This window comes from Halomonas sp. MS1 (genome assembly GCF_024182575.1).
Taxonomy (GTDB): Bacteria; Pseudomonadota; Gammaproteobacteria; order Pseudomonadales; family Halomonadaceae; genus Vreelandella.
In genome coordinates this window covers 1,498,099-1,555,207 of record NZ_CP098926.1, presented here as the reverse complement: position 1 = coordinate 1,555,207, position 57,109 = coordinate 1,498,099, and the positions used below count along the sequence as shown (strand labels likewise).

The 57,109-nt window shown below is 52.8% G+C and carries 53 protein-coding genes (2 of these 53 running past the window's edge); 28 read left to right on the top strand and 25 right to left on the bottom strand.

Going from position 1 to position 57,109, the window contains the following annotated elements:
* Positions 1-851, top strand: partial view of a GNAT family N-acetyltransferase gene (locus NF683_RS06940; RefSeq protein ID WP_253921626.1) — the 3' portion only. Its footprint begins 64 nt before the window's first position; only the last 851 of its 915 coding nucleotides appear in the window; its start codon lies beyond the left edge, outside the window; it ends in the stop codon at positions 849-851.
* Positions 852-1,074: 223 nt separating this feature from the next.
* Entirely contained in the window at positions 1,075-1,932 is an 858-nt protein-coding gene (locus NF683_RS06935) for a c-type cytochrome (RefSeq protein WP_253921625.1), read from the top strand.
* 95 nt (positions 1,933-2,027) lie between these two features.
* On the opposite strand, the gene rep is transcribed toward NF683_RS06935, so the two are convergent.
* Positions 2,028-4,097 carry a DNA helicase Rep gene (rep, locus tag NF683_RS06930; protein WP_089040157.1) on the bottom strand — a complete coding sequence of 690 codons (2,070 nt, stop codon included), beginning with the start codon at positions 4,095-4,097 and terminating at the stop codon, positions 2,028-2,030.
* Between the two features lie 96 nt (positions 4,098-4,193).
* Between rep and NF683_RS06925 the strand changes: the two genes are divergently transcribed.
* Positions 4,194-4,670, top strand: a complete 477-nt coding sequence (locus NF683_RS06925) for a tRNA (cytidine(34)-2'-O)-methyltransferase (RefSeq protein WP_253921624.1) — start codon at positions 4,194-4,196, stop codon at positions 4,668-4,670.
* Positions 4,671-4,679: 9 nt separating this feature from the next.
* On the opposite strand, the gene pyrE is transcribed toward NF683_RS06925, so the two are convergent.
* Complete coding sequence (gene pyrE, locus NF683_RS06920) at positions 4,680-5,345, bottom strand: orotate phosphoribosyltransferase (RefSeq protein ID WP_083007769.1); 666 nt, start codon at positions 5,343-5,345, stop codon at positions 4,680-4,682.
* Between the two features lie 152 nt (positions 5,346-5,497).
* Between pyrE and NF683_RS06915 the strand changes: the two genes are divergently transcribed.
* A complete protein-coding gene (locus NF683_RS06915; RefSeq protein WP_089040159.1) occupies positions 5,498-6,265 on the top strand; it encodes an exodeoxyribonuclease III in 768 nt (255 codons plus the stop codon).
* 99 nt (positions 6,266-6,364) lie between these two features.
* On the opposite strand, the gene rph is transcribed toward NF683_RS06915, so the two are convergent.
* From rph to NF683_RS06885, 6 genes are all read right to left on the bottom strand, one after another.
* Entirely contained in the window at positions 6,365-7,102 is a 738-nt protein-coding gene (rph, locus tag NF683_RS06910; RefSeq protein ID WP_089040160.1) for a ribonuclease PH, read from the bottom strand.
* Positions 7,103-7,183: 81 nt separating this feature from the next.
* On the bottom strand, positions 7,184-8,740 hold the full coding sequence (locus tag NF683_RS06905) for an FGGY family pentulose kinase (RefSeq protein WP_253921623.1): 1,557 nt from the start codon (positions 8,738-8,740) through the stop codon (positions 7,184-7,186).
* A gap of 13 nt (positions 8,741-8,753) precedes the next feature.
* The gene (locus NF683_RS06900) at positions 8,754-9,746 is read right to left on the bottom strand and encodes an ABC transporter permease (RefSeq protein WP_125753227.1); all 993 of its coding nucleotides are present in this window, start codon (positions 9,744-9,746) and stop codon (positions 8,754-8,756) included.
* A complete protein-coding gene (locus tag NF683_RS06895) occupies positions 9,743-10,741 on the bottom strand; it encodes an ABC transporter permease (RefSeq protein ID WP_249017254.1) in 999 nt (332 codons plus the stop codon). The genes NF683_RS06900 and NF683_RS06895 overlap by 4 nt, the downstream gene beginning before the upstream one ends.
* Complete coding sequence (locus tag NF683_RS06890) at positions 10,734-12,221, bottom strand: sugar ABC transporter ATP-binding protein (RefSeq protein WP_253921622.1); 1,488 nt, start codon at positions 12,219-12,221, stop codon at positions 10,734-10,736. Before NF683_RS06890 ends, NF683_RS06895 begins: the two co-directional genes overlap by 8 nt.
* Before the next feature lie 76 nt (positions 12,222-12,297).
* Positions 12,298-13,281 carry a substrate-binding domain-containing protein gene (locus NF683_RS06885; RefSeq protein WP_038486436.1) on the bottom strand — a complete coding sequence of 328 codons (984 nt, stop codon included), beginning with the start codon at positions 13,279-13,281 and terminating at the stop codon, positions 12,298-12,300.
* A 309-nt stretch (positions 13,282-13,590) separates the two neighbouring features.
* On the opposite strand from NF683_RS06885, the gene NF683_RS06880 reads away from it, so the two are divergent.
* From NF683_RS06880 to NF683_RS06865, 4 genes are all read left to right on the top strand, one after another.
* Positions 13,591-14,607 carry a substrate-binding domain-containing protein gene (locus NF683_RS06880; RefSeq protein WP_253921621.1) on the top strand — a complete coding sequence of 339 codons (1,017 nt, stop codon included), beginning with the start codon at positions 13,591-13,593 and terminating at the stop codon, positions 14,605-14,607.
* A 94-nt stretch (positions 14,608-14,701) separates the two neighbouring features.
* Positions 14,702-15,580, top strand: a complete 879-nt coding sequence (locus NF683_RS06875) for a YicC/YloC family endoribonuclease (protein ID WP_253921620.1) — start codon at positions 14,702-14,704, stop codon at positions 15,578-15,580.
* Between the two features lie 130 nt (positions 15,581-15,710).
* Positions 15,711-16,412: a hypothetical protein gene (locus tag NF683_RS06870; protein ID WP_253921619.1), complete on the top strand. Its 702-nt coding sequence runs from the start codon at positions 15,711-15,713 to the stop codon at positions 16,410-16,412.
* Position 16,413: 1 nt separating this feature from the next.
* Positions 16,414-17,622: a helix-turn-helix domain-containing protein gene (locus NF683_RS06865; protein ID WP_253921618.1), complete on the top strand. Its 1,209-nt coding sequence runs from the start codon at positions 16,414-16,416 to the stop codon at positions 17,620-17,622.
* A gap of 96 nt (positions 17,623-17,718) precedes the next feature.
* Here NF683_RS06865 and NF683_RS06860 read toward each other — a convergent pair whose 3' ends face one another.
* The 7 genes from NF683_RS06860 to NF683_RS06830 all read right to left on the bottom strand — a co-directional run bounded on the left by NF683_RS06860 (position 17,719) and on the right by NF683_RS06830 (position 27,363).
* Positions 17,719-20,781 carry a type I restriction endonuclease subunit R gene (locus NF683_RS06860; protein ID WP_253921617.1) on the bottom strand — a complete coding sequence of 1,021 codons (3,063 nt, stop codon included), beginning with the start codon at positions 20,779-20,781 and terminating at the stop codon, positions 17,719-17,721.
* 3 nt (positions 20,782-20,784) lie between these two features.
* Positions 20,785-21,969: a restriction endonuclease subunit S gene (locus NF683_RS06855; protein WP_253921616.1), complete on the bottom strand. Its 1,185-nt coding sequence runs from the start codon at positions 21,967-21,969 to the stop codon at positions 20,785-20,787.
* On the bottom strand, positions 21,969-23,510 hold the full coding sequence (locus NF683_RS06850) for a type I restriction-modification system subunit M (protein ID WP_253921615.1): 1,542 nt from the start codon (positions 23,508-23,510) through the stop codon (positions 21,969-21,971). Before NF683_RS06850 ends, NF683_RS06855 begins: the two co-directional genes overlap by 1 nt.
* On the bottom strand, positions 23,507-24,394 hold the full coding sequence (locus NF683_RS06845; protein WP_253921614.1) for a hypothetical protein: 888 nt from the start codon (positions 24,392-24,394) through the stop codon (positions 23,507-23,509). The genes NF683_RS06850 and NF683_RS06845 overlap by 4 nt, the downstream gene beginning before the upstream one ends.
* Positions 24,391-25,890 carry a type I restriction-modification system subunit M gene (locus tag NF683_RS06840; protein WP_253921613.1) on the bottom strand — a complete coding sequence of 500 codons (1,500 nt, stop codon included), beginning with the start codon at positions 25,888-25,890 and terminating at the stop codon, positions 24,391-24,393. The genes NF683_RS06845 and NF683_RS06840 overlap by 4 nt, the downstream gene beginning before the upstream one ends.
* A 62-nt stretch (positions 25,891-25,952) precedes the next feature.
* Positions 25,953-26,246, bottom strand: coding sequence for a helix-turn-helix domain-containing protein (locus tag NF683_RS06835; RefSeq protein WP_253921612.1), 294 nt, complete (start codon positions 26,244-26,246; stop codon positions 25,953-25,955).
* Between the two features lie 91 nt (positions 26,247-26,337).
* Entirely contained in the window at positions 26,338-27,363 is a 1,026-nt protein-coding gene (locus NF683_RS06830; protein WP_253921611.1) for a PDDEXK nuclease domain-containing protein, read from the bottom strand.
* A 208-nt stretch (positions 27,364-27,571) separates the two neighbouring features.
* Here NF683_RS06830 and NF683_RS06825 point away from each other — a divergent pair, with 208 nt between their 5' ends.
* A complete protein-coding gene (locus NF683_RS06825; protein WP_253921610.1) occupies positions 27,572-28,612 on the top strand; it encodes a zinc-dependent alcohol dehydrogenase family protein in 1,041 nt (346 codons plus the stop codon).
* 725 nt (positions 28,613-29,337) lie between these two features.
* Complete coding sequence (gene aqpZ, locus NF683_RS06820) at positions 29,338-30,087, top strand: aquaporin Z (RefSeq protein WP_089040189.1); 750 nt, start codon at positions 29,338-29,340, stop codon at positions 30,085-30,087.
* Here aqpZ and NF683_RS06815 read toward each other — a convergent pair.
* Positions 30,084-30,695 (bottom strand): DNA-3-methyladenine glycosylase family protein, encoded by a 612-nt coding sequence (locus tag NF683_RS06815; protein ID WP_253921609.1) that lies wholly within the window; start codon positions 30,693-30,695, stop codon positions 30,084-30,086. The two genes, aqpZ and NF683_RS06815, sit on opposite strands and share 4 nt — an antisense overlap.
* 200 nt (positions 30,696-30,895) lie before the next feature.
* On the opposite strand from NF683_RS06815, the gene NF683_RS06810 reads away from it, so the two are divergent.
* Positions 30,896-32,095, top strand: a complete 1,200-nt coding sequence (locus NF683_RS06810) for an MFS transporter (RefSeq protein WP_125753200.1) — start codon at positions 30,896-30,898, stop codon at positions 32,093-32,095.
* 7 nt (positions 32,096-32,102) lie between these two features.
* Here NF683_RS06810 and NF683_RS06805 read toward each other — a convergent pair whose 3' ends face one another.
* Positions 32,103-32,798 carry an extensin-like domain-containing protein gene (locus tag NF683_RS06805; protein ID WP_253921608.1) on the bottom strand — a complete coding sequence of 232 codons (696 nt, stop codon included), beginning with the start codon at positions 32,796-32,798 and terminating at the stop codon, positions 32,103-32,105.
* A gap of 202 nt (positions 32,799-33,000) precedes the next feature.
* Here NF683_RS06805 and gmk point away from each other — a divergent pair, with 202 nt between their 5' ends.
* From gmk to NF683_RS06785, 4 genes are all read left to right on the top strand, one after another.
* Positions 33,001-33,633, top strand: coding sequence for a guanylate kinase (gene gmk / locus NF683_RS06800; protein ID WP_253921607.1), 633 nt, complete (start codon positions 33,001-33,003; stop codon positions 33,631-33,633).
* Positions 33,634-33,722: 89 nt separating this feature from the next.
* Complete coding sequence (gene rpoZ / locus NF683_RS06795; RefSeq protein WP_038479742.1) at positions 33,723-33,983, top strand: DNA-directed RNA polymerase subunit omega; 261 nt, start codon at positions 33,723-33,725, stop codon at positions 33,981-33,983.
* Between the two features lie 44 nt (positions 33,984-34,027).
* Positions 34,028-36,160, top strand: coding sequence for a RelA/SpoT family protein (locus NF683_RS06790; protein ID WP_089040193.1), 2,133 nt, complete (start codon positions 34,028-34,030; stop codon positions 36,158-36,160).
* Between the two features lie 137 nt (positions 36,161-36,297).
* Positions 36,298-36,687, top strand: coding sequence for a RidA family protein (locus NF683_RS06785; protein ID WP_089040194.1), 390 nt, complete (start codon positions 36,298-36,300; stop codon positions 36,685-36,687).
* A gap of 114 nt (positions 36,688-36,801) precedes the next feature.
* Here the strand turns inward: NF683_RS06785 and NF683_RS06780 are convergent, their stop codons facing one another.
* Positions 36,802-37,683 (bottom strand): SDR family oxidoreductase, encoded by an 882-nt coding sequence (locus NF683_RS06780; RefSeq protein ID WP_253921606.1) that lies wholly within the window; start codon positions 37,681-37,683, stop codon positions 36,802-36,804.
* Between the two features lie 149 nt (positions 37,684-37,832).
* Between NF683_RS06780 and NF683_RS06775 the strand changes: the two genes are divergently transcribed.
* Positions 37,833-38,762 carry a LysR substrate-binding domain-containing protein gene (locus NF683_RS06775; protein WP_089040971.1) on the top strand — a complete coding sequence of 310 codons (930 nt, stop codon included), beginning with the start codon at positions 37,833-37,835 and terminating at the stop codon, positions 38,760-38,762.
* The gene (gene recG / locus NF683_RS06770; RefSeq protein WP_253921605.1) at positions 38,759-40,837 is read left to right on the top strand and encodes an ATP-dependent DNA helicase RecG; all 2,079 of its coding nucleotides are present in this window, start codon (positions 38,759-38,761) and stop codon (positions 40,835-40,837) included. The genes NF683_RS06775 and recG overlap by 4 nt, the downstream gene beginning before the upstream one ends.
* A gap of 15 nt (positions 40,838-40,852) precedes the next feature.
* On the opposite strand, the gene yccS is transcribed toward recG, so the two are convergent.
* Positions 40,853-43,084: a YccS family putative transporter gene (gene yccS, locus NF683_RS06765; protein ID WP_253921604.1), complete on the bottom strand. Its 2,232-nt coding sequence runs from the start codon at positions 43,082-43,084 to the stop codon at positions 40,853-40,855.
* A gap of 230 nt (positions 43,085-43,314) precedes the next feature.
* Between yccS and NF683_RS06760 the strand changes: the two genes are divergently transcribed.
* From NF683_RS06760 to NF683_RS06740, 5 genes are all read left to right on the top strand, one after another.
* Entirely contained in the window at positions 43,315-44,133 is an 819-nt protein-coding gene (locus tag NF683_RS06760) for a DUF3100 domain-containing protein (RefSeq protein WP_089040198.1), read from the top strand.
* Positions 44,120-44,614 (top strand): hypothetical protein, encoded by a 495-nt coding sequence (locus NF683_RS06755; protein ID WP_089040199.1) that lies wholly within the window; start codon positions 44,120-44,122, stop codon positions 44,612-44,614. The genes NF683_RS06760 and NF683_RS06755 overlap by 14 nt, the downstream gene beginning before the upstream one ends.
* 10 nt (positions 44,615-44,624) lie before the next feature.
* Positions 44,625-45,782 (top strand): M20 aminoacylase family protein, encoded by a 1,158-nt coding sequence (locus tag NF683_RS06750; RefSeq protein ID WP_089040200.1) that lies wholly within the window; start codon positions 44,625-44,627, stop codon positions 45,780-45,782.
* A gap of 121 nt (positions 45,783-45,903) precedes the next feature.
* Complete coding sequence (locus NF683_RS06745; protein ID WP_253921603.1) at positions 45,904-46,824, top strand: NAD(P)-dependent oxidoreductase; 921 nt, start codon at positions 45,904-45,906, stop codon at positions 46,822-46,824.
* Complete coding sequence (locus NF683_RS06740; RefSeq protein WP_253921602.1) at positions 46,821-48,371, top strand: aldehyde dehydrogenase family protein; 1,551 nt, start codon at positions 46,821-46,823, stop codon at positions 48,369-48,371. Before NF683_RS06745 ends, NF683_RS06740 begins: the two co-directional genes overlap by 4 nt.
* Here NF683_RS06740 and NF683_RS06735 read toward each other — a convergent pair.
* From NF683_RS06735 to NF683_RS06720, 4 genes are all read right to left on the bottom strand, one after another.
* A complete protein-coding gene (locus NF683_RS06735) occupies positions 48,350-49,297 on the bottom strand; it encodes a LysR family transcriptional regulator (RefSeq protein WP_253921601.1) in 948 nt (315 codons plus the stop codon). The two genes, NF683_RS06740 and NF683_RS06735, sit on opposite strands and share 22 nt — an antisense overlap.
* A gap of 91 nt (positions 49,298-49,388) precedes the next feature.
* Positions 49,389-49,745: a hypothetical protein gene (locus tag NF683_RS06730; protein ID WP_038479712.1), complete on the bottom strand. Its 357-nt coding sequence runs from the start codon at positions 49,743-49,745 to the stop codon at positions 49,389-49,391.
* Positions 49,745-50,017, bottom strand: coding sequence for an HU family DNA-binding protein (locus NF683_RS06725; protein ID WP_083007712.1), 273 nt, complete (start codon positions 50,015-50,017; stop codon positions 49,745-49,747). The genes NF683_RS06730 and NF683_RS06725 overlap by 1 nt, the downstream gene beginning before the upstream one ends.
* 104 nt (positions 50,018-50,121) lie before the next feature.
* A complete protein-coding gene (locus tag NF683_RS06720; RefSeq protein ID WP_253921600.1) occupies positions 50,122-51,312 on the bottom strand; it encodes an NAD(P)/FAD-dependent oxidoreductase in 1,191 nt (396 codons plus the stop codon).
* A gap of 87 nt (positions 51,313-51,399) precedes the next feature.
* On the opposite strand from NF683_RS06720, the gene NF683_RS06715 reads away from it, so the two are divergent.
* The 6 genes from NF683_RS06715 to NF683_RS06690 all read left to right on the top strand — a co-directional run bounded on the left by NF683_RS06715 (position 51,400) and on the right by NF683_RS06690 (position 56,351).
* Positions 51,400-51,978: a chorismate--pyruvate lyase family protein gene (locus NF683_RS06715; RefSeq protein WP_253921599.1), complete on the top strand. Its 579-nt coding sequence runs from the start codon at positions 51,400-51,402 to the stop codon at positions 51,976-51,978.
* A gap of 34 nt (positions 51,979-52,012) precedes the next feature.
* Positions 52,013-52,903 (top strand): 4-hydroxybenzoate octaprenyltransferase, encoded by an 891-nt coding sequence (ubiA, locus tag NF683_RS06710; RefSeq protein WP_089040204.1) that lies wholly within the window; start codon positions 52,013-52,015, stop codon positions 52,901-52,903.
* A gap of 121 nt (positions 52,904-53,024) precedes the next feature.
* The gene (gene phoB / locus NF683_RS06705; RefSeq protein ID WP_009723274.1) at positions 53,025-53,714 is read left to right on the top strand and encodes a phosphate regulon transcriptional regulator PhoB; all 690 of its coding nucleotides are present in this window, start codon (positions 53,025-53,027) and stop codon (positions 53,712-53,714) included.
* 2 nt (positions 53,715-53,716) lie between these two features.
* Positions 53,717-55,033 carry a phosphate regulon sensor histidine kinase PhoR gene (gene phoR, locus NF683_RS06700; RefSeq protein WP_193085044.1) on the top strand — a complete coding sequence of 439 codons (1,317 nt, stop codon included), beginning with the start codon at positions 53,717-53,719 and terminating at the stop codon, positions 55,031-55,033.
* Positions 55,034-55,333: 300 nt separating this feature from the next.
* Positions 55,334-55,636, top strand: a complete 303-nt coding sequence (locus NF683_RS06695; RefSeq protein WP_089040206.1) for a hypothetical protein — start codon at positions 55,334-55,336, stop codon at positions 55,634-55,636.
* Between the two features lie 394 nt (positions 55,637-56,030).
* The gene (locus NF683_RS06690) at positions 56,031-56,351 is read left to right on the top strand and encodes a hypothetical protein (RefSeq protein ID WP_089040207.1); all 321 of its coding nucleotides are present in this window, start codon (positions 56,031-56,033) and stop codon (positions 56,349-56,351) included.
* Between the two features lie 98 nt (positions 56,352-56,449).
* Here the strand turns inward: NF683_RS06690 and NF683_RS06685 are convergent, their stop codons facing one another.
* Positions 56,450-56,929, bottom strand: coding sequence for a copper chaperone PCu(A)C (locus NF683_RS06685; RefSeq protein WP_193085041.1), 480 nt, complete (start codon positions 56,927-56,929; stop codon positions 56,450-56,452).
* 125 nt (positions 56,930-57,054) lie between these two features.
* Positions 57,055-57,109, bottom strand: partial view of a sulfate transporter CysZ gene (cysZ, locus tag NF683_RS06680; protein WP_089040209.1) — the 3' portion only. The gene runs 680 nt beyond the window's last position; only the last 55 of its 735 coding nucleotides appear in the window; the start codon falls outside the window, past its right edge — the gene reads right to left on this strand; it ends in the stop codon at positions 57,055-57,057.

The following is a 57,109-nucleotide window of genomic DNA, read 5'->3' as shown; positions in this document are numbered from 1 at the left end:
AACAACGGCGTGAAGCATTACTGCATTTAGCTGCGGTGCATGATCCTACGCAGCAGCCTGCATTACAGCATGCCTTATCAACGATAAAAGCTGGCTGTGACGCTGTTTGGCAGGGCCTTTGGATAGCCACCCAAGCGGGCCATATCGAAGCCGCCGCCTGGGTACAGCCATTGGCTAATCAAACGGCTCAGCTTTGGCTGCCCAGGCAACCTAATTCGGCAACTGATGCGCTGTTGAAAGCCTTGCAGGGCTGGGTAAACGAGCAGCCGATAGCGCTATGTCATGTGGTGTTATCTGACGATGTGACCCACTGGGAAACGCCACTAGTCGCCCACAACATGCGGGTACTTGCCACCCTGGAGCACCTTATGTGGCCGTGCCAAACCGTTCAATCGCTCGCTAACCTGCTAACGCTAAGCCCCTTTGCTGAATTGTCTCCCGCACAACAGCGGGCGCTGGTAGCGAACGTTAGTGAAGGCTCGTTAGACTGCCCAGGGCTTCGCGAAGCGCTCACCATTGACACCTTGCTTGCTGGATTTTATGACCAAGCGCCGCAGGCACCAGAGCACTGGTATCAAGTGCGGCATCAAGGGAAAACCGTCGGCGTGCTATTACTTGCGCCTAACCATACGACCCAGCGCTGGTCATTGCAGTTGATGGGGCTGTTGCCTGAGTGGCGCGGCGGGGGAATGGGCAAGACAATTATTCAACAAGCGCAGGCGTTGGCTAGCAAGGCGGGAGCCAGTGACATCACGCTCACCGTTGATGCGCAGAATATCCCCGCAAAGCGTGTATATGCTCAGGCAGGGTTTACGCGTTATGCTCAGCAGCGTTTACTGGCTTGGTGTTAACTAGGTGATCGTTGGCACCTTTTTTAAACTGCTGAATAAAGCACAGAGTACGGCATAGGTTGAATTGCCGCGCTTAGTAGCATTTTCTTACGCTTAGCGTTCTCGGTATACTAATGCGATATGCACGTCTTGGCGTCTCGGTTGCCGCAGGTTGATGATGTCGCTGCCGCGCGCAGGGGTTAAGCACAAAACGTTTTATGACAAAACTCAAGAGGTGGTGAGAGTGAAATCTAAGCTGATCATGAGCGGGCTGGCGGCCCTAGGCGTCATGGCAGGCACATCCGGTGCTTATGCCCAAGACGCAGCACGTGACGCAATCGCTGAGCGCCTAGCGCCGGTAGGTCAACTTTGCTTGCAAGGCCAAGACTGTGGTACCGCAGCAGCACCGGCCGCCGCTAGTGGCGGTGGTGAGATCGATGGCGAAGGTATTTACAACAATATCTGTATGGCGTGCCACGAAACCGGCGCTGCTGGCGCTCCGGTGCGTGCTGATGAAGCCGCATGGGCTGAACGTACTGAGCAAGGCTTTGCCACGTTATTAGAGCATGCCATCAACGGTATTGGTGCAATGCCTGCTCGAGGCGGCAACCCCAACCTTTCTGACGAAGAGATGGAAGCGGCGGTGGCTTACATGGTTGAGCCTGTCATGGACGTTCCCGAGCTAGGGGGCGGTGAAGAAGAAGCGGCTGCTGAAGCGACTGAAGAGGGCGCCAGCGACGACACGGCTGTGACAGAGGATGCCGGTGAAGAGACAACTGACGCTGCAGCTAGTGAAGAAGAAGCAGCTAGCGAAGAAGCAGCAGTTGCCAGTGAAGACGAAGCTTCAAGTGGTGGCAGCGGTTTAGATGGTGAAGCGCTTTACGCCAGTGCTGGCTGTGTGGCTTGCCATGCTGCCGGTGTCGCTGGTGCGCCCAAGCTAGGTGATGCCGAAGCGTGGGGCCCGCGTATCGAGCAGGGTACCGATGCGCTCTATCAAAGTGTATTTAACGGCAAAGGCGTGATGCCGCCACGCGGTGGTAGCAGTGCCTCTGACGAAGAGATCATGGCCGTTGTCGATTACATGGTCTCAGCAGTGCAATAAACAGTTTTTGTAATAATGGCTGTTAAATTTATCCACAGGCGGGTTTTGAAACCCCCTGTGGATATTTTTTTGTGTTTTATTTTCTTAACTTGCCGCTAACTCAACAGAGAACGCAGCCCGGCAATCGCGTCTTGTCCGCGTGCCTGCTTTTTCTCGGGGTCTTCTTTATCGGCGCGTCCCTCCCACTCCAAATCATCAGCAGGCAGTTCGTCTAAAAAGCGGCTGGGCTGGCAGTCCATCAGTTCACCATACGCTTTACGCTGGCGGGCTAGCGTGAGTGTTAGCGTGCGTCTTGCCCGGGTGATGCCGACATAAGCCAAGCGGCGCTCTTCTTCTACCGTCTCCATTTCAATAGCGTTACGGTGGGGCAGCAAGTCTTCCTCTAAGCCCATCAAATACACATGGGGAAACTCCAGCCCTTTCGAGGCATGCATAGTGAGTAGTTGCACACGATCGGAGTCGTCTTCTTCGGCTTGTTGCTCGAGAATATCTCGCAGTACAAGGCGCGAAATAGCAGCTTCGACGCCATCGGTTTCCGTCGCAGTGGAATCATCTGCATCTTCGGGGTCGCGGTTTAGCGACTTTTCTAGCTGATCAATCAAAATCCATACGTTGGCCATGCGCCGTTCAGCGACGGTCGGGGCACTGGCGTTTTGGTACAGCCAGGCTTCGTAATCCATATCGCGCAGCATGTCGCGAATGGCCGCGATGGCATCGTCTTGATCCATGCGTTTGCGCACGCCATCAATAAAGTGCGTAAAGCGTGAAAGGCGCTCCACGGCCCGAGTCGGCAGCGTTTGCTCTAACCCCAGCTCGTGGCAGGCAGCAAACAGCGAAATAGAGCGTTCTGTTGCATAGTTGGCCAGCTTTTCCAGCGTGCCGGGGCCGATTTCACGGCGGGGCACGTTCACAATGCGTAAAAAGGCATTGTCATCGGCGGGATTAATTAACAGCCGCAGATAGGCCATGGTGTCCTTGATCTCGTTGCGAGAGAAAAACGACGTACCACCGGAAAGCTTGTAGGGAATTTGGTAATGCTGCAGCTTGAGCTCTAATAAACGTGCCTGAAAATTACCCCGATAGAGCACCGCAAAATCTCGCCATTCTGCCTTCTCTTTGATGCGCCGAGTCAGCATTTCGCTGGCTACCCGCTCGGACTCCGCCTCTTCATGGCGGTTGACGATGACCCGGATAGGCGCGCCATCGCCCATATCCGACCACAAGGTTTTATCGTAAACGTGCGGGTTATTGGCAATTAACGTGTTGGCCGCGCGCAAAATAGTGCCGGTCGAGCGGTAGTTCTGCTCCAGCTTAACCACTTTCAGGCGTGGGAAGTCTTCGCCAAGGGTCACTAGGTTTTCAGGCCGTGCCCCGCGCCACGCGTAGATCGACTGGTCGTCATCGCCGACCACGGTAAAGGTCGCCCGCTCGGCCATCAGCAGTTTCACCAACAGGTACTGGGAAACGTTAGTGTCCTGATACTCATCCACTAGCATGTAGTGGATTTTGTTCCGCCAGCGGGCCAGTGCCTCTGGGTCGCGTTGCAGGAGCACCACCGGCAGCAGAATCAGATCGTCGAAATCCACCGCGTTATAGGCTTTCAAGTGGCGTACATAAGCTTCATAAACCCGTGCGGCAAAGTGCTCGTCATCATCCGCGGCAAACGAAAGCGCATCACTGGGCAGCACTAAATCGTTCTTCCACGTGGATATTTTGGCTTGCACAGCGTTGATCTGCTCGGCGTCTACCTGAGCGTCTTTGTTCATTAAATCGCGCAGCAGTGCTTTGGCATCTTCCGGGTCGAACAACGAAAAGCCCGGCTTGTAGCCCAGCGTTTTCAGCTCGCCGCGGATAATATTCAGGCCCAGATTGTGAAACGTCGACACCGTTAGCCCGTGGCCCTCTTTTCCCTTCAGCATTTGCCCAACGCGCTCTTTCATCTCCCGGGCGGCTTTATTGGTGAAGGTAACCGCCGCTATTTTGCGCGCGCTCATGCCGCACTCTTGCACCAGATAGGCAATTTTGGTGGTAATAACGCTGGTTTTACCAGACCCGGCGCCCGCCAAGACCAAGCAGGGGCCATCGATATAGCGCACCGCTTCCTGCTGGCGCGGGTTTAGCCCTTTAATGCGGCTAAGAATGCTCTTTGGCGGTTGGGGCGTCATGGTGAAGGGTGACCTCTACAAGTGTTTCTTGGCAAATTCCATTACAATCAGCGGCGCTGGGCGAACGCACAATGAGTTAATAATAGGCAGGTGGTAATGTTTGAAGTAGCGCTATTTGAACCGCGTATGGCACCCAACACGGGTAACATTATGCGCTTGGTGGCTAACAATGGCTGCCGATTACATTTAATTGAACCGCTGGGCTTTGATCTCGAAGAGAAAAAGCTGCGGCGCGCTGGGCTAGATTACCGCGATCTAAACAATGTTACCCGCCATGCCGATTTTACGGCGTTTCAAGCGGCGATGCAGGGGCGCACACTATGGGCGATTACTACCAAAGGCACCCGCGCTCACAGTGACGCGACCTTCGCCCCAGGCGACGTATTGCTGTTCGGTTCAGAAACCGCAGGGCTTTCACCCCAAGTGCACGCTGCGCTGCCTGAAGAACACAAGCTGCGCATCCCCATGCAGCCCAATATCCGTAGCTTGAATCTTTCCAATGCGGTGGCCATCGTTAGCTATGAGGCGTGGCGCCAGCAAGGCTATGCTGGCGCATTAGGCAGTGAGCAATAGGTTCAGCGACTAGCCCGTGATGCCGTAGCGATCGCGATAAGCGCGCACGGCCTCGGCGTAAGCCAGCATTTCGCCGCCAGCATGCTCTTCAAGGTAAGTAAGCACTTGCTCTAAGGTGACAATACTGACAACCGGCATGCCGTACTGAGCCTGCACTTCCTGGATAGCGCTTTGCTCACCCTGGCCGCGCTCTTGGCGATCTAGCGCAATAATGACGCCGCCCGCGCGGGCACCGCTTTGCTCAATCAGGCTCATCACTTCACGGATCGCTGTACCGGCCGTAATCACGTCATCAATGATCAAAATATCTCCGGCCAGTGGTGCGCCGACAATATTGCCGCCTTCGCCGTGGGTTTTGGCTTCTTTACGATTAAACGCGTAGGGCATATCGCGGTCGTGGTGGTCGGCCAAGGCCGCGGCGGTGACCGCCGCCAAGGGAATCCCTTTATAGGCTGGGCCAAACAGCACATCCGCCTGCAGGCCGCTATCGACAATCGCTTGGGCGTAAAATCGGCCTAGCTTGGCCAAGGCACGGCCGGTTTGAAACAGGCCAGCATTGAAAAAGTAAGGGCTTACTCGCCCCGACTTAAGCGTGAACTCGCCAAACTTGAGCACGCCCTGCTCAATAGCGAAGGCAATGAAATCGCGCTGATAGGGTTGTAGAGTGGTGGCCACGGTGGTCTTCTCTTGTCGATAGGAATGTAAGTAATAGGAATCTAAGTAAACGCAACAATAAAACGGGGTTAAATAGCAAGATTTGGTTTGTCTATTTACCCAAACGTCTAAACGTCGGGTATCATACAGCAGCGACGCAAAAGGGACGATTTATGAAAATTGCCAGCATCAATGTCAATGGTATACGTGATGCCGTCGACCGTGGCTTCCTGGACTGGCTGGCTCAGCAGGATGCCGACGTGATCTGCGTGCAGAACATCAAGGCAAAAAGCTTTGAACTGGACGACTATATTCTCTATCCGGAAGGCTACGAAGGCTACTTTCTGGATGCGGAAGAAGATGGTTTCTCCGGTGTGGCACTTTATTGCCGCAAAATTCCCAAGGCGATTATGTACGGTCTTGGGTTCCCTCAGTGCGATCACGAAGGGCGCTTTCTGCAGGCGGATTATGACCGCTTCAGCATCGCTACCTTCTTGATGCCTGATGGAAGTGATCAAAAAGCCAAACAGGCGTTTATGGAGCAGTATCAAGAGTACCTGACGAAGATGTCGCGCAAACGCCGCGAATACATCATCTGCGGTACCTGGCACGTTGCCCATAAAACCATTGATTTGGCCAACTGGTCGGACAATCAGCTTACCTCTGGTTTCCGCCCTGAAGAGCGTGCCTGGATGGATCAGGTACTTGGCCCAACCGGCTTTATCGACACCTTCCGCGAAATTAATCGCGACGCAGGTGAATATACCTGGTGGCCAAAGCTCGACCAAGACGTGCCCCGTGAGCGCCAAGAAGGCTGGCGGATCGACTATCAGCTGGTCGGCCCCAACTTCCGTCGCCATGTGGTTGACGCGTGGATTGATTACGATGCGACCTTCTCCGAGTTCGCACCGCTGATCGTTGAGTATGACTTAGCGCTGTAAGCGCTCACTTTCCCGCGTCGCGTTACCCGTCTCAGCAACAGGCCAGCTTAAAAGCTGGCCTGTTTGCGTAAGCGCGTAAGTTAGTTGCCAAGTAACGCCTTAGCCGCGAATACCCAGTGCTTCGCGCTGTTTTTCGCGTAGCTCGGAGCCCGCTTTCTCAGCGAGATCAAGCATCGCATTCAGCTCGGCACGGTTAAACGCACCCGCCTCTGCAGTCCCCTGGACTTCAATCAGCTCGCCGCTTTCAGTCATCACCACGTTCAGATCGGTGTCAGCTTTGCTATCTTCCGGATAATCCAGATCTAGTACCGGCACGCCTTTATAAATACCCACCGAAATCGCGCTAACCAGCTGTTTAAAGGGGTCACCTTTAATTTTCTTCTCGCGCTGTAGGTAGCGAATGGCATCCACCAGTGCCACGCAGCCGCCAGTAATCGACGCGGTACGAGTGCCACCGTCGGCCTGGATCACATCGCAATCCACGGTAATGGTGAATTCGCCCAACTTCTTCAAGTTCACAGACGCGCGCAGGCTACGGCCGATCAAGCGCTGAATTTCTAGCGTCCGGCCACCCTGTTTACCGCGCGTCGCTTCACGGCCACTGCGGGTATGAGTGGCACGGGGCAGCATGCCGTACTCAGCGGTGATCCAACCCTGATTTTTGCCACGCAGCCAGCGCGGTACGCCCGCTTCTACGCTCGCATTACACAGCACCTTGGTATCGCCAAACTCGACCAGTACCGAACCTTCTGCATGGCGAGTGTAATCGCGGGTTATGCGAATTTCACGAAGCTGGTCGGCTTCACGACCGCTAGGGCGAACAACATCAGGACGCATAGCACCTCACATCAATTTAACAGTGGGAAAGCCCACTATTGTACACGTCTGTGAGTACGCTGATTCGCTTAACATCTAGCGTTAGTCGAGACGTCCTGCGTATAGCTTCTTGAAAGCGGCATAACGCGACGTGTGCAGCTCGTGCATTACTACATCAGGCTCTAATACGTGTTCACCTGGGGTGAGGCCATTGGCAACGCTAAGAACCTCACCATTGGCCTGGGCAGCCAGGGCCGCCACGGCTACCCCAAGGAGTACGGGTTCCGGCGCATCCGCGAGTACAACCCGACAACCGGTACCGTCGGCATAGAGCTTGCGCAGCAGTGGTGAACGTCCATGGCCACCGCTGAGGTGCAGGGTATCGATGGCATAACCATGGGCATTCATACGTTCTATGATGGCGCGGGTGCCGTAAACCAGTGAGGTGGCTGCCGCCCAATAGACCTTGATGAAGCTCTCGCGAGGCGTATCAAGGGTCAACCCCGTGATGGTGCCGCGAATGTCTGGATCCGCCAAGGGCGAGCGGTTGCCAATAAAGTCAGGGCAAACATGGGTATCAGGAGCTGGGTCGCCGGATGCCAAGCGCTCGAGCAGCGTTTCCGATAACGCGCCGTGAAGGTCGTCGCCAAATTCACTGCTGGCTGAAAATAGTGCTGCGAGGTGGTCCAGAAGAGCACCGGTAATGCTTTGCCCCCCTTCGTTGGCGACAAAACCATCGCATAGCGCCCCCGGATAGGGACCCCACACACCGGGTACCTCGCGGCGTTCTGGCAGGGCGCCGATATGACAGGTGGAGGTGCCGCCAATCACGGCAAGGCGGCGTTCGGGAGCATCCGTGAGGCTTCTGCCTAGTGTGCCAAGCGCACCGGCATAGGCATCAATCATGCCCACTGCGAAGGTACATCGAGTCGTTAGCCCCAAGTCATTGGCGGCTTCTTCGGTCAACTGCCCAAGTGCTACGCCCACCGGAAGGGCTTGTTCAGGCAGGCGGGCGCACTCGATTACATCCTGCATATCAATCTGTTTTAGAAAGTCGTGGTCCCAGCCATGACCAGGGCGAGGGTCAAACGTCCACTTGCAGGAGAGCATGCAGACCGAGCGCTCAACAGAACCGGTGCACTTAAAGCCAAGCCAGTCGCCTAGATCACCCGCGTAGCCAATCTGGGCGTAAAGCTCGGGCCGGTGCCGCTTCAACCACATGAGCTTAGGCATCTGCATCTCGGGAGACATGACGCCACCCAGGTTACGTAGCGGCGCTGCGTGGGTAGCCGTGCACTCAGCGGCTTCTGCGGTGGCTCGGTGATCCATCCATACAATGATATTCCATGCTTCATCACCTGGAGAGAGCGCTAGCGGCTTATCCTGCTTATCAAGGAGCACCAACGAACAGGTGGCGCTTACTGACATACTGGTGATGGAATCGGACGTCACACCGGCTGACTCGCGGGCGCGCTGGGTTGCACTGCATACCGCGCGCCAGATATCCGTTGAACTCTGCTCCACGTGATGCTCGGCAGGGCGATGCATTGCAATCGATGTTTTTGCTTCGGCTAGCATCACACCATCCGAGGTGAAAATGCCCGCCCGGGCGCTGCCAGTACCAATATCGATGCCTAGAACGTGTTCTTGATGACTCATGGGAAAACCTTACTCAAGACTGTTTGATAAATGGCATACGCAGTGCCATTACAATAATTAGAAAAGCCCCCCATACTGCGGTGGCCAGATGCTGGCTGGCGCCCATCAGGTTCATTCCCGAGGCGATTACCTGCAGGCTCATCAAGCCCAACACCAGTGGCAGTACGCGGCCAAAACCACCAAAGGGGTTCGCCCCAGCCAGGAAACAGGCCAGCACCGTAATCAGTAGGTAACTCTCGCCATGGCCGACACGTACAGAGTTAAAGCGGGCGAGCATCACCATGCCTGCTAACCCTGCCAGAATGCCGGAAATCGTGTAGACGGTGATCAGCACACGCTTGACGTTAATGCCTGAGTACTCCGTCGCGCGAGGGTTGGAGCCCAGCATATAAATTGAAAAGCCAGTGCGGGTGAAATGCATGATGTAGATCAATCCTGCGGCAGCGGCGAGAAAGATCAGCATGGGGATGGGAATGCCTAAAAAGCTGCCGCTGCCGATGGTTTGAAATACCTCTGGCATGCCTGAAATACCGCCACCGCGGGTTAAAAACTCACCTACCCCTTGGAGAAAAATCATCGCGCCTAGCGAGACTAAAATAGGATGTGCGCCGACATAGGCAACGATAACGCCAATCAAAAAGCCTGCTGCCGCGCCAACGGCAAGCCCGGCGATAATCGCCATGGGAACGCTTAGTATGCCCATGCCCGCCAGTAACCCCTGTACCAGCCAGGCAGTCATCAACCCTGCGATATTGGCGGTAAAGGTCACTGAGAGATTCAAGCCGCCAGAAATAATCGGCAGTAGCATTGCCAGTGAAAGTAGCCCCAGCTCGGGTAACTGCATCGACATCGAGCCAAAATTGGTGGCGGTCAGAAAACCCGGTGCCAGTAGCGAGAAGAGCCCAATACTGCCGATGAGCAGAGCCGTCATGGCGATGACTTCGATGGTATCGCCTCCCAGGCGGAGCCCGGCCATGGAGTGTTGCTTATTCAGGCGCTTATTCATACGTTCCTCGCCTTGGTAGTGCGGGGCAACAGGTTGCCAAGGTTGCTGGTGGTGATCGCAATCAATATGATCAGCCCGACAATCATGCGGAAGGCATAGGGAGTAACACCCAGCAGGTTTAAGCCGTTTTGGACAACGGCGAGAAGCAGTACCCCGAGCACGGCACCGAGCACTGAGCCGCGCCCGCCACCCAGGGTCGCGCCGCCGAGTACGACCGCCGCTAGAATCGGTAACTCCTGGCCGATCAAGGCGTTGGGCACAACCTCTTGTACGATATGCGCTTGCATCAGACCCGCCATTCCCGCGCATAGCCCCAGCCAGCCGTAGGCAAAGGCATGAATTTTCCAGGCGCTAACGCCAGAGCGGCGAGCTGACTCGGGGCTTGAACCGAAACCGTAGAGAGCACGCCCAAAACCGGTACGGGCCAACATGAACCAAGTAAAGATCACCATCACCACCATCACTGCTGCAGGTAAGTAGAGCGTGGCTGATCCGCGTTCGGCAGGTAGATCAAGCAGCGGAACGGAATAGTAGAGCCAATCGGGAATATCGTAGATGGAGACTCCGCTGGTGAAGTACATCAAAAGGCCGAAAAACAGGTTAAAGGTGCCGATGGTGACGATGATCGACACGATTCGGAAGCGATGGATCAGCAGTGCATTGAAGAGTCCCAGCAGCATGCCAACCAACATCGAAAGTAGGATGCCAAGTAACCAGTTACCCCCACCCAGGTAATTCATCAGCAGTGACAACACCACGTACTGCACCACGGATGCCGCCACTGCGAAGGAAATATCTATCCCCCCCGCAATCAGAACGACGACTAGGCCCACCGCAAAGATGATATTGACCGACTGATTGTTAAGCAGGTCGAACAGGTTTTGAAAGCTGAGAAAGCTGTCGGTGGCTAGTGCCAACACCACGCACAGCAACATGAGAATACAAAAGAGCGTCCCCTCTGTGCCGATCCTTCTGTTTAGCAGTCGTTTATGCATTGATGATCGCCTCCAGCGCTTCTTCCGTAGTCTCCGCAGGTATGACCTCGGAGTAGATGCGCCCCTCGCGCAGTACAAGCGCCCGGTCAGCGTTCATCCAGATTTCCCCCGCCTCATCCGAAATCAGAATGATGGCCATGCCCTGATCGGCAAGATCCCTAATGATGTCGAAAATACCGGCTTTAGCGCCGACATCGACGCCGATAGTGGGACAATCAAGAATGAGAACGTCGGGTTCAGTGGCCAGCCATTTAGCGAGCGCGATGCGTTGTTGGTTACCACCGGAAAGTGAAGAGACCGCCAGCTCGGCGTCACTCACCTTGGTTTTAAGCTGTTCTATCCAGTGAGCGGTCAGCGCCTTGATACGTTGAGGGGAAAGAAAAAAGCGTGGTTTTTCCAGACTTGGTAGTACGGTCACTGCGGTGTTCATAGTGATGGACTGGTTTTGCACCAAGCCAAGATTGAGTCGATCTTCAGAGAGATAGGCAATTCGATGGCGCACGGCATCGCGGTTGGAGTGTAGTGTCAGCGGCTGCCCCTCTTTTAGCAACTGCCCTGAAGTGGGTTGTGTCATCCCGAAAATTGTATGAGCTATTTCGGTACGCCCTGCACCCAGCAAACCCGTCAGACCGAGAATTTCACCGCGATGCAGGGTGAAAGAGATGTTTTCAAACTCCCCTTCACGGCTTAAGTTTTTAAGCTCCAGTACCGGGGCGCCTTTGTGTGTGTCAGCACGAGGGGTCTGTTCAAGTTCAAGCCCGGTCATCAAGGTTGAAAGCCGTGCTTGGGTCATCCCTTCGGTGGGGTAGGTGCCGACCAGCTCCCCGTTGCGGAGCACAGTGACGCGTTGGCATACCTCCAACACTTCCACCAGCCGGTGGCTGACCAATACAATGGAAATGCCTTTCGCCGCCAGCGAGCGGGTAATGCCCAGCAGCGTCTGCACCTCTTTATAGGTAAGCGAGGCAGTGGGCTCATCCATAAAAATAATACTGGCCCCAGCACGCAACACGCGACAAATCGCCACCAGTTGACGATGGGCAATTGAGAGATCTTCAACACGGGCCATGGGATCCAGGTCGAGGCCAAACTGCTGAATGATCTCACGGGATTGGGTCAGTGCAGCTTTATAGGAAATAGGTCGCCAAGGCTTAGCAACGTAATCATCAAAGACGATATTTTCAGCGACGGTTAAGTGCGGAAACAGCGCAAGGTCTTGCCAGATAACATGAATACCCCGGCTGCGTGCCTCTTTCGGACTAATGGCAGAGAGAGTTTCATCGCCAAACGTGAACTCTATGCCGGGTTCAGGCTTGTAAACACCGTTGATAATTTTAATGAGCGTACTTTTGCCACAACCGTTTTCACCCGCAAGGCAAAGCACCTCACCCCGGCGAAGTTCGAATTCGACATCGTTGAGGACGCGGCTTTGTCCGAAAACTTTGCTGACGTGGCGCGCTCGAATCGCGATATCGCCCATTGGAGGCTCCTTTCTTAACATCACTGCCGCGCTCTTCAGGAGCGCGGCAGTCTCTACACGATCAAGCAGGGCGGTTTTACAGGCCGAGTTCTGCCAACTCATCTACGCTATCTTTGCTCAGCTTGAGTGGCTGTGAGGCAAAGATGGTTTTGCCGTCCAGGGTAACTTCACCCAGTACCGGCAAGTCGGCACCATCGGTAATCTCTTCGCCGTTATAGAGCATCTCGCCCAGGGCAACGAATGCTTTGCCTGCCTCCAAGGGACTCCACTGGAAACCACCAGTAATCACGCCTTCATGCACTAAGCGACGGCCCTGACCTGGAGAGAAAAGGCCCATGACCGCTACGTCCCCTTCCAGACCACGCTCTTTCACGGCCCGCGCCGCGCCGATGGTTCCCTGGCTGCCAAACGACATGATTCCGGCTAAGTCTTCGTGGGCACGCAGTAAGTCCAGGGTGGTGTTGCGGCTATCGTCGACGCTTTCGGCAACGCCGAAACGATCAGCAGCTTGGGTCAAGCCCGAGCAGTTATCATCAAGCCAGTTCACGGCCGCATCGGCCCAGGCGTTGTGAGCGGGCACGCTGAGGCCGCCGACGTAAACAGCATAAGAGCCTTCGCAGCCGGTAGTGTCAGCCAATAGCTTGGCGTGCTCTTCACCTAACTGCTGCGCTGAAATCATTTCAAAGTCGTAGTCGATGTTGATCGATTCAGGGCTTTCATGAGTCAGGACGATAATTCCCTGATCACGTGCCCGTTCCAATACCGGCTCAAGAACCTCACGATCATTCGGGACAACACCGATGACATCAACGCCACGGCTGATTAGATCTTCTATTGCGCGTACCTGCAGGGCGGGGTCAGCACTGGTGGGACCCACCATATAGGCTTCTACGCCAAGCTCTTCACCCATTTGTTCAATGCCCATTTCCATAGCATTGAACCAAGGGATGCCACCGACCTTGGCGACCACGGCAATTGTAGGAGACTCCTGAGCCATTGCGCCGGTGCTGCCGATAATGCCTGTTAGCGTAGCTGCGGTAAGAAGTGCTTTGTATTTCATTGTGATTTCCTGCTTGCTGTTGGCTGACCCAATCAGTGGAATAGAGTGCATTGAAGCGCTTTAATAATGCTGCTGTACGTTGCGCCATGGTCAAATGAAACGGCGCAGGCTCTTCATAGCGTCACAATACATAGGGATTTAATGCATAAAAACGTTACACAGTGCTGGATACGTTGAGTGGTACCTAAGCGATGCGTCATCGCTATTGTCATTTAATCAACAATGCACAATCGGTTGTGCATAGCGTAGGATTGATCTAATGCATCATCACGTCAATGCTACTTTTATCTAATTGCAAGGAGCTGCCACGTGGTTAGCAATTCTTCATCCAAGCGGCTGACTATTTACGACCTGGCGAGGTTGGCAGAAACATCGCCCAGTACTGTCAGTGCCGTGCTCAACGGCACATGGCAGCGCCGACGTATCAGTAAGAAGCTTGCCAGCAAAATTCTTTCGCTCGCCCAGTCGGAGGGCTACTCGGCCAACATGCAGGCCCGTGCTTTGCGGCGCGAGCGCTCAGGTATCATTGGCATGATACTGCCGCTGTACGACAACCGCTATTTCAGTTCGATAGCCCAACACTTCGAATCGGAAGCGCGTCGGCGGGGGCTGTTTGCGATTGTTTCGTGTACGAATCGAGATCCCAAGCAAGAGTGTGAAGCCGCCCGTATGATGCTTGCTTACCGTGTCGAGTGCCTGGTATGCACCGGGGCAACGGATCCAGATACGATTGCGCAGATGTGTGCCGAGAGCGGCGTGCAAAGCATTAATCTCGACCTTCCTGGCAGTAAAGCACCATCGGTGATTTCCAATAACCGTGAAGGCGCGCGACAGCTTACCCACGCCATCCTCAACCGCCTTGCCAAAGAGAAGCGCAGTGATGACCCTGTGCTATTTATTGGCGGTCGTGATGAGGATCACAATACCCGCGAGCGTATTGCCGGCTTCAAGCAAGCCAGAGCGGAAATGGGGCTGGCGACGGCGGAAGAGAATATCCTCCCCTGCGATTATGCTGCCGATAAGTCCCAGGCTGCGCTGGAAACATACATGCGGAATTGTTCTACTCTGCCTAGTGCTATGTTCGTCAACTCGACGATTTCTCTTGAGGGCGTCGTTCGTGGGTTGCAGCTAAATGGCTATTATCTAGATGACATTATTTTTGGATGTTTTGACTGGGATCCGCTTGCCGCTGCCTTTCATCCGCGCTTGATGATGGTTCGGCAAAATGTAATTGAGATGATTGACTGCGTCTTCGAACTGATTGATACCCCGCCGCAGGACCCCAGTCTGCTCATAGAGGTTCAGCCAGAAGTAATAGGTGTTTGATGTGCGCTCTCGCACAGCATTTACTTAATCAAATGAATAGGCTAGCCATTTAGGGCGAAGCTTTATACACCATTATTCACTACCAGGATGAAACATGGCCATTTCCAGCCACGTACACAGCATGACTGCCTTTGCCCGCACCGAGCAGGCTGCCCCGTTTGGCACTCTGCAGGTAGAAATCCGCTCGGTGAATCAGCGCTACCTGGAACCGCACTTTCGCCTGCCCGACGCTCTACGCGAGCTGGAGCCAGTGCTACGCGATGCCTTACGCACGCGCCTAGCGCGGGGCAAGGTAGAGTGCAGCCTGCGTTTTGAAGCCGCCGAAGCCAACCAAGCCCCTGCGGTTAACGCCCAGCGCTTAAAAGAAATAGCCGATGCCCTGGCCGCTATTCAGCAACAGGTACCCAGTGCCGTGCCGCCCACCACGCTGGCGTTGCTTAACCAACCCGGCGTTATGGAAACCCAGCACCTCGACCAAGACGCCATCAAAGCCGCCGCCAAAACGCTATTTGATCAAGCACTGAACGAGTTGATCGACGCCCGCGCCCGGGAGGGCGAAAAACTCGCTGAGATGATCACCACTCGCCTAACGGCTGTCAGTGAACAAGTCGCCACTGTGCGTAGCCTGCTGCCGCAAATTTTAGAGCGCCAGCGCGCCCAACTGCTGGAACGCTTAGACGTCGCCAAAACCGAACTCGACCCCCAGCGCCTGGAAGCCGAACTGGTACTGGTCGCGCAGAAAGCCGATGTAGACGAAGAACTGGACCGCCTCACCGCACATATAGCAGAAGTGAGCCACCAGCTCGCCCAAAAAGGCCCCAAAGGCCGCCGGTTGGACTTCTTGATGCAGGAACTTAATCGCGAAGCCAATACACTGTCGTCAAAATCCGTGGTGGCTGAGACAACCCGCTGCGCGGTGGAGTTAAAGGTGCTGATTGAGCAGATGCGGGAGCAGATTCAGAATATTGAGTGATGGTGTAGTGTTTATCCCATGTTTGATGGAAGTATCAGCTATGGAAGGAGAGTCTCTATCGAATGGTTAACAGGAAAATATAGGTCTATAATCCGTTTTACCGGATCGTTGTCCTGCCAAGGAGTCGCTCGTGAATCAAGCAGAACTGAACAAAGAAGAACTGTGCCGCTTTATTTGCCAGGAGTTACCTAGTCACCGCTTACAACAAATGCTCGAAAGCATAGAGGCGGCTTTTCAGAAGAGCGATAGCCATCTCAAAGAGACGTATAAGCATGTGCCTCTGGCTGGGCCAGGGCCGCAGTCCCATCATTTCACCGTGCAGGAAGCACTGCTGAGCCTGCCAAAAGATGAGAACTTTGAAGTAAGTAACCAAGTCACTAAGCCCGCTGGTGGCCACTATGCCTTGGTTCGTGCCAGTAGTATGCAGATCACCACGAGCGTTATTACCATGGGAAGGACGCCACCCATACGCGATGCGCGTTTTAGACGTCTGCTTGGGCTCATCAATAAAAGGTTGGAGAAACAACATCCTGATCTTTTTAAGGCATCCGCCTCACCTTTAGGGCCCAGCCAAGAAGCTCTTCATGCGTTGTTGCTCCCCCACACAATGAAGTGGACAGACAGCAGCGATCATAGCAGCCCAATCGGTGTGGCCATCGCGGTGCCTTACAGTGACCCTCGGGCGGGGTTTCATCTGTTTATGGATGTAGGCCAGTTGTGGCAGTACTACAGTGAAGTAGGCGATGAGGTAGAAGATATTGCCTATCCGACCCTGCGTGATAGGATGCGTCGCGCAGAAAACCGAGACCAAAGTGAAGGTGGAAACGAGTGACATGAGAACAGGGGTGGATGGCTTTCAAGGTCAGCGGTTAAACCAACTGCGTACGGCCCAAAATTTGACCCTCGCGGAGCTGGGAGAGAAAGTAGGTCGCTCTTCCAGTACGTTGTCGGCCTGGGAAAAAGGTACCCAGCTACCTGAGGCCGAGTCATTTGATCGCCTTTGCCATGTGTTTCAAGTCTCCCGCATGTGGTTTTTGAAGCCTGTTCCTCCTGTTATTCAGGAAAGCCAGCGACCTTACTTTTTCCGTTCACAAGCCTCTGTCCACAAGCAGGCACGTGAAAGGTCACAACTTTATTTAGCGTGGTTGCAAGAAATCTCTGACTTCTTCCAGGATGCAATGGAGTGGCCAGACGTTAACGTGCCGATGCTGGAGGCAGACGACTGCCGATTGATCAGCGATGAAGAAATAGAAGACATCGCCAGAGAGTGCCGTGAGGCTTGGAAGTTAGGTTCTGCACCAATCCCAAACGTGATCCAGGTTATGGAAAATGCAGGGATCATCTGCACTCGCGCCACCCTGGGGCACGTCAAAATGGACGGTGTTTCCCATGTCTCTGTTTTGGATGGTCGCCCCTACGTGCTGATCGCTGAGGACAAAGCGAATGCTATCCGTAACCGTTTTGACGCCGCACATGAGTTAGGACACCTCGTACTGCACTCAAAAATACCGGCTGCGCAATACGCTAAAAAAGAGCTGTATGACCTGTTAGAAGAACAAGCGCATCGCTTTGCCAGCGCTTTTTTAATGCCGCCTGAGAGTTTTGCGCAAGAGGTCGTATGGCCAACGCTGGATAACTTGCTTTCGCTTAAGTCACGCTGGAAAGTCTCAGTGGCTTCAATGATTGTGCGTTGTAGAGATTTATCACTGCTAACTGAACAGTTAGAGCTAAGGCTGTGGAAAGGGCGCTCGGCGCGTAAATGGACGAAAGGCGAGCCAGGCGATGATGCCCTGGCTTTCGAGCAGCCCAAGCTGATGATGCGCGGCGCGCACCTTCTGGTAGATAACGGCATCTTTGAGCGCACTGAGCTGGTTCACCAGATTGGCCTGCCGCCAGAGACGATTGAGATGCTGTGTAATTTACGTCCTGGTTATCTGTGTGCTCAGCCTAGTGCTGGGGATAACGTGGTGCCTCTCAAGCTCAAGCGTACTGCCAGGGCTAGCCGGTCAAAGCAGGCAGAGGTTCTGCCGTTTCAGAAGTAAAGATGGCTGTTTGCACCCTAATGTGGTCGTCATCGGCAGCTAATAAAATTTGTGTCTGCTGATCACATTCTTTAGTTAACCCTCATCGTTTTTTTGCTAATAATGCTCTTCAATATACGCATACGCTTTCTGGAATAGATCTTTATCTTTACCCAACCCAAACTGGGCCAGCGTTACCATGAGAGCCTTCTGAATTTGTCGCGGGCCACTGTGGGTATTCTGCCAGCCGTCAAAGCGCTTGGCTTTGACGATTTTGTCGATTTGCTCGACTACATCGCCAATGATTTTGGGCGTGGTTTCTGGTCGGGTTTCGAGGAATAATGTGGTCAGGGCCTGCTTATTATCCTCTTCTGTTACCACATGCTCACCGGTTTCTCGCTCGGCTTGCACGGTGTCTTTGGCGGTATCTAACAGGCCTTTCAGCCAGTCGATGGCTTTGATAACGCCTGCTTCGTAATCCTGGCGCAGCTTTTCCAGGCGCTCACCCAAGGCGACAAATTTTGGATCACTATTGCCTCGCAACCTGCCCATTAGGTCAATTTCCAGGCGTTTGGCGCGTTGTTCCTGTTCTTTATCGGTTAGGGCAAAAATGGCGTGTTCATCCATGATGAGTTCGTCGATATCATCACGAATACGATTGATGTCGGTATGCTCATGGATCATCTTGATGGTTTCAGGCCCGAGAGCCGCCCATACTAACGTGCCGGTTTGACCAACAGGGCGTACGGATTCGTAAATTTGGGCAAGCCATTTATAGTCTTGTTGGTAGGGGGTGAGGAACGTATCAGGGCTAATGGCCGACCATAGCTTGGCTAATATGCCAAAGCAGGCGGCGAACTCATCACGCTTTTCATTGGTGGGTAGGCACTCTTGTGCCGCGATAATGCCTTCAAACCCTTCCAGCGTGCGGTCCACTTGCGGGAAGAAGGACAAACACTTATCTAACTGAGCCGGTAATAATTCTTTAAAGGCTTCAATGCCTTCTACCACGCCGTCGATTTCTTCGGGGTTGTAGGCCAGCGCGGTGCGTAAGTTCTCGAATACCCCAAGGTAATCAATGATCAAGCCCATGTCTTTGCGAACATCGCTGGTTTCGTACAAGCGGTTAGTACGGCACATGGCTTGCAGCAGGGTGTGGTCGCGTAGGGGCTTGTCTAAATACATGCAGTAGCAGATAGGCGCATCGAAGCCGGTTAACAGCTTGGCGGTGACTATTAACAGTTGAAGCGGGTGCTTGGGATCTTTATAGCTTTCAATCAGATCTTTTTGGGTCTGATCTTCAGCATCAATATGCTGCCAGCGCTCAAAATCAGCTTGCTGAATGGGGAGTGCCAGCTCGTTATGCCATTTACGCCAGTCGTGATTGGTTCTCTCTTGTTGGTCCTTTTTGGAGGAGTGAATAGGCGCCTGGTCCACATTCATCACTACTTCTAACGCATCAAACCCCAGCTTTTCACCCAGCAGGTAATACATCTGTACACAGGCTTCGCGGTCGTACATAACCACCATGCCTTTCATTTTTTTCGGCTTAACATGGCTGGTAAAGTGCTGGGCGATGTCGCTGCTGACGGCGGCCATCCGTTTAGGCGCTTTGAGCATGATGGCCAATTTGCCTGCGCGTTTTGAAAGGGCAGCTTTTTCTTCGTCGTCCAGATTGTTGTCTTTAGCAAGCTGCTCAAACTCTTCGTTGATCGCGTCTCGGTCTACCCGCAGTTCTGCCAGGCGTGGTTCAAACTTCACGGGGTTGGTAGCCCCGTCGCGGATCGATTGCTTGTAGCTATAGCGGCTCATGTAGCGGCCGGGGTCATCCTCAGCGCCAAACAGTTTGAAGGTGTTGCGGTCGATGCCGGAAATCGGCGTACCGGTTAGGCCGTAGAAGTGCGCATTCGGCAGTGCCCAGCGCATTTTATCGCCAAGGCCGCCTTCCTGGGTGCGGTGGGCTTCATCCACCAGCACAATAATGTTGTCTCGGTTATTCAGGCCGTTTAGGTTGTTCTGGTCTATCTCAATTTCTTTAAACTTAAAAATAGTGGTGATCAAAATGCCACGGCTGTCCTGCTCAATATGCTCGCCGAGTTTTTTGCAGCTTTGCACTTTGATCAGGTTTTTCACATCTGCCCCACCGAAGGTTTCATTAATCTGGCTATCCAGATCGCGTCGATCAACGACCACCAGCACCGTGGGGTTCTTCAACTGGTTGTCGGTGCGCAGCATTTTTGCAGCGTAGAGCATCAGTAATGATTTACCCGAGCCCTGGAAATGCCAGATTAAGCCCTTTTTCGGGTAGCCCTTTCTGACCCTTTCAACAATCTGTTGGGCGGCTTCAAACTGAGGGTAGCGCGGTAAAATTTTGCTGCGCTTTGGCGGCGTGTTTTTGCCGGTTTTGACAGTGGAAAACAGTGCAAAGGATTCCAGCAGCTGCAGTAACGTTTGCGGATTTAGCAAGCCTTCACAGCTGTTTAGCACTGATGCCAAGCCGGGCAGAATATCGTCGCGTTGGTCGGTATGGTGCCAAGGGCCCCAATCTTTTACTCGGGCATTAATAGCGCCGTAAGCAAAGGTTTTGCCTTCGCTGGCAAAGCACAGCAGGTTGGGCACAAAAAAGCGCTCAACGTTTTTCCAGTAGTGCTTTTTACCGCCCATAAAATCGGCGGCACCATCTTGCCAGGTGACGCTTGGCCGGGTGGCCGTTTTGACTTCGCCTACCACCAAGGGGATGCCGTTTACGTACAGCACGATATCAAAATACACCTCCGTGGCGGCTATATAGTGCACCTGCTTTGCTACCACAAAGTGGTTGTTTTCAATATCATCAAAATCAATCAGGTTAATGGTGATATGGTCGCCGTTCTCGCCGAAAGGCAGCGTTTTGTCGGCCATTAACCACTCATGGAAGTTCTCATTGGCCTTCACTAGGCCGGTATGCGGGGCTTCCAATACCACGGCACGCAGCTTGTGAATCACCTCATCGGCATAGTCAGGCTGTTTGGTAATATCTGGGTTTAACGAACAAAGCGCATCTTTGAGCCACTCATCGACAAAGATATCCTGCGCTTGCTTAGGCAGGCTATCTCCGTAGCAGTAGGTCCATTTTACTCCACTTAAACCTATCAAGCGGTCGATAACTCCATTTTCTGTGACGGTTTGTTCGTTAAACATTATTTATCCTAAGAAGTGATTCAGCAGTGACTTTTGAACTTTACGATCAAATTTTATGCTTTCTATTTTGCGCATCAATGCCAAAAACTTCCGCTGCTCGTCTAGGTTCGGAAGATAGACAATCAGCTTTTTAAAATCAGCTAAAGTAAGCTTTGGCCTTGTTTGCCCAGCGGTAATCATCCTTACCTGCTGCCTAAAAAATCGAGAATTTGCTACATAGGCCAGGTATTCAGGCTCCACAACACCCAGATTAGGTCTCAGTCTTATAATGTCTGCTGTAATAATGCCTGTACCTAATAGCTCCGGGTATACTGCTGCGATGCCTGGAGGCAACCCCATTTTGGTAAAAATTACATCACCCGCCAGAGCTTTGTGCGCAACTAATTTTTCAAACTTTTCGTCATCTACAAAAGTGTCGCTAATCCACTCTAATCGATTTGGTTGAACATCTCTTACAAAAATGACCGGATGCCCAGATTTTCTAAAATCACTTACGACCAAATCGCTGCCAAACGGTCCTATTACGAAGCTGTTCCTTTCGTTGACAGCTAGGTCTTTCAGTGTATATTTCGACCATTCCTTTGGAATGTTAATTTCGCCAGCTTGCTTTAAGCTTCGAATGGCATGATTTGAATGGGTTTTATGTAGAACCAGCATATCCTTCAGCATCGACAGGGAGACTTCACATGCCGAAGAAATACCTTCTATTACAAAAGTTTTTTCTAGGGCTTTCTCCTGCTGCGCCTGCATAGTCTTGTCTGAAAGCTCAAATCTATATTCTGCCAACGACTTAAATTTTGTTCTCGGCGAGAGTGAGCCTGAAGAGGTTTTAATTGACCACTCCCAGAAGGATTCTGATTGAATTAAAAATGGTAATAACCCTTTTCTTATATCGCTTTTGTTATCAATAACAATTATGTCGTTGGAGCAGATCCCATCAAACTCAGCAATAGCAGCCTTCTTTAAGTAAGGACGGCGCTTACCAAATAGGATATGCCCTTTCTTAAACACACGCGTAAAGCTTGGATTATCTTCAGCAATCATTCCCCAGCGTTTAATCTTGAGAGAGCCTGAGTCTAAGTGCTCAAGACCAATATAGCGCTCATAACCATCGGCAATCGGGTCTTTGGTGGTGAGCTTTACTTCGCGGCAAATATCGCCAAATTTAACGGTCTGTTTCTCACTCATTACTGCACTTCCTTACCGTTAACTTCGGTCGCTCTCGGCGCCCTGCCTTCCGCGACACTCGTACTTCCTTGTATGTCGTAGCCTAGTTCGCCTAAGCTTTTAAATAACGTATTAGTCTGCTTTTTCAACTGCACTCGGCCGACTTTCCAAGCCTCGATGGCATGTTCAATATCATGCACTTCACCATCACTTTTTGCCTGCACATACAGCGGAATTGATAGGTTGTAGAGGTTCTCTTTAATAGTGCCGATATCTACCAAGGCGGTAATATCGCTCTGGCTTTCTGGATCGAAGTAAGCCTTACACAATACCGCTAAATCATCATCCGATAAGCGGCTATGGGCGCGTTCGCGAGTCACATGCTCCACGCCATTGATAAACAATATCTTGTTGTTGCGCTCTGCGGGCTTGTTGCAATTAAGCACCACCACGCAGGATTCCATCGGCGAGTTATAGAACAGGTTTGGCCCTAGACCAATCACCGCTTCAATAATATCGGCTTCAATCACCTGTTTGCGAATGGCCTGTTCAGAATCACGGAACAGAACGCCGTGGGGCCAGAGCATCGCGGCGCGGCCAGTGTCTGGATTTAGGCTCTTGATGATATGGGTGTAAAACGCATAGTCAGCACAGCCTTGTGGCGGCACGCCGTAAAGGTTGCGGCCATACGGGTCGGCGGCGAACTTATCGCGGCTCCACTTTTTGATGGAGTATGGCGGGTTGGCGAAGATGACATCAAACTGCTTGAGCTGGTCGTTTTCGATAAATTTGGGTTCGGCCAGAGTGTCACCGCGCAGCACGTCAAACTCTTCGATATCGTGCAGGAACATATTCATGCGGGCGATGGCCGAGGTAAGCAGGTTTACCTCTTGCCCATAGAGATGAACACTGCGCCACTCTTTACCTTGTGAGCGTAAATCCATCACCGCATTTAGCAGCATACCGCCGGTGCCACAGGTGGGGTCGTAGGCGGTTTCGCCGGGCTTCAAGCCCATGATGCGCGTCATCAGATGCACCACGGTTCGGTTGGTGTAGAACTCTGCAGCGGTGTGGCCTGAGTCGTCGGCGAATTTTTTGATCAGGTATTCGTAGGCTTCACCTAAGTCATCTTGGGCGACTGACTTAATCCCTAACGGTATTTTACTGAAGTGCTCAATCAAATCGGCCAGCAGGTGATCCGGCAGGCGCTGTTTATTGGTCCATTGGGCGTCACCAAATACGCCATGCAGCCGTGGGTTGTTGGCCTCAATCTGGCGCAGGGCGTTCTGAATGGCTTCACCGATGTTTTTGCTGGTATTGCGCACCGTTGCCCAGCGCGCTTCATGAGGAATATCAAAGCGGTGGAACATGGGCAAAACGGCGTATTCCGCATCGCCGCCATGGACTTCCAGTGCTTCGTTGTACTCTTCCAGGTACACATCAGACAGGCGCTTATAAAACAGCAGCGGAAAGATGTACTGCTTGTAGTCTGAGGCATCAATTTGTCCGCGCAGAAATTCGGCGGCTCCCCAGAGTAATCCTTCCAATTCTCGTCTATTCATTTAAAACGGTAATCCATGTACTGGGGGGCATCTAACCAAAAATTAATATATTCATTCTTGGTGTAAGGTCCGGTCTCACTCAAGATATAAATATTCTTCAAATAATTGTTGGCAATCTTTTCAAAAGTGGCTGACTTAAACTTTCCATGATTTGCATTTTCTAGGGTTTCTACAGGAATAAAAAAAGAAGGCCGTGCTTCAATTTCGTTACACTTTAAAGTATTAGCAAAGCGGATAACGTAACCATTATCGTTTTTGCTTTTGTTTATCCAACCTTTGCCGTAGTAAATGCGGTAATCGTCTTCAAACTCGCTAGTGTGTTGACCCTTAATTTCGATAAATAGCTCGCTAATATGTAATGTTGTGCTGCCTGGCAGCTGAACCACAATATCTTCATTATTTACAAACATATCGATCAGTGAAGAGAGCACCTTGGAGCGCTGAATTTCACGCTCGCCTTTTTCTCCATTGTCTCGACCGGCTCTTGTTTGTGACTCATTGTTAACATTGGCATTTGAATGTGGGTCCTTATTAGGCTGAATAGAACTAAGAGGACGTAGATTCATCCGCACTGTACCTGCAATAGGCTTATCTTCAGCCGAGTAGATATCGCATTTATCTATAGGTCGAGATAGCGTCGTTCGGATATCTTGCTGAACTAGGCAGTTATCGCTGTGATCCCCAACTATTTTGTAATAGGGGTCACGCTTTCGCATGGCCTTGGGTCTATCAAGATTGGCGCAAGTGATCTGGGCATCGCAATGCTGGTCAGGACACGTAAACGCAAATTTTGAAGTAATATCTTGTTTTCTAAAGTGAAAATCAGCGACATCAGCAGTAATAAGCTTTCGCAGATCTTTCGAAAAGGCTTTTTCCAGCTTCATAAGTTAAACCCTTCTTTACTTAGCAACGCTTCCAATTCGTCTTCTGCTTGCTCAAGAGCGGCAAGCTTTTGTTGGAAGTCTTTTAACGCCTCTTCCACCGTTACGGTTTCTTCGACCAGCGGCTTTTGTACGTAGCGAGCAATATTGAGGTTGAAGTCGTTCTCTTCGATTTCACTCAATGGCACCCAGCGTGCAACACCTTCAATTTCTTGCGCTGTTGGGCCTTGCTGCTCCTGGCTCAGGTAAATCTCATAAATGGAATCGGCTTGATCATTCGATAAGGTATTTTGTGCGCGGCCTTTGGTAAAGACTTCTTCCGCATTGATGATTAGTAGGTGATCTTTGTGTGATAGCGGGCGGTATTTACGCAGTACCAGGATACAGGCCGGGATGCCTGTACCGTAAAACAGGTTGGGGGCGACGCCTATGATGGCTTCAATGCGGTTTTCTTTGAGTAGCTGTGTGCGGATTCTTCCTTCCGCCCCGCCACGGAATAACACGCCGTGCGGTAACACAACGGCCATACGTCCGGCATTGTTGAGAGAGGCAAACATGTGTTGCACCCAAGCGAAGTCGCCGTTGGTTTTAGGCGCTAGGCCATACTGCTGACGGCCATAAGGGTCGTTTGTCCAAAGATCATAGCCCCACTCTTTTAGGCTGAAAGGTGGGTTGGCAATGACACAATCGAAGCTTTCCAGGCGGTCGTTCAGCAGAAATTTTGGGTCGCGTAGCGTATCTCCACGCGCGATGTAAAAATCTTCCTGCCCATGAAGGAACAGGTTCATGCGGGCAATGGCTTCAGTGGTCAGGTTTTTCTCCTGACCTTTGATTTTTAATAAGCGCGGATCGCCGCCGTTTTCTTTTACGTGATGAATGGTCTCTAGCAGCATTCCGCCCGTACCGCAGGCAGGGTCGTAAACGCTTTCGCCAGCCTTAGGATCAAGAATATTTACCATTAGCCGCACGATGGTGCGTGGCGTATAGAACTCGCCGGCTTTTTTGTTGGCTTTATCGGCAAAGCGTTTGATGAGGTACTCGTAAGCGCGCCCCATATCATCATCGCGCACAGTGGTGACACCCAGATTCACCTTGTTGAAGTGATTGAGCAGCGTGTTTAAGAGCTCATCTGGTAGGCGCTCCTTATTAGTCCAGCTCGCATCACCAAAAATACCGTGTAGCTTAGGGTTGGCTAATTCAATGCCACGAAACGCATCTTTCAGCCCCTGGCCGATGTCCTTCGTTTTGGTGAATACATCTTTCCAGTGGCAACTTGCTGGAATTTGGATACGGTGGAACATGTCGCCTTTAGCGAGTTCAGCATCACCGACTTGCTCCATTGCTTCGGCAAACTCTTCATCGTATACGTCGCATATACGTTTGAAAAACAGAATCGGGAAAATGTAAGTTTTGTAATCAGAGGCGTCGATTGGTCCTGTGATGATATGAGCCGCATGCCACAGATGTGCTTCTAAATCTTTTAGATTAATCAACGTCATTGTCTGTCCTAAGATAATTCTCAACGCCATTTTTTCCGCACGTTAGCGTACGCGTGGCAGGCTTAAAAGCCATCTTTGATTACCTCTTCGATAGAGATAGGCGTTTTGGCGCTGTCTGCCATTGGTTGCGTTAGCGCATATAGTCGCTTGAGATCGTCTAGGCTTTGCCATAGCAACAGCAGTTGGCGAAACGATATTTGCCCGGTGCGCTCAAATTTTTTGATGGTGGGTGCGGGCACGTTGCTGCGCTCTGCCAGTGCTGCGCGGGATAACTTGGCTTGTTCGCGTAGGTGGCGTAGATGGGCGGCAAAGGCCTGCTGAATATCGTTATCGTCCAGCAGCAAAGCATGATGCATAAGTAGAACTTCCTGATCTGGATACAATGGTGTCCATTTTAGCTGTTTTAGGCTGATTTTAGATACCATAGTATCTCTTTTACGTTATCGATCACTCGTCGCCCAGTTCCCACTGCTGAAGCTGTTCAACTGCCTTTGCGCGCTCGCGCTCTAACTCGCGTTTGAGTTCATTCTCTGAGGGCAAATACGGTAAATATTTCGCCGTAAACAGCTGTTTTTGCTCGGCAAGTACTGAGTACTTCACTACGGCTTCGCTTTTTTCGCTGCACAGCACCAGGCCAATGGTGGGGTTATCGTCGCTGCCTTTGCGTTGCTCATCATATAAGCGCACGTAGGTATCCATCTGGCCGATATCCTGATGCCTTAGCTTGCCGAGTTTTAGATCCACCAGCAAAAAGCACTTCAGCTTGAAGTTGTAAAACACCAAATCGATATAGAAGTCTTCATCATCAAAGCGGATGCGCTGCTGGCGCTCCACAAAGGCAAAACCTTTACCCAGTTCCAGTAAAAACTGCTGCAGGTTGCTGATAATGGCCTGTTCTAACTGGCTTTCCTGATAGGTTTTATCCTGTAGGTTAAGGAAATCCAGAATGTAGGGATCACGCAGGTAATCTTTGGCGGTTTCCGCCAACGGCTGGGTGTTTTGTTGAGCTTCAGCTTCTACCAGTGATTTGTCTTGGCTGGCCAGGAGGCGCTCGTAGTAGAGGGTATTAATCTGGCGTTCTAGAGCTCTCGCACTCCAGCTTTGGTTGATCGCTTCGTGCAAATACCAGTCGCGGGCTTGGGCATTCTCTATTCGCAGAAGGGTGCGATAGTGGGTCCAGCTCAATTCGGTACGCACTGCGTTCCGTTTTGGAAAGCTTTGATAAAATTGGCGCATATTGCGTAGGTTGCGGACATCAAAACCTTTACCCAGCCGCTCGGTAAGCTGTTGCTTACCATACTCAGCCCGGCTATTGCCTTGCTGTTCGTGCTCGACAATTAAAAGGCCTATTTCCCAGTAGCTTTGTACCATGGCCGTATTCACGGCTTGGCGAACCTGCCCGCGTGCTTGCTCTATCTGTTGGGTAATCGCGCTAACAAGGCTGCTAAAAGCGATTGGGCTCTGCTCGGTCATAGGCTTACCCTTGGCGTCATAGAGTAATGTCAGCTGGCTTTGGTCTAACAATATCAAATTTTGCCGATTTAAATGGCGGAGTGAATATCACCGCATTGATTGGCGGCGGCGTTAGCTCGGGTGAGTTGATTGTGGTGCGGCCAACAATTTGCTTCTTATCCGCATGAGACTTTATAAAGTAAAAAACGATATAGGTTAGGAATTCTTTATGAAAGCCGTCGTATTTGAGCAATTTTCCGCCCCACCACAGATCCAGCAACTGCCTGATCCTACCCCCGAGCCGCATGGGGTTGTGGTGAAAGTGATGGCGACAGGCGTTTGCCGCAGTGACTGGCATGGCTGGGTAGGGCATGACACCGATATTCAACTTCCTCATGTGCCGGGGCATGAGCTTTCCGGTGTTGTCGAGGCCGTGGGTAAAGATGTAAAAAAATGGCGCATTGGCGACCGCGTCACGGTTCCCTTCGTTGGTGGATGCGGCACTTGCCCTGAGTGCCACTCAGGCAACCACCAGGTGTGCGATAGCCAGTTCCAGCCCGGCTTCACTCACTGGGGCTCCTTTGCTGAGTATGTGAGTATTCACTACGCCGATATCAATTTGGTCGCACTGCCAGAGACATTGGATTTTGCAACGGCGGCGAGTTTGGGATGTCGTTTCGTAACCTCTTTTCGGGCGGTTGTCGATCAGGGCCAAACCTCCGCAGGGCAGTGGGTGGCCGTCCACGGTTGCGGTGGGGTTGGTCTATCCGCTGTGATGATTGCCAACGCCGTCGGCGCCAATGTGGTGGCCATCGATATTTCGGAAGAGGCGCTTCACCTGGCCCGTCAATTGGGTGCCGTTGCCACTGTGAATGCTGCCAAGGTTGCCGATGTGGTTGAGGCAGTGGCGGAAATAACGCAGGGGGGAGCTCATGTCTCCCTGGATGCGTTAGGCCACCCGACGACCTGTTTTAACTCCATCAGCAATCTGCGTAAACGTGGCAAGCATATTCAGGTCGGGCTGATGTTGGCTGAGAACAGTACGCCCGCTATTCCCATGAGTAAGGTTATTGCCCACGAACTTGAAATACTGGGCAGTCATGGCATGCAGGCGCACCGTTACGACGCCATGCTGGCGATGATCCAGTCTGGAAAGTTGGCGCCTGAAAAGCTTATCGGCAAGCGAATCAATCTTGAGCAATCGATTGATGCGCTGATGAACATGGATAAGTTCGAAGGAGCGGGCGTGACGGTAGTGACGGAATTTTGATAAAGCGGGCTGCAGCGTTGCTGCCGATTATAAATTGAAGGGTTAGGTGACACTGATGCTTCTAGTATCTAAAGCGTTGCATTTGCGCTACTCACGATGTGGGGTGGGCGACAGGTTCACTATTGCTTCCAGTTTGGTTGGTCACCCCCATGCGCATCTTGCGAACTCTCGGTTGCACGCCTCTCGCCGGTATTCTCGGCATATCGCCCATCACTGCTTACCCAAACGCATCAATTCCAGTGCAACCTTAACACTCTTTTTTGTATTCTTACTTCCGCTAATCACTCGCGCGCGTGGCGCTCTGTGAATAGTGAATACTGGCCAATTAAAAATAAAGTATTAAAGAAACACTTTTTATCGATTTACTTGATTCATGATTTTTTAGTGCATTATGACTGATGTGCTGATTGTTTCTTATTGTTTATTTTAATATCGCTGGTGATATTTTATTGCCCATTTTTAGAGGCTGTTATATAAAAGCTTGTCTTTTCTTTAGGTGCTTGTTTGAATTATTTTTTACACTAATTTGCTGTAAAAAAAATTAACAATGCGCCTAGTTTTTAAGACCTAGTGTTTAAGAACTAGTTTCTCTCTTTAAGTTAATTAAAAAAGTGGCGTGCACTGAGTGCGCGCATTACTGCGTACACATTAATAAGCGGCCTTATGGAGCTTAATTAGCTGGCGCGGTATTCCCAATGATGCTTGGTCATTAGAGGAGTAGGGATATGAAAAAGTACGTAGCGGAGTTAATTGGTACGTTCTGGTTAGTATTGGGCGGTTGTGGCAGCGCGGTGTTAGCGGCAGCTTTTCCAGACGTAGGCATTGGCCTGTTAGGGGTGTCGCTGGCCTTTGGTTTAACGGTTGTTACGATGGCGTATGCGATTGGGCATATTTCGGGGTGCCATTTAAATCCTGCGGTATCGGTAGGGCTTTGGGTGGGAGGGCGCTTTCCTGCTAAAGAGTTGCCTTACTATATTGGTGCGCAAGTACTGGGTGCCATTGTTGCCGGTGGCGTGCTGTATCTGATTGCGAGTGGCCAAGCAGGGTTTGATGTGTCGGCTGGGTTTGCCTCCAATGGCTATGGAGAGCATTCACCCGGCGGTTATAGCATGACGGCGGCGTTACTAACGGAAGTCGTAATGACCATGATGTTTATCTTCATCATTATGGGGGCAACCGATGGCCGCGCACCGGCAGGGTTTGCGCCGTTGGCGATTGGCTTGGGCTTAACGCTGATTCACCTGATCAGCATTCCGGTGACCAATACCTCGGTGAATCCAGCGCGTAGTACGGGCGTTGCTCTATATGTAGGAGATTGGGCGACGGCTCAGCTGTGGCTGTTCTGGATAGCGCCTATGATCGGCGCAGCGTTAGGGGCACTAGCGTATCGCTTTATTGCTCAGCCTGAGGCACTCATAGCGCCGCCATCGCCTTCTGATCATGACGATGATCTAACGGGTAAGATCGTTCCCTAAAGCGGCTCTCCACGATAGTAGTGCCATAAAAATAGCGAACCCACGCTACGCCAGGGGGACCAGTGTTCAACTAACTGGCGAGCCTGTTTAGGCGTGGGTTTGTCTTCCAGTTTTTTTAGACGGCCAAGCGCTACACGTAAGGCAAGGTCGTCGGCGGGAAATATATCCCCGCGTTGGAGCGAAAACATCAGGTAAATTTCGGCGCTCCAACGTCCAAAACCACGTAGTTGAGTGATAGCGGCAATCGCCTCGTCATCGCTCAGCATGGCCAGCCCATCGGCGCTGAATGTGCCTGCAAGCTCTGCCTCCGCCAGCCCTCTGGCATAGGCTACTTTGCGCCAGGAAAGCCCTGCATCACGCAGCGCTTGGTCTTCAATGTCCATCACTGCTTGCGCGTGCAATTCAGGTAGCAATGAAGTAACACGCCCCATAATAGCGCGCGCCGCTTCCGTCGAAATCTGCTGGCTAACAATCGTATTAAAAAACGTTGCGAAGCCTTGGTCGCGTTGGCGCGGCGCGGGTGCTCCCACGAGTGGATAAGCACGGGCAATATCGGGGTCTGCTTTAGCCAGTGCCTCCATGGCGCACTCGATAGTCTCTAGTGTCATGCACATTTCACCTGCTTATAAGTTTAAAAACACACTAACAAAACTAGGATATTAGCGTTGTAATCCGTAGGAATTGCCTCGTTCGCCCGCTAACTTTTTTGGTGTTACGTATTTCTACTTTTGTCTAATCCTGCGATCATTTGCAGCTATACAAGACCGTTTTGTTAAGCAGGTGTTGAATGCGCCTGGGGGAGAAAAGTATGCAGGCGTCGTCATCGGGATTGGCACGTAACCCGCGATTGGCAGAAGTCGTGTTGGCGTTAGGCGGGTTTGGTATTGGCACCAGCGAATTCGTCATTATGGGGTTAATGAACCGTGTCGCGGAAGATCTCGCCGTTACGGTGCCACAGGTGGGCTATGCCATCAGTAGCTATGCCCTGGGTGTGGTAGTCGGTGCACCACTGATATCTGCCTTTGCAGCGCGGGTACCTAAGCGTGCGTTGCTGATTGTGCTGATGCTGGTATTTGCTATCGGTAATATCGCCAGTGCCATGGCGCCGGGGTTTTGGTCATTTGTTGGACTGCGCTTTATTGCCGGGTTACCCCACGGTGCTTACTTTGGCGTAGCCGCATTGGTAGCGGCTGGCGCAGTGCCGGTTGATCAGCGGGCACGCGCTATTTCACGGGTAATGATGGGCTTGACGTTGGCGATTCTGATTGGCGCGCCGTTAGGCACGTGGACAGGCAATCTGTTTGGCTGGCAAATTGCCTTTGCAGCCGTAGGCATTATTGCCCTGTTGACCGCGCTATTGATTCGTCTGTGGGTACCTGTACAGCCGTTCGATGCTTTGGCAAGCCCGCTACGTGAACTGTCGGCATTGATAAAGCAGCGTGTGCTGGTGACGGTGGCTATTGCCTGTATTGGTTGTGGCGGTATGTTCGCTATTTTTAGTTATGTAATGCCTACGCTTACGCAGCAAGCGGGTATGAGTGAAGCGCTGGGGCCGCTAGTGCTGGTCATCTTTGGTCTTGGCTCTATCGCTGGGAATTTGATCGGTGGTCGTGCAGCGGACAAGAACCTGATGCGCGCAATTCCCGCTACCCTGGTGTGGTGCGCTGTAATTCAAGGATTGTTCTATTTTGCTGCTAATAATGTTTGGACGGGGCTGTTATTTGTCGGATTAGTCGGTTCCAGCATGGCGCTAGCGCCAGCGCTGCAGACCCGTTTAATGGATGTGGCAGAAGATGCCCAAACGATGGCGGCTTCGCTAAACCATGCCGCTTTTAATGGGGCCAATGCATTAGGGGCATGGTTAGCGGGACTGGTCATTAGCGCAGGTTTTAGTTGGTCGAGCACGGGGTTAGTCGGTACCGGTTTAGCACTTTGCGGGCTTGTGATTTTTGCTTGGGGGCGCTGGCTTGAGAAACGCACTTTCGCTACGGCTGAACGTTATCAGTGAGTGTTTACTAACGACATAGCCGAAAGCCGCGCATGCCGAGGTGAAAGTGATCAGCATGTGCGGCGTTGTAGTCTGGACCCAACACGTTACCAAAGGTGTCGCAGGCACCATCTCTCGCTGCTCTTAGAAATTCCCCGGTTTCGCCTTCGTTATCCCAGTGATTGATCAGCGTAACGCGCTGGCCATTTTCAAACTGAAACCCCACCACATCCAGTGCTTCAGCGGTGGCGTGTTCACTGAGCCTGCCTGTTTCGCGGCCATAGACGTTACGGCAGGCAAAGCTGCCAACGTGATTGACTTGGGCCACACGGCTACCCATGATTTCCAGGGCGGCAGGTTGAAGGGCATGGCGCTCGTACATTACCCAGGCCAGCGCCATTGGGCAGGTGGCGACAAAGCGTTGGTTAAAACGAACGCTACTAGACTGCATACTCACGATATTCGTCAGTGGGCAGCTAGCGACTGGGGAATAATCGGCTAAAGGTGTGTAACTCAGCTCGCTTTCTGGCACGGTGTCCAGTGCGGCTAAACAGGCACTCCGGTCATCGTTTAGACGTTTGAGCTTTAGCTGGGTGATGGGCGTTATTGGGTCATCGATATAGAGTGGCGCCCAGGGGCCCCAATGGCGGGGAATCTCAATCAAGCCTTTTTGGAACGCTACGCCTAGGGCAATTAAGCATAAAATAACGATCGTACTGCGCATAACGACCTCCTTGTGACTGCGCCGAAACGCTACAGTCCATAGCATAGGTGTGCGATACTGCGCGCTACTTTATTTGCAGAACCTTATTCGCAGTGCTTGATAAACAGTACAACGTATTGCCGTTGTGCTGTTTATCTTCATCAACGATCTTTCGCTGACTATCATTTCGCTATCTATCTTTTGCTAATTAGGGAAGCGCTTCATGTCCCAGGGTACGCTTTTTATTATTTCTGCCCCGTCGGGTGCTGGTAAAACCAGCTTGGTCCGCGAGCTGATCGAGAGCCTGGATGGTATTCAGGTCTCGGTATCACATACCACGCGAGCTAAGCGCGAGGGGGAAGTGGATGGCGTGAACTACCACTTTACTCACGTAGCCGACTTTGAAGCGATGATTGAGCGCGGTGAGTTCTTTGAGTATGCCAAGGTCTTTGATAATTACTACGGTACGTCTCGTTGTGCGGTGCAAACTGTTCTGGACGCAGGACAAGACGTTATATTAGAGATCGACTGGCAGGGCGCTCAGCAGGTACGTGAGCAAATGCCTTCGGCAGTGTCGATTTTTATCTTGCCACCCTCGCGTAGCGAACTAGAGCGGCGTCTTTCTAGCCGCGGAACCGATGAGCACGCAGTGATTGCTCGGCGTATGCGTGATGCCGTTAGCGAAATGTCCCATTTTGATGAATATGACTACTTAGTCATCAACGATGATTTCACCACAGCACTGCAAGAGTTGCAGTCGCTGGTGATCAGTCGCCGCTTAACACGTGAGGCGATGCAGGTGCGTCATGCGCCACTACTCGATGCGCTCTTGTCACAAGCGCCTAGCGTCGAGTAATCTAGCAGGTTCCATTACCACTTTTTTTGCTGGGCCCGCGGCGTTTCACCACAACGCTGGCCCAGCGTTGTCATTACAGGAAGGCCCCCATGGCTCGCGTAACCGTTGAAGATTGTCTGGAAAATGTTGAGAACCGCTTCAAGCTGGTGATGATTTCTACCCAGCGCGCGCGCCAGCTTGCCCGTGGCTCCCGTGAAGCGCAACTGCCCTGGGAGAACGATAAACCTACCGTTATGGCACTGCGTGAAATTGCCGCCGGCCTGGTAAATCACACCGTGCTAGATGAGCCGGTTGAAGCCGCGGTTCGTACGCGCCCAGCAATGACGCCTACGACACATATCGACGACTAAGGTTGACTAGAGACTGGACTTAGAAGCGACTAGGGGCGCGGTAAATGTTCACCATTGATGACCTGGCCGATCGACTTGGCGGCTATTTACCTCCAGACGAAATACAGCAGGTCAAACGCGCTTTCTATTATGCCGAGCAAGCCCACGACGGCCAGCGCCGTCGCTCTGGTGAGCCTTATGTGACCCACCCGTTAGCGGTCGCTAATATATTGGCTAATATGCACATGGACCATCAAAGTTTGATGGCGGCCATGCTGCACGATGTCATTGAAGATACGGGCGTCTCGAAAAAGGCGCTGTCTGCGCAGTTTGGTAAGCCTGTCGCCGAATTGGTGGATGGTGTTTCCAAGCTGACCCAGATCACCTTTGAAGACAAAGCCGTCGCCCAGGCGGAAAATTTCCAGAAGATGGTGTTAGCGATGTCGCGGGATATCCGCGTCATCATCGTAAAATTGGCTGACCGTCTACATAACATGCGCACGCTGGGAGCATTGCGCCCAGATAAAAAGCGCCGTATTGCCCGAGAAACGCTGGAAATTTATGCCCGTATCGCGGGACGTTTAGGTATCAATACGATTCGTGTTGAACTTGAAGATCTCTCTTTCCAGGCTATTCACCCAATGCGTTCAGAACGCATCAAGCGCGCGGTCGCCAGCGCGCGGGGGAACCGCCGTAGTGCGATGCGAGAAATTCAGTCATCGCTACAGCAGAGTCTGGACGATGAAGGGCTTAAAGGTACCGTGATCGGCAGGCAGAAACATCTGCTGTCGATTTATAAAAAGATGCGCGACCAGCGTAAGCCGTTCGCGGAAATTATGGATGTCTTCGGCTTCCGCATTATTACCGAAGATGTCGCTAGCTGCTATCGCATCTTAGGCGTGGTGCATAATCTCTATAAGCCCGTGCCAGGGCGATTTAAAGATTATATCGCTATCCCAAAAGCCAACGGCTACCAAAGTCTTCACACCACGCTGTTTGGTCAGGGCGGGATGCCAATTGAAGTGCAGATCCGCACCCGTGAGATGGAGGCGATGGCTAATAATGGCATCGCTGCCCACTGGCTCTATAAAGCAGGGCAAACAACCCACCCCATTGCCGAAGGCAGCCATGCGCGTGCCCGCGCTTGGGTAAAGGGGCTGCTCGAAATGCAGCGCCATGCAGGGGATTCGCTAGAGTTTATTGAGCACGTCAAAAACGACCTTTTCCCAGACGATATTTACGTATTTACCCCCAAAGGCGACATCATGGAGCTGCCTCAGGGCGCAACGGTGATCGACTTTGCTTACAGCGTACACACCGATATTGGCAATAACTGCATTGCTTGTCGTATTGATCGCCATTTAGCCCCGCTCTCAACACGTCTTGAAAGTGGCCAAACGCTGGAAATTATTACTGCTCCTGGGGCACGGCCTAACTTGGCATGGCTCAACTTCGTCACGACAGCAAAAGCGCGTTCCGCGATACGTCATGCATTGAAGCACCAGCAGCAGGCAGAAGCGGTTATCTTAGGGCGACGGCTGTTGAATAAAGCGCTGGCGCCGTTTGAAACCAGTCTGGAAGAGCTTAATGACAGTGTTTTTGCTAAAGCATTGAAAGAGCTGGACGTCGTTTCGCTAGATGCTTTGTTAGAGTCACTTGGCTTGGGCAATCGCATGGCCCATGTGGTGGCACGGCGCTTGGTTGATGTCTCCAATGGCGGCAATTCTGACTACGTTCTCAGTGGGGATAGTGAAAAAGCCGTCGTTATCAGCGGTAGCGAAGGTATGGTGATTAATTTTGCCCGCTGCTGTCATCCGTTGCCGGGCGACCCCGTTGTCGGCCACTTATCCGTTGGTAAGGGGCTGGTGGTGCATCGCAGTGAGTGCAAAAACCTAGGTGATCGCAAAAACGACCCAGAGAAGCTGTTTGCTCTTGAGTGGTCGGACAGTATAGATGAAGATTTCCCGGTCGCGCTGCGCATTGAAATTGAGAGCCGTCGTGGGCTGGTGGCCGAGCTGGCGGGCGTGGTGACCGATGCCGACGCTAATATCGAGCGTATCGGCATTGAAGAGCGTGATGCGCGGCTTTCAATCGTTAATTTAACCTTATCGGTAAAAGGCCGAGTGCATCTTGCGCGCATTATTAAGCGTATTCGCAACCTTCCTAATGTCGGCAAAATAACCAGAATGACCAATTAATCACCCGTTAGTAGGCTGCTGGCGATGGGCTGGCAGCAACTGCTATGGCGGACCATTACAATTAATATTTAACGCTATCATCCTATCTACAACTTACCTCTAAAAATATATTAAACACGACAGGAGAGTGCTATCTCATGAGCAACAAAGCAGTTATTAATACTGAAAAAGCCCCCGCTGCCATCGGCCCTTACTCTCAAGCGATTAAGGCTGGCAACACAGTGTATATGTCGGGCCAGATCCCGCTGAACCCAGAGACAATGGAAATTATCTCTGACGACTTTGAAGCACAGGCGCGCCAAGTATTTACCAATCTGCAGGCGGTGTGTGAAGAGGCTGCCGGTACGCTTGGCGATATCGTCAAACTCAACTTATATCTTGTTGATTTGGATAACTTTGCGATCGTAAACAAGGTGATGGAAGAGTTCTTCTCGTCGCCTTTCCCTGCCCGTGCAGCGGTCGGCGTCAAAGCGTTACCCAAAGGCAGCCAAGTAGAAGCAGAAGCTGTGATGGTCATTGGCGACTAAGCCTCTGAGCTGAATGTCTTCAGCAACTGTCTTCACCAAAAACGGGCGAGCACTCTATCATCAAGTGCCCGCTCTTTTTTTGAGGTTAGTACAAAGGAGTTAGCGCCGAAACGATTAGGCTTTTTGTGGCGCTAAGAAGCCGCCCTCTTTTAGCACCTGTGCGTAGCCTTCTTTGTAGGTCGGATAGCGGAATTCATAACCCGTTTCACGGATACGGCTATTATCGCAGCGTTTGCTGGTGCGACGGCGCAGTGGTGACTGCATAGTCTCGGTAGATTCAACCTTGAGCTGTTTGGCTAACCACGCCATCACGTTATGCAGGGTGACGGGCTCGCAGTCGCTAGCTAGGTAAAGGTCGGCGAGTGGCGCGCCTTTTTCCTGACAACGAATTAAGTGCGCCAGAATACCGGTGCAGTCATCACGGTGAATACGGTTGGAGTAGCTGACTGGCGTGACAGCGGCAATGCGGCCTTCCGCGACCTGATGAATCAAACGATCACGCCCAGGGCCGTAAATACCCGAAAAGCGCACGACTGTGCCGGGGATTGAATGGTTAATCAGCGCTTGTTCGGCATCGCACATCAGCTTGCCAGAAAAGCTGGTTGATCCGGTTGGGCTGTCTTCGCTAACAACCTCGCCTTCCTGCTGGCCATAAACACTGGTCGACGACACAAAAAAGATGCGCTTTGGTGGCGTTTTATGCTGATCCAGCACGCCAAGCACACTATTAAGGCCATCCGGATAGGCGCTTTGGTAGGCACTTTCTTCGAAACGGTCAGCGCTGACGGAATAAATAACGTAGTCAGCGTGAGGCAGGGCGTCAGCACCAGCGCCTTCAAGATCGTTAAGATCAAGCGCCAACGGCTCAATGCCGGTGTCTTTTAATGCCTCGACATGACGGCGCACGCCGATAACATGATGGCCTTCGCTGAGTAGCTCGCGTCCGAGCGTTATGCCGATATCTCCGCAGCCAATAATCAGTACCGTTAGCTTCACCTTGGTCACTCCTCTTGATTAATATTCCCTATCAGATACAAAGTCCCTATGAGATGTGCCATCTTCAATAGGGTTTGTTTGTCCTTTTCCATCTCGCTATCACGATGACCTGTAACGAGCTGCAACGAGAGGATGCCACTGGCACCACTATGACTTTAACAGAACTACGCTACATCGTAACCCTTGCCCAAGAGCGTCACTTTGGTCGTGCCGCCGAACGCTGCCATGTTTCGCAGCCAACGCTCTCGGTGGCGGTAAAAAAGCTCGAAGACGAGCTTGATACACCGTTGTTTGAACGTTCCAAATCAACCGTGCAGGTCACCCCGTTGGGAGAGAAAATCGTTGCTCAAGCCCAGCGCGTGCTGGAACAGAGCCGACTTATCTACGAAATGGCGAATGCTGGCAAAGACCAGTTGGCTAACCCGCTGCGCATAGGCGCTATCTATACGATAGGTCCCTACTTATTTCCCCATCTAGTGCCAGCACTGGCTAGTGCCGCACCGCAAATGCCGTTGTATATTGAAGAAGGTATGACCGGCTCTCTGCGGGCAAAGTTACGCAGTGGCGAGCTGGATGTCATTATTGTGGCGCTGCCTTTCACAGAGACCGACGTAGTTACCAAGCCGATTTACGATGAGCATTTTGAGGTATTGATACCTGCCAGCCATCGCTGGGTAAGTCGTGACGCGATCCACAAAGAGGATTTGTTAGAAGAGCGCTTGTTGCTGCTGGGGGAAGGGCACTGCTTCCGTGATCAAATTTTAGAAGCCTGTCCGGCGATTACCCAAAAGCTTAACAGCCCCAATAATACGCTGATTGCTGAGGGTGGTTCATTGGAAACCATTCGCCATATGGTGGCATCTAAATTAGGCATTACGGTACTGCCACAGTCGGCGCTGGGCACTGATCAGTATGAAAATGCCATGCTAGTGAGCCGGCCCTTTGTTGAGCCCGCGCCTTCGCGCACCGTTGCCATTGCGTGGCGGGCAAGCTTTCCTCGCCCAAAAGCAATTGATGCGTTAGCCAAGGCGATTAGCCAATGTCAGCAACCTGTACACACTGCTAGTCCGTCCTCATGAGTGACCTTTCTGCACCGGTTTCGTCGCTGAAAGGGGTTGGTGAGGCGCTTGCGCTAAAGTTGGCGCGCTTGGGAATAGACTGCGTAAGCGACCTGCTATTTCACCTGCCGTTGCGCTACCAGGACCGTACACGGCTAACGCCCATTGGCCTGCTGCGCGCAGGGAGTGAGGCGGTGATAGAAGGGGAAGTCACCGCGTGCGATGTTGTGAAGGGGCGTCGGCGTAGTTTGTTAGTCAGAGTGCGCGATGGAAGCGGTATTTTAAGCCTGCGTTTTTTTCATTTTTCGCCTGCTCAGCAGCAACAGATGCGCCCCGGTGTTACGGTGCGTGCATTTGGGGAAGCGCGCGCGGGGGCAACAGGGCTGGAAATTTACCATCCTGAGTACCGGCTAAGCGGCGGTAACGATACACCGGTTGAGGAGTATTTCACGCCGATCTACCCGACCACTGAAGGGTTGCATCAGACGCGTTTGCGCGCACTTACCCAGCAAGCGCTTGCGCTACTGCAGCGCTCCCCTGAGTTGCTTCCGGACGTCATTCCAGATGCCCTGCGCCAGCGGTTCAACCTGCCTGGGTTACACGCTAGCCTGCAACTGCTACATCAACCGCCACCGGATGTGGACATTGACCAGCTTGCCCACGGCCATCATCCCGCCACGCGTAGGCTGGCACTGGAAGAGCTACTGGCCCACCAACTCAGTCTGCGTGAAGTACGGTTACGTATTCAGGCGGATGGTGCGCCATCGCTGCCTTCGGGGCGCAGCCTGCAAACCCGATTCTTAGCCCAGCTGCCGTTTGCCCTTACCGGTGCGCAGCGCCGCGTGCTGGAAGAGATTACCCTAGACCTTGCGCGGCCCGCCCCGATGCTACGGCTCGTGCAGGGCGACGTCGGCTCGGGGAAGACGGTCGTTGCGGCGATGGCGGCGCTTTCAGCGCTAGCGGGCAATTGCCAGGCGGCGATGATGGCTCCCACGGAAATTCTTGCTGAACAGCACTATCGGGCGTTTAAAGCCTGGTTTGAGCCGCTGGGTATTGAAGTGGCCTGGTTGGCAGGCAAGCTAAAAGGTAAAGCGCGATTAGATGCCAAAGCCGCTATTGCCGATGGCCGTGCCCGTATGGTGGTGGGCACCCACGCGCTGTTTCAGAGCGACGTACACTTTCAGTGTTTGGGGTTGGCAATTATTGATGAACAGCATCGCTTTGGCGTTCATCAACGCTTGGCACTGCGCGAGAAAGGCGAAGCGGGCGGGCTAACACCCCACCAACTAATCATGACCGCGACACCAATTCCCCGCACGCTGGCCATGAGCGCTTACGCTGACCTAGATGTGTCAGTGATTGATGAGTTGCCGCCAGGGCGTACGCCGGTTAAAACCGTGGTGGTGTCTGATGAGCGGCGGCCTGAAGTGGTCGAACGCATTCGCAACGCCTGCAGTGATGGGCGTCAGGCCTATTGGGTGTGTACGCTGATTGAAGAGTCTGAGGTGCTGCAGTGTCAGGCCGCCGAAGTCACTCGCGATGAACTAACCCAGGCGCTGCCTGAACTCGCTATTGGTCTGATTCATGGGCGTATGAAGGCCAGCGAAAAAGTCGCGGTGATGGAGGCCTTCAAAACGGGCGAGCTCGACCTGCTGGTGGCCACCACTGTTATTGAAGTGGGCGTAGATGTCCCCAATGCCAGCCTGATGATTATCGAAAACCCGGAACGCCTAGGGCTTTCTCAACTGCACCAGCTGCGCGGCAGGGTGGGGCGCGGCAGCACGGAAAGCTTCTGTGTGTTGCTTTACCACCCGCCGCTTTCGAAAAGCTCTCGGGAACGCCTGGGGGTAATGCGTGAAACCACCGACGGTTTCCGTATTGCCGAAAAGGACTTGGAAATTCGTGGCCCCGGGGAAGTGCTCGGCACTCGCCAAACCGGCCTTGCCCAAATGAAAATTGCTGATCTTGAGCGTGACGCCGACCAGCTAGAGCGCGTTACCGCCCTTGCCCAGGCGCTTCAAGGCAACACTGAGGTCACCGCCGTATTAGTGCGGCGCTGGTTAGGCGAAGCCGCCGGGCGCTATGGGCAGGTGTAGGGAGTAATACAGCGCTTAAGCTGCGGTGCTCGCTTCTTGGTGACTCTCTACTGGTGTCTCCGTTAAGCGGTTGGCGGCTTCACCAAGGGGGCCTAGCTGTGCGGCAATCAGGCGTAGCTGGCTTTGGATGGGACGGTAAAGGGCAATGGCGTTTTCGTCCCCCTCTGAGCCCTTCTTATCGAAGGAATCTGAGGCATTCTGCTCTAGCTGCGCGAGGAGGTCGTTGACTTGATCAGCTAAGGGCGTGATGGGTTGGCGCTTGTTGAGCTGTTCTGCCAGTTGTTCCAGCAGCTCGCTGATGCGCTTGGCAAGGGGCACTAAGGCGGCGTCGTCCTCGTCTTCAGCCAACTGATGGCGGTGAGCGCCAAGGGCCGATAAGTGGCTTAGCAGCGTGTTAGACAGCACTAGAAAGCGTAGGCCGCTGTCGGCGTCCTGTTTGCGATAGTGACCTGGCTCGTGGAGCATATTGGTGAGCAGCGTTGACAGCGCTGCATCGGCATTATGAGCATTACGGCGGGCTAACCGGTAAGCCAAATCGTCCTGCTTGCCCTCTTCATACTGGTGAACAATCTCATCTAAATAACGGCGGTGGTTGGTGAGGACTTTTGCGGCTTCCCGATACAGCCGACGCCCTTGCCAGTCAGGCAGAATAAAAAATACCGCTAGCCCGGCAATCAACGAACCCACCAAGGTATCCAATAGCCTAGGTAAGATCAGATTAAAACCGTCGCCGACCTGGTTAAAGCTGCACAGTACCAGCAGCGTGATAGAGGCGGTGGCGATAACGTAGTGACGCTCGCGGTTGGCAAAAAAACAAACGCCCGCGGCCACCGCAATCATGCTTTGAATGCTGGCTTGAGGGAACAAGCTAATGGATGCCCAACCGGCAATGAGGCCAAGCACCGTGCCGAAGATGCGCTGTGACAGAAAACGACGCGTGGTGGCAAAGTTAGGGCGACAGACGAACAGCGTGGTGAGTAAAATCCAAAACCCCTGCTCAGGATCAAGCCACTGGAGCAGCCCATAGCCCACTAGCAGCGCGGTGGATAAGCGCACCGCATGGCGAAACGTGGGTGAGCCCAGCGTCAAATTTAGCTGAACGCGTTTCCACGCTTCTAGCACGCTAGAGGGGGAGCGGTCGTAAAGCGAGCTATCACGACGATCATCGTCGGTGTCTGGGTTGTGGGCGCTGGCAATCTGAGCTTCCAGGATAGACAGGTTATCAGCAAGTGCATTGAGCGGGTGCATAAGCGGACGCCATTCCGGCTTACCGTGCTCGCTAAGGTTGTCGATAGAAGCGCGTAGATCGGCCAGTGCCTGCTCACTCTGTTCATGACCAAAGGGGCGGTTAAGCAACAGCGATTTGGCTAGCTGGCGGCAGGCGCGACCTTGCTGGTCTAAGAGTCGCTGGCAACGAAACAGCACGTCATGGTGAAAAAACGCTTCGGTGAGCGCGCTATAGGGGTAGTGGGTAGAGCTTGCCCGCTCGTGTATATCCTGGGCGATAAAGTAAATTTGTAAGTAGCGGTTCAGCTTGCGGCTGCCACGCTGCCCCTCTAAGCGGCGAAAAATCATCTCTTTCGCTTGGTTGAGGGCATCGACGACTTTGCCGTTTTGTCTGGCTAGCGCCACGCGACGCGCCTCTAGATCGACCCCGCGGACAGGCTCAAACAGCGCAGACTTCAAGATTAAAAACTCACCTAGCGCTTTATATACCCGCGCCATGCTTTGTTTAACCGGCTGGCGCGAAAAAAGGGCGCACCATAGGATTGAGATAACCCCGTACCACGCGGCTCCTGCAAGTAGCAGCAACTGCCGGGAAGCCACATCTTCATCCACGCCACCGTGCTGTTCAATGTTGATCATTGAGTAGATCGACAGGATTAATGTGCCTGACGCAATGGTCGCGTACCGCTGACCAATGGCACCCAGCATAATTAACGTGAAGGTAGAAACTGCCAGCCCAACTGCAAACAGCCACGGCCAGGGGAAAAGCCACTGAACGACAAACGAGGCCGAGGCAAAGCAAGCAAGCGTCACCACCAGCGCCTGTAAGCGCCCCTGCCAACTGTCATCGGTTTCAGAAAGCGCACTCGCAATAATGCCCAAAAACAGCGGAATCACCAGTGCGATGTCACCTGCAAAACCGCTAAACAGCAGCGCCCCGCTGAACGCGATAAACACGCGCAGGCTGTAGGCAAACTTATCTAGGGTCCATAGGCGCCGCAAAGGCAATGAAATAGGCATAAAGGCTCTGGTGGGTAGATTTTATACTTTAGTATAACATAGGGTTGGTAGGTGTAGGTGCCATACTCCTCTCTCAACCCCTTCAACGTTAGGCCATTGTCGCTTTAATTTATTATTGTCCTCTAGTCCAAACTATTGGAGTGTTCTAAAAAATAGCGCACTAAGGTCCTATGATTGGAACGGCAACCTTTCGATACTCGGAGTGACTCTAAAAAAACAGGGACACTCTTATGGATCTCAAGTTATTGCTGGATTGGCGTCTTCACCTTACGGTGATAGTGACGTCGATGTTTGCCGAGTGGGTCGGCATCGTGCGTATTCCTCTCGGGCCGGGAACACTACTGTTACTACCGCTGCTCTACGCTTTTGTGATCGGCGTACTGTTTAACCCTCATCTTTTCTCGGCAATGGGCAAGGTGATTCCCAAGCCGGTCAGCAATGCGGCTGGCCCGATTATTCTCATTGCCATCTTGCCGTTTATCGCCAAATTTGGTTCCACCATTGGCCCTGCGATCGAACAGATTATCGCTGCTGGCCCCGCGCTGATACTCCAAGAGTTAGGCAATCTGGGCACCATGCTGATAGCGCTGCCCTTTGCAGTATTAGTCCTCAAGATGGGCCGTGAAGCGATTGGCGCTACCTACTCTATCGCCCGTGAACCCAATATTGCCATTATTTCAGACCGTTACGGGCTAAGAAGCCCTGAGGGTATCGGGATTATGGGGGTGTACGTTGTGGGCACCATGTTCGGTACGCTCTACTTCGCCTTAATGGCGGGCTATATCGCGTCGCTGGATATTCTTGATATTCGCGCTTTGGCCATGGCCTGTGGGGTGGGCAGTGGCAGTATGGTGGCGGCGTGTTCGGCAGCTTTAGCCGAAGCAGTACCGGCATCTAAGGACGAACTACTCGCCTTTGCCGGGGCAAGCAACCTGCTTACCTACGCTACCGGTCTGTATATCTCTCTATTTATCGCGCTACCGATCACCGAGTGGATGTACAAGCGCTTAAATGGCTCGCGCCAGGAGGTTAGCCATGAAAACTCATGAGAGCCCAATCGATCAGTTCGATGCTGAGGCGTTAAAAGAGCTGCGCCCGGAAAATCAGCTGGGTAAAACCGCGTTGGTTCTGGCAGCGGTGTGTGTGGCGGCGTGGTTTAGCAATATCGTCAACGGTTCGCCTTTATTAGACGCGCTGCCCGGCATGTTGATTCTCTATGTCATGGTGATTATCGGCTTGGTGGTTGGGCGGTTTTGTCCTTTTTACCTGCCCAGCGTGGCCTGGGTGTCGCTGATTAGCATTATCGCGACGCTGCCGTTCTTCCCCGGTAATGGTTGGATCATCGCACGGCTGGCTGAAGTGGATTTCCTGGCAGTGGTCACACCGGTATTGGCCTACGCAGGGCTGGCGCTTACCGGACGTGAGTTCGCCATGTTCAAGCAAACCGGCTGGAAGCTGGTAGTGGTAGCGCTGTTAGTATTTACCGGTACCTTTATTGGCTCTGCCGTTGTCGCTCACGTGATGCTTTAAGGATAAGACGATGACTGCTTCAGTAGACTTACCGGATAGCGCAGAACTAAAAGCGTGGCGCCATGATTTCCACCAGCATCCGGAAACCGCGTTTGAGGAGCACCGCACCAGTGCGCGTATTGCCGAGCTACTAACTGAGTGGGGTTTTGAGGTAACCACTGGGATTGCCGGAACAGGTGTCGTAGCCACTCTGGATGGTCAGCAAGGGGAAGGCAAAACCATCGGCCTACGGGCCGATATCGACGCCTTGGATATTGGTGAAGAGACCCAGCTTGCCTACGCCTCGCAAACGCCCGGCAAAATGCATGCCTGCGGCCACGATGGTCATACCACGATGCTATTGGGCGCTGCCTGGGCGTTAAAGCAGCAGCCTGATTTCAAAGGCCGGGTGGTGTTCATCTTTCAACCCGCCGAAGAGAACGCAGGCGGCGGGCGGGTGATGGTTGAAGAGGGGCTGTTTGAACGCTTTCCCATGGATGCCGTGTACGGCCTGCACAACTGGCCGGGGCTGCCGGTAGGTGTTGCCGCAGTTCACGATACCGACGTCATGGCCGCCTTTGATATCTTTAGCCTGACGCTGACTGGCAAGGGCTGCCATGCGGCGATGCCCCATTTAGGTACTGATACGGTGTTGGCGAGCTGCCAACTGATTAGCCAACTGCAAGGGTTGGTGAGTCGCGAAACGCCGCCTGATAAAGCAGCCGTGCTGAGTATTACCAGTATTAACGCCGGTGATACCTTCAACGTGATTCCCGAGCAGGTGGCGCTGCGCGGCACGCTGCGTTGTTTTGATATGGCACACAAAGAGCATTTGGAAGCGCGCTTTAAGCAAGCGATTACCAGCTTAGCTGAGTTCCATGGTTTAACCGTTGAACTGGACTACCAGCGCTGCTATCCCGCCACTATCAATACCCCTGAACATGCTCAGTACTGCGCCTCGGTGCTGGAAAACTTACTCGGTAGTGGCAACGTGATCCGCAACCCGCCACCCAGCATGGCGTCTGAGGATTTCTCATTCCTGCTTGCCGAGCGCCCAGGTGCCTATATATGGATGGGCAATGGCGAGGAGTCCGCTTCGTTGCATAACCCGCACTATGACTTCAACGATGCATTGCTGCCTCTGGGGGCGCGCTACTGGGTGGAGCTGGTAAGGGCGTTACTCGTCTAAATTCCTGACTTAATACACGTTATTCGCTCTCTGATGCCCACTGGGTAGGGGAGCGTCTACCCCAAATATCACCACCGAACATAGCGTCTTGTTATCTAAAAAGCGTTTTGGGAGTTTTACGATGTCATTACAAACTGAGCCCTCGGCAACTGAGTCTTTAACTATTACTGTCATCGGCCTGGGGCAGATGGGCGGTAATATGGCGCTGACGCTTAAAGCCGCCGGGTTTGCGGTAACGGGAAGCGATGTATTTGAGCAAGCACGGTCGCGTCTCGCTGCTCAAGGGGTACCCGCTGTGGCTCCCGAAGAGCTACCCGCAAGCGACGTTTACCTGCTGTCGTTGCCCACCTCCGCCCAGGTGCGTGAGGTGCTCGAGCAATCGCCAGGCCTGATTAACCTGGCGCCGAAAGGTAGCGTGATTGTTGATACCTCCACCAGTGACCCCGCCGTGACGCGTGAACTGGCAGAAAAAGTTAGCGCAGCGGGTCTTCTATGGTTGGATGCGCCGGTTAGCGGCGGCCCCAAAGGCGCTGCTAGCGGCAAGCTGGGGATGCTATTGGGAGGCGATGAACGCACTATCGAACGAGTGTTGCCGATGCTGGAGGCGATGTCAGCCAAGCGCACCCATGTGGGCGGCCCGGGCAGCGGCCATGTGGTCAAGCTTGCCAATAATTACCTGTGTGCCGCGCACTTGTTAACCACCGCCGAAGCCGTTGCTATGGCAGCCAAAGCGGGCGTTGACCCCGCTGCCTGCTTGGCGGGACTCAATAGTGGTTCTGGGCGTAGCGCGGCTAGCGAGGTGAACTTCCCCGAGTGGGTGCTGAGTGAGCGCTTCGACTCAGGGTTTACCACCGGCTTGATGCGTAAAGACCTGCGTTTAGCGCGAGATGCCGCTGAGCAACTGGATATACCTTCGCCGCTGTTACAAGCCGTGGTCGATGCCTGGCATGCGAACGCCGACCACCCCGCCGATAGCGATGACTTTAACCATATCACTACACCGATATTAGCTCGCGCTACTCAAGCGGAGGGTAACGAATGAACGCACTTAGCCAACATGCCTGCGACCATCTTGCTGAACTGCTTAAAGGGTTTGGATTAGCTGCTGCCACACCGCTGAGTAACTGGATTGATGGTGATTTAGTGGTGGGAGAGGGGGAAGTGATCACCTTGAGCAATCCGGCCACCGGCGAAACGCTGGTGAGCTATCACGATGCAGGAGCCGCACTGATTGAGCGTGCCACCCAAGCCGCTGAGCGTGGCCAGCGCGAATGGATGGCGTTAACCGCCAGCGAGCGTGGACGGCGCATGAATGCCGCCATCCGTGGCCTGGAGGGCCATGAAGAGGCGCTGGCTCAGTTGGAGAGTGTGGTGGCCGGTAAGCCGATTCGTGACTGCCGCGCTGAAGTAGGCAAAGTGCGTGAGATGTTCGAGTACTACGCGGGCTGGTGCGACAAGCAGCATGGCGAAGTGATTCCGGTGCCTACCTCGCACCTTAACTATGTGCACCACGTGCCCTATGGCGTGGTGGGGCAGATTACCCCCTGGAACGCGCCGATGTTCACCTGTGCCTGGCAGTTAGCCCCGGCCATGGCAGCGGGCAATGGCGTGGTGCTAAAACCTTCCGAGCTGACGCCGTTCTCATCGGTGGTGATTGCCAAGCTGCTTGAAAGCGGCGGGCTTCCTAAAGGACTGATCAATATCGTCAATGGGCTAGGCAAATCGACCGGCGCAGCGCTGACCGATCACCCCGCCATCAGCAAGCTGGTATTTGTAGGCTCCCCCCAGAGTGGCCGCATGATCGCCGAAGCAGGTGCGCGGAGGCTGGTGCCCAGCGTGTTAGAGCTGGGGGGAAAATCCGCCAATATCGTGTTTGCCGATGCCAAGCTGGATGAAGCCGTTGCGGGTGCCCAGGCGGCCATTTTTGCTGCGGCTGGACAGAGCTGTGTGGCCGGATCGCGGCTGTTGATCGAGCGCTCGGTGTTTGAGCAGGTTACCAGCCGTTTGGCGCGGGCGGCGGAGCAGATTCAAGTGGGCCTGCCTAGTGACGAAGCAACTCGCATGGGGCCATTGCAGAATCGCCGCCAGTTTGAGCAAGTGACGCGTATGATTGACGCTGCAGTAGCCGCTGGCGCGCGGCTGTTAACGGGTGGTAAACGTCCATCAGGGCTGCCTGACGAGGCTCACGGCTACTTTATCGCCCCTACGGTGCTGGTCGATGTCACACCGGATATGGAGATCGCTCAGCAAGAGGTGTTCGGCCCGGTGTTGGTGGCGATGGCCTTCGACACTGAAAATGAGGCTATTCAACTTGCCAACGAGACCCGCTTTGGCTTGGCTGGCGCCGTTTGGAGCCAAGACGTCGCGCGGGCGCATCGCGTAGCCGGTCAGCTGCGTGCGGGCACGGTGTGGATCAACAGCTACAAGGCGATCAGCGTTATGTCGCCGTTCGGGGGCTTTGGCGATAGCGGCTTTGGGCGCTCCAGCGGTTTGGATGGCCTGCGCGAATACACGGTGCCGCAAAGCGTTTGGGTGGAAACCGCCCCCGAAGCCAGTGTGGCATTTGGTTACGGCAGTGGCGTTGGTTGATCGCTCACCGCCAAACCTGGGGCGCGAAAGGCCTGCATCCAGCGCTGTAGGTGGCGTAGCAGCAGAACGCTAGCTTTGGGCTGCTGTCGACCTACCCGCGTGACCATGTGGGCCTGGGAGCGCTGAAAAAGCGGGTTATCTACCGGGCGCGCGACTAACGTGCCGAGCTCTAAATCATGGGCGACGGCAAAGGCGGGCAGCAGGGTAATGCCCATACCGCTACGCACATATTGCGCCAGAATCACCATGGAGTTGGTGTTCATCGCCATGCGCGGGGCTATACGCGACTGCTGAAAGGCTTGGTCAACCATTTGGCGCACCCCATGGGTGGTATCCCACATGGCCATCGGCTGTGTGCTTAACTGGGTGAGCGTAAGCGGTGTAGTGTGATTGGCTAAAGGATGGTTGGGCGCCAGGATAGCCATCAGTGGCTGCGGGCTAGATGACCAGAAACGCAGCTGGGGATGGGTACGCTCATGGAACATTAAGCCGATATGACTGTGATCGCTGATAATGGCATCAATTATCCCCGATGTGCCTGCGGTATGGATATCGAGCTGAATGCCCGCATAGCGTTGGGTAAATTCATGCAGAGGGGACGCCACTAGGTCACTGACAAATCCTTCACCGACGGTGAGCGATATCTTGCCGGTTTCCATGCGTTGGTAGGATTCAAGTGAGGCAATAAAGCCTTCATCAAGAGCGCCGCGTCGTTCGCAATACTCAAGCAGCATTTCGCCTACCGGGGTAGGCGAAATGCCGTCGCGATGACGCTCCATCAGGGTTGCCCCCAAGGCTTCTTCCAGCAAGGTAATTTGCCGGCTTACCGCCGAGGGTGCAATGTCCAAGCGCGCCGCTGCGCGGCGCACTGAGCCAGACTCAAGGGTAACGCGAAAGTAAACCAATCGCTGATGAGGAATATCCACTGGTAGCTGCTATGCCTCTGCACTGGCTCTGTATAAATCGTTACCCTAAGGGTCCCCAAGCCTCGTAGTTTTCTCTAAACCGATAATAACGCTATAGGTACTTAAGTAGTTTCTGCAGCTTATTCATATCGGCAGAGTCGCCCACTAGGCGGACTTCACCGGCTACCATGCCATCTAGAAATGCCTGTTGCGTCGGCTTTTTAAGGATTTTCAACGCGGCATCCTGATCGCGAAAACGAAGCTCAAGGTCTAGGTCAACGGGTAGCCCTTTGCCGGTATCAATGCCTTTCGGCGCCATTCGATAATACCGGGCAATGCTGAGGTCTTCCGTGGCAACGCCCCAGTCCAGACCGCGCATTCGCTCAAGTTGTTCACGAAAGCGCGGCTTGCGTCGCAGGGCTCTTTTAAGCAGTAAGCTCAGTAGCCACAGCGTCAGCTTGAGTTTCATTAGGAAACGGCGTCCTTAAGCGCTTTGCCCGGCTTGAACGCAACATTTTTGCTGGCGGGAATCTGTAACGGCGCGCCAGTTTGCGGGTTTTTGCCAGTACGTGCGGCACGCTGGCGTACGGTAAACGTTCCAAAACCAATCAGAGCAACATCTTCGCCTTTGGCAACGCTGTTAGTGATTTCGTCCAAGATAACGTTCAGGACTTGGCCCGCTTTGTCTTTGGATAGATCAGCGTTTTCAGCAATTGCGGCTGCGAGTTCAGGTTTGCGCATAAAGGTATCTCCCTATGTGGAAATCAAGCGTAAGTTCATCTGTGTTGTTAGAAGCACTGCCCAGCTGGTTAACTTTTTTAGCCTAGTCGCTAAGGCGGCGAAAATCAGCCTAGCAGCGCAGGTGCTACTCTGGAAAGCTCCACTTTCCTTCTCACGCAGCTGCCTGTCAACGCAAATCCAATCAAACGACCGTCTTTATTTTCAGCAACGGCTGTCATGTCACCGCCTTCTCCCTCAATTTTCCACCGTGCTGGCGTGGTTGCTGGAGGGTAGGCAACCACGGGAAGTAATGGTGTTTTCACAATGACGGGCCACGCCCCAAAGCTGACGCTGGTTGGTTTTCCGGCGAGTGTTGTCGCTAGCGCTTTTACGCTTGCCTGCAGCGGTTGAACATACATAGCGTTAACTCCCTCAACGCAAGCCGCATCGCCCAACGCAAATATGTTCGGTTGAGAGGTGCGTAGCTGGCGATCAACCACAATACCGCGATGGCTAACCGCCAGCCCGGCTGCTTCAGCAAGTTGAGTGCGCGGAGCTAAGCCCGTGGCGAGTAATACGATGTCGGCAGCATAGACGTCGCCATTATCAAGATGGAGTGATAGGGCATTATCTACGTTAAGGGCGAGCGTTTTCAGGTTATGCCCTAAAGCAAGTTGGATGCCAGCGTCTTGGAAAGCATCCGCCAGCGCTTGGCCGAGTGGCTCGGGCAGTAGGCGTTGCAGCGGGGTGCTTTCTGGCGCAATGAGGGTGACTTGGTGGCCGCCAGCATGGAGATCATTGGCGAACTCGCAGCCCACCAGCCCGGTACCGACAACCGCAACACGTTTAGTAGTCGCTGCGCTTAATGCGGCATAAAAGCGGCGATACTCGTCTAAGTCGTTGATGGTAAAGCATCGTTTGGCGACACTCTCGGGCACGCTGAACGGCGTATGGGGCGCTGCCCCAGTGGCTAGCACTAGATCGTCGTAGTGGAGCTGTTGGCCATTACTGAGTTCTACGCATTGGTTATCCACATGCAGGTGTGCGACCTGGGTGTGGGTAATTAACTCAGCATTCAGTTCTTCTGCGACGCCGCTGGCGTCACGTTGGGCGAGTTGGTCTGGCGTTAAGCGTTTCGCAAAGCCTGTAGAAAGCAGCGGTTTACTGTAATCATCGCCACTGTCGGCACTGATAAGGGTAATGGTACGTGTATCGCCATGTCGGCGTAGGGCGCGGGCAAGGCCAATCCCCGCCATACCGGTGCCAATAATAATCAGTGCCGAATGGGTATATCGCGATATCTCGTGTGAGGGCATGCAGTCACCAAAAGTCGGCGGAACAAAAGCCTGTGAGGTCACCATGTTACACTAGCTTTCTGTGTATTGACCGCCTTGGAGACTTTGGTGATCGCCCCTACTGTTCGGCAAGCTTCCCTTCCTCATCGACTATTTCCTCACTGGCTCCCTGTTGCTGCGGCTCGTCCTGCAATGAGCGCTGCGTGGTGGCAGTGGGTGGCATCGACGGACTCCTTAACGACGCGGTTAACCGTCGCAGGCGGCACAAACGCGTTTCGGGTGCAATTGTTACGTCAAACGATTGGCTTACCTCTACGGGATGAAGCGCTAGCGCTGGGAATTGAACCGCGCCGCTATGCATGGCTGAGAGAAGTCGCGTTGTGTGTCGGCGATAAGCCCTGGGTAGTCGCACGCTCGGTAGCGCCACTCAGTCAATTACAAGGTAAGGGGTTAGAAGGGCTTGGCGAGCGTTCATTAGGCAGTTGGCTGTTTCAACAACCTGACTTGGTGCGCGGGCCACTCTACGCCACTCGCCATCAGCCACGCTTTGTCGCGGAACACTCTGCGTCGCTTTTAGACAGCGTATGGGGGCGGCGCTCAGTGTTTCAGCACGGTGGGCTGTCGCTGTTAGTGCAGGAATACTTTTTATCGACCATGGCAGATGATCTTGCCCTGTCTTCGCGCTAGGCTATCGCCAGCGTTTTCTTTTTGAGAGGTAAGCATGGACCGTTCTCTGTTGAGGCCAACGGGATGGGCTCGGGTGGCTGATTTTTTACATTTAACGCGATTGGATCGCCCGATTGGTACTTGGCTATTGATGTGGCCCACCTTATGGGCATTGTGGATAGCAGCAGAGGGTGTGCCTGGACGGAATGTTCTGCTGATCTTTATTGCTGGCGTTTATGTGATGCGCGCCGCGGGCTGTGTGGTTAATGATTACGCTGATCGTCATTTCGATGGCCATGTAAAGCGTACTAAACATCGTCCGCTAGCCACTGGTCGTATCAGTGAAACCGAGGCGCAGCTGCTGTTTATCGCGCTGGTAGCCACTGCTTTCATTTTAGTGCTATTGACCAATTGGTTTACGGTGCTGTTGTCGATAGGTGGTGTTGTATTAGCGTTCATTTACCCGTTTATGAAGCGCTACACCCATTTACCTCAGGTGGTGTTAGGGGCTGCGTTCTCTTGGGCGATTCCCATGGCATTCGGTGCGGTATTGGGTCATGTACCGTTTGAAGCATGGCTACTGTTTAGCGCTAACGTGCTGTGGACCGTTGCCTACGATACTCAATACGCCATGGTCGACCGCGACGATGACCTAAAAATTGGCATCAAATCTACCGCGGTGCTGTTTGGTAGCGCTGATCGTCTGATCATTGGTGTGTTGCAAGTGGCGGCACTTGGACTACTTGCCTGGGTAGGATGGCGTGTTGGTTTAGGTGGCTTTTTCTGGCTTGGGCTAGCCGCTATGGCCGCTACGTTTGTCCATCAACAACGCTTAATCGCTGGCCGTGAGCGCGACCGCTGCTTCCAGGCATTTCTTAATAATCATTGGTCAGGCTTGTTAATTTTTGCAGGTATTGCACTAAGTTGGTGGCCAATAACTGGCTAAATATCCTCTATGTCATAAAATTGTCATCGAGTCATGGTGTTATCGTCACTGACATGTCTTTGAACTGTTTTTTTAAACTATTTTTTAAATTAGTTTTCATTGAACACCGTGAGGCCCTGGAATGACCGCCAAGACCGTTTTGATTGTCGATGATGAGGCGCCTATTCGCGAGATGATCGCAGTGGCGCTGGAAATGGCTGACTATCGCGTGCTTGAAGCGGATAACGCCCAGGATGCCCACGCGATGATGGTTGACCACCAGCCAGATCTGCTTTTGCTGGATTGGATGATGCCGGGCACCAGTGGTATTGAGCTTGCAAGGCGCTTAAAGCGTGAAGAAGCCACTGCCGAAGTGCCTATCATTATGCTGACCGCTAAAGGCGAAGAAGATAACAAGATTCAAGGGCTTGAGGCTGGGGCGGATGACTATATCACCAAGCCTTTCTCTCCCCGCGAACTGGTGGCGCGCTTAAAAGCAGTATTGCGACGTACTACCCCCCGTGGTGTCGAAGATCCTATTGAAATTAATGGCTTGCTATTAGACCCAGTGAGCCACCGTGTGAGTGCTTACGGTAAGGCGTTAGAAATGGGGCCGACGGAGTACCGTCTGCTGCAGTTTTTCATGACGCACCAAGAGCGCGCCTATACACGTAGCCAACTGCTCGATCAAGTGTGGGGCGGTAACGTATACGTTGAAGAGCGGACGGTAGATGTTCACATCCGACGTCTACGTAAGGCCCTAGGAGAAGCTCACCAGAGTCTCATTCAAACGGTGAGAGGCACTGGGTACCGTTTTTCCGCGCGGGTGTAACGGTGCGCCTGTGGAGCCGAGAACTATGGCGAATTGCGTGGCTGGCCGCTTTGGGCGCTTGTCTGGGGTGGTTGCTGGGTATGCCAGGTCTTGGCGTTGCTGCAGGTCTTGCCGTTTGTCTGGTGTATCAACTGCGCCAACTGCGTGCGCTCTTTAAGTGGTTAACGCTTCACCCTCATGATGAACCCCCTGCTGCGAGCGGCATGTGGGGCGAGCTTTTTGATCGCTTGTATCGCTACCAAAAGAGCCAACGGATTACTCAGAATCGCTTACGTGCCACCCTTGCACGTATTCAGGAATCATCCGAAGCGATGCGTGACAGTGTCGTTATGCTAGATCGGCATGGCGACCTGGAGTGGTGGAACAGTGCCGCGACGGAAATGCTGGGCTTGCAAACAGCCCACGACCGTGGCCAGCACATTACCAATCTGCTTCGTGACCCGCGATTTATCAGCTACTTTAATGCACGTAAATACGGTGAGCCGCTGACCTTAACGTCGCCCATCGATGAACGGCATATCCTTCAATATCAAATTACTCTCTATGGTGATGATGAGCGCTTGGTAATGGCGCGAGATATTACCCGCTTGCATCGTTTAGAGCAGATGCGGCGTGACTTTGTCGCCAATGTTTCCCATGAACTACGCACACCGCTAACGGTACTGACGGGTTATTTAGAAACCTACAGCGACTTGAAAGAGCAACTTCCACCACGTTTGGGCCGAGGTATTGCTCAGATGGAAGAGCAGACGAAGCGTATGCAAAACTTAGTCAATGATCTGCTACTGCTCTCTCGGTTAGAAATTGATCAAGGTGGCGAGGATCATCATGCGTTGGCGTTAGGGCCAATGCTCGACACCATTCGCCGCGATGCGCTAGCGCTCTCTAACCAACAGCACAGTGTTCAAGTCGCGCTTGAAAGCGATGCCCGTCTGATCGGCAGCGAGCAGGAACTGCATAGCGCTATTTCAAACCTAGTGTTTAACGCTGTGCGGTATACGCCAGAGGGTAGTCAGATAACACTTCGCTGGAAAACCCTGCCGAATGGCAGTGCTTGTATTGAAGTTGACGACGATGGTGAGGGAATTGACCCTGTGCATATTCCACGCTTAACCGAGCGTTTCTATCGCGTTGATAAAGGGCGTAGTACTGCAACGGGTGGTACCGGGCTTGGTCTGGCGATTGTAAAGCATGTGCTACTAAGACATGACGCATTGTTACAAATTGAATCTCGCCCTGGCGAAGGGGCCCTCTTTCGCTGTGTTTTTCCGTCATCACGTGTTGTCAAAAGCGAGCCCGCCTCGCGCAATGCTGTTTAAGTACAAGTGATGTATAGGTGTGTCATGCTTGTCATACAAGTATGGTCACATAATACTCATGTGCCATTTCTAACCACTTTCCCTGCTTGATCTGCAAACGCTTTAAGCGCCCTTCCTATTATCTTTTATTTGCTAAGTGTTTGTTTTATCGGTTTTTTTATATAGTTTTTGATTTTTTGGCACATCGTCTGCAAGTGTCTTGGTACTTGGTAAGAGAGAAAACCATAGGAATTGGTAAGCCGAAAGACCGTCTTTCTTACTATTTAAGCAGTACCTGAACAGCGATCTAGGAGACGGAACATGATGTCCAAGGAACTACTCAAGAAAGCTGGTATTTTAAGTGTAGCGTTCGGTTTAGTTGCTAGCCCTGCAGCATTCGCTCAAGAGCCAGCAGACCCCGCGAACAATATTTCCCCTGATGAGCAGCCTGTTGAGACTCAATCCGAAAGTACAACAGATTCAAGTAATTATGATAGCCAAGAGTTGACTCATGACGAAGGCGATAACGCCAGCGACATGGAACCTAGTTCAACGAGCCAGGACGATTCAGAGTCTGGCTATGACAGCACAGATGAGTTGCCTGAAGAAAATAGCGGAATGTAACATTAACTTTGGTTACTTATCTTTTCAAAAGGTACTATAACTCTTACGCTTACGGATGAGCTATTCAGAGGCATGGATGTCAAATTGCATGGATGCTCCTAGATTCAAGGATTGAATCTTTCGACGGTCAACACGCTAGTCAGGGTTAATTCCAAGGTTGGAGCCCCTCAAACGGATAGGAAGCTAGTGTTACGTATCGCGATACTAAGAGTGCTCAAGACCCCACTTCGGTGGGGTCTAATTTTTTGTGTATAGTATAATCATTGTTACGTTGCCCACTGTTTCTTGGTGTTAAAAATGCAATTATTCAGATGACACGTTTTGCGATTGGCAAAAGAAGGTACCTTGTATCATTGCATTGTCGGTTGCTCCATATAGCAAGGAGTTTTTATTTATGTTGTTGAAATCATTTGTTAAAAGCACTGTGGTTGTAGGCTTATCGTTGGGGCTTATCGCAAGTCCAATAGCGTTTGCACACTCCTCCATAGAGCTGAATCAAGGACGTGCTGAGAACCAAGAAATTATTCAACCTCAATCTCGTAACACATCGGGCCCTGCGACCTATTCAGCTAAAGATTTGATCAATGATAATGAGAATACTCTGATATATGCTCCTTCAAGCCGTGCCAGTGACGCTGATGATGACTCTAAAGAGCGAGCAGGTTATCGCGCTGAAGAACTCAACCGTGAAGAAGGTAGCAGTACACGCTGGTAAAGAGGGCGATGGTTAAACGTGTGTGACAAATAAGTTTTATAGCAAAAACCCCGCTTCGGCGGGGTTTTTGTGGTTAAGACGGTGATCGATTGATCCTGTTAATGCTGGTGATGGCGGTCAGCGGCGGTGCTTCCTTCTTGGGCGCTTTGAACCCAAACTTCTATTTCAATAGCGTCTTGCTGGGCAAATTCGAGCGTGATGGGAAACCGGTCACCTTCTGCCAATGGCTGATGTAATCCCATTAGCATTAAGTGATAGCCGCCACCTGGGCGCATTGTTAGCGTTTCATCTTTAGCGATTTCGATAGCACTGACGTGGCGCATTTTCATCATATCGCCTTCCATCTGCATATCATGTAGCTCAACACTTTCGCTCACAGGTGTCTGTGCGCTGACCAGTGTGACGGACTCTGTATGAGCCGTAATATCCAGATAAGCGGCACCATTTGTCACACCGGGGGGCGTTGGCGTGGCAAAAGGATGAGCGATCCTTAGCTGGTCGGTTTGAACGTCGTGAGCCGATGCGAAAGAGATTGAGCCAGTGAGGAGAGCCGTCAACCAGAGTGCGCGGGTCAGCATGGTCGTATTCCTTGTAGGGGCCTTATCTTCTTAACAAGGCTTATGCTTAATCTTGAGAATAATAGTGAAGCCAAACAACCTTAAGGTAACAAATAGGTTGTATCAGCGTTATAGCGATTAAGTCATTAGCGATGAGGCGTAATGTCGCGCGTGCCGCGGTAGTGGTCGTCCCACATTAAG

What these genes read in the sequence shown, in the direction of transcription:
- rep (WP_089040157.1), bottom strand. Translation starts at nt 4,097, where the DNA reads ATGACGCCCCAACCGCCAAAGAGCATTCTTAGCCGCATTAAAGGGCTA.
- NF683_RS06925 (WP_253921624.1), top strand. Translation starts at nt 4,194, where the DNA reads ATGTTTGAAGTAGCGCTATTTGAACCGCGTATGGCACCCAACACGGGT.
- NF683_RS06915 (WP_089040159.1), top strand. Translation starts at nt 5,498, where the DNA reads ATGAAAATTGCCAGCATCAATGTCAATGGTATACGTGATGCCGTCGAC.
- rph (WP_089040160.1), bottom strand. Translation starts at nt 7,102, where the DNA reads ATGCGTCCTGATGTTGTTCGCCCTAGCGGTCGTGAAGCCGACCAGCTT.
- NF683_RS06905 (WP_253921623.1), bottom strand. Translation starts at nt 8,740, where the DNA reads ATGAGTCATCAAGAACACGTTCTAGGCATCGATATTGGTACTGGCAGC.
- NF683_RS06900 (WP_125753227.1), bottom strand. Translation starts at nt 9,746, where the DNA reads ATGAATAAGCGCCTGAATAAGCAACACTCCATGGCCGGGCTCCGCCTG.
- NF683_RS06895 (WP_249017254.1), bottom strand. Translation starts at nt 10,741, where the DNA reads ATGCATAAACGACTGCTAAACAGAAGGATCGGCACAGAGGGGACGCTC.
- NF683_RS06890 (WP_253921622.1), bottom strand. Translation starts at nt 12,221, where the DNA reads ATGGGCGATATCGCGATTCGAGCGCGCCACGTCAGCAAAGTTTTCGGA.
- NF683_RS06885 (WP_038486436.1), bottom strand. Translation starts at nt 13,281, where the DNA reads ATGAAATACAAAGCACTTCTTACCGCAGCTACGCTAACAGGCATTATC.
- NF683_RS06875 (WP_253921620.1), top strand. Translation starts at nt 14,702, where the DNA reads ATGGCCATTTCCAGCCACGTACACAGCATGACTGCCTTTGCCCGCACC.
- NF683_RS06865 (WP_253921618.1), top strand. Translation starts at nt 16,414, where the DNA reads ATGAGAACAGGGGTGGATGGCTTTCAAGGTCAGCGGTTAAACCAACTG.
- NF683_RS06860 (WP_253921617.1), bottom strand. Translation starts at nt 20,781, where the DNA reads ATGTTTAACGAACAAACCGTCACAGAAAATGGAGTTATCGACCGCTTG.
- NF683_RS06855 (WP_253921616.1), bottom strand. Translation starts at nt 21,969, where the DNA reads ATGAGTGAGAAACAGACCGTTAAATTTGGCGATATTTGCCGCGAAGTA.
- NF683_RS06850 (WP_253921615.1), bottom strand. Translation starts at nt 23,510, where the DNA reads ATGAATAGACGAGAATTGGAAGGATTACTCTGGGGAGCCGCCGAATTT.
- NF683_RS06845 (WP_253921614.1), bottom strand. Translation starts at nt 24,394, where the DNA reads ATGAAGCTGGAAAAAGCCTTTTCGAAAGATCTGCGAAAGCTTATTACT.
- NF683_RS06840 (WP_253921613.1), bottom strand. Translation starts at nt 25,890, where the DNA reads ATGACGTTGATTAATCTAAAAGATTTAGAAGCACATCTGTGGCATGCG.
- NF683_RS06835 (WP_253921612.1), bottom strand. Translation starts at nt 26,246, where the DNA reads ATGCATCATGCTTTGCTGCTGGACGATAACGATATTCAGCAGGCCTTT.
- NF683_RS06830 (WP_253921611.1), bottom strand. Translation starts at nt 27,363, where the DNA reads ATGACCGAGCAGAGCCCAATCGCTTTTAGCAGCCTTGTTAGCGCGATT.
- NF683_RS06825 (WP_253921610.1), top strand. Translation starts at nt 27,572, where the DNA reads ATGAAAGCCGTCGTATTTGAGCAATTTTCCGCCCCACCACAGATCCAG.
- aqpZ (WP_089040189.1), top strand. Translation starts at nt 29,338, where the DNA reads ATGAAAAAGTACGTAGCGGAGTTAATTGGTACGTTCTGGTTAGTATTG.
- NF683_RS06815 (WP_253921609.1), bottom strand. Translation starts at nt 30,695, where the DNA reads ATGACACTAGAGACTATCGAGTGCGCCATGGAGGCACTGGCTAAAGCA.
- NF683_RS06810 (WP_125753200.1), top strand. Translation starts at nt 30,896, where the DNA reads ATGCAGGCGTCGTCATCGGGATTGGCACGTAACCCGCGATTGGCAGAA.
- NF683_RS06805 (WP_253921608.1), bottom strand. Translation starts at nt 32,798, where the DNA reads ATGCGCAGTACGATCGTTATTTTATGCTTAATTGCCCTAGGCGTAGCG.
- gmk (WP_253921607.1), top strand. Translation starts at nt 33,001, where the DNA reads ATGTCCCAGGGTACGCTTTTTATTATTTCTGCCCCGTCGGGTGCTGGT.
- rpoZ (WP_038479742.1), top strand. Translation starts at nt 33,723, where the DNA reads ATGGCTCGCGTAACCGTTGAAGATTGTCTGGAAAATGTTGAGAACCGC.
- NF683_RS06790 (WP_089040193.1), top strand. Translation starts at nt 34,028, where the DNA reads ATGTTCACCATTGATGACCTGGCCGATCGACTTGGCGGCTATTTACCT.
- NF683_RS06785 (WP_089040194.1), top strand. Translation starts at nt 36,298, where the DNA reads ATGAGCAACAAAGCAGTTATTAATACTGAAAAAGCCCCCGCTGCCATC.
- NF683_RS06775 (WP_089040971.1), top strand. Translation starts at nt 37,833, where the DNA reads ATGACTTTAACAGAACTACGCTACATCGTAACCCTTGCCCAAGAGCGT.
- recG (WP_253921605.1), top strand. Translation starts at nt 38,759, where the DNA reads ATGAGTGACCTTTCTGCACCGGTTTCGTCGCTGAAAGGGGTTGGTGAG.
- yccS (WP_253921604.1), bottom strand. Translation starts at nt 43,084, where the DNA reads ATGCCTATTTCATTGCCTTTGCGGCGCCTATGGACCCTAGATAAGTTT.
- NF683_RS06760 (WP_089040198.1), top strand. Translation starts at nt 43,315, where the DNA reads ATGGATCTCAAGTTATTGCTGGATTGGCGTCTTCACCTTACGGTGATA.
- NF683_RS06755 (WP_089040199.1), top strand. Translation starts at nt 44,120, where the DNA reads ATGAAAACTCATGAGAGCCCAATCGATCAGTTCGATGCTGAGGCGTTA.
- NF683_RS06750 (WP_089040200.1), top strand. Translation starts at nt 44,625, where the DNA reads ATGACTGCTTCAGTAGACTTACCGGATAGCGCAGAACTAAAAGCGTGG.
- NF683_RS06745 (WP_253921603.1), top strand. Translation starts at nt 45,904, where the DNA reads ATGTCATTACAAACTGAGCCCTCGGCAACTGAGTCTTTAACTATTACT.
- NF683_RS06740 (WP_253921602.1), top strand. Translation starts at nt 46,821, where the DNA reads ATGAACGCACTTAGCCAACATGCCTGCGACCATCTTGCTGAACTGCTT.
- NF683_RS06730 (WP_038479712.1), bottom strand. Translation starts at nt 49,745, where the DNA reads ATGAAACTCAAGCTGACGCTGTGGCTACTGAGCTTACTGCTTAAAAGA.
- NF683_RS06725 (WP_083007712.1), bottom strand. Translation starts at nt 50,017, where the DNA reads ATGCGCAAACCTGAACTCGCAGCCGCAATTGCTGAAAACGCTGATCTA.
- NF683_RS06720 (WP_253921600.1), bottom strand. Translation starts at nt 51,312, where the DNA reads ATGCCCTCACACGAGATATCGCGATATACCCATTCGGCACTGATTATT.
- ubiA (WP_089040204.1), top strand. Translation starts at nt 52,013, where the DNA reads ATGGACCGTTCTCTGTTGAGGCCAACGGGATGGGCTCGGGTGGCTGAT.
- phoB (WP_009723274.1), top strand. Translation starts at nt 53,025, where the DNA reads ATGACCGCCAAGACCGTTTTGATTGTCGATGATGAGGCGCCTATTCGC.
- NF683_RS06695 (WP_089040206.1), top strand. Translation starts at nt 55,334, where the DNA reads ATGATGTCCAAGGAACTACTCAAGAAAGCTGGTATTTTAAGTGTAGCG.
- NF683_RS06690 (WP_089040207.1), top strand. Translation starts at nt 56,031, where the DNA reads ATGTTGTTGAAATCATTTGTTAAAAGCACTGTGGTTGTAGGCTTATCG.
- NF683_RS06685 (WP_193085041.1), bottom strand. Translation starts at nt 56,929, where the DNA reads ATGCTGACCCGCGCACTCTGGTTGACGGCTCTCCTCACTGGCTCAATC.